This window comes from Algoriphagus yeomjeoni (assembly GCF_049821175.1).
Classification (GTDB): domain Bacteria; phylum Bacteroidota; class Bacteroidia; order Cytophagales; family Cyclobacteriaceae; genus Algoriphagus; species Algoriphagus yeomjeoni_A.
The window spans coordinates 1614798-1672468 of record NZ_CP187512.1; the positions used below are offsets into that span (position 1 = coordinate 1614798).

Sequence of the window (57671 nt, forward strand, 5' to 3'; positions counted from 1 at the left end):
GGGGATCAACTCTCTGGGGTTTATGATAAAAGTGCGGAGACCTTGCCAAAGAATTTGGGAATCACTTCCAATGATTGGGTTCTTGGTAAACCAAAAACTGACTTGGTTCAAGAGTATGGAGCGACTTATAAAATCGATTGGGAGAAGGGACAGAAAACCGGCTTTTTCATAGATCAGCGGGAAAACAGAAAGCTACTTGCCTCCTATTCAAAGGGCAAAAAAGTGTTGAACACCTTTTGCTATTCAGGAGGGTTTTCTGTGTTGGCTTTACAAGAGGGAGCAGCTGAAGTGCATTCTGTGGATATTTCTCCAAAAGCCATTGAGCTGACCGAGGAAAACATTCTGCTCAATCCTGAAATCAAAGGCAAGCATGAATCTAAGGTAGCCGATGTAGTCAAATACATTCGTGAGATTGGTGATGATTACGATCTCATAGTTTTGGATCCTCCTGCTTTTGCCAAAAACCTAAAAGCTCGACATAATGCAGTTCAGGCTTACAAGCGACTAAATGCTGAAGCCTTGAAAAAAATCAAGCCGGGAGGAATTCTCTTCACCTTCTCCTGTAGTCAGGTTGTGGACAAGGCGCTTTTCCGAAACACGGTAACTGCTGCGGCGTTGGAATCTGGGAGAAAGGTGAAAGTTTTACATCAAGTCACACAGCCGGCGGATCATCCAATCAATATATTTCATCCCGAAACAGAATATTTAAAAGGTCTTGTGCTTTTTGTTGAGTAAAAACAACCTTTCAATTGAGGAGTTAAAGTCTTTTGGCCTATTTTCGTTTACTAATAAAAACAAATCATGTACACAGGAATACAACATTTACATTCAGGCGTAGCCTATCTGGCATTGCTAGCATTGGTAGTGGTCATCATTTACATGCTGATCGGATCTCTTTCAGGTAGAGAATTCACCGAGAAAGATCGTAAAATCGGTTTAATAGCCTTTATCCTATCTCATATTCAACTGTTAGTAGGTTTGATTCTTTATTTCCTAAGTCCTCTGGGGCTTGAGATGCTTAAGTCAGGTTCGGCCATGTCCGATCCCACAGCAAGACTTTTGGCTGTAGAGCATCCTCTGATTAATATCATTGCGATTGTGGTGATTAGCATTGGATATATCCGAGCGAAAAAACCAGGTGCATCCAGAGCAAGATTCAGAAGTATTTATATGATGTATGCGATCGGATTGGTGCTGATATTGAGTAGAATTCCTTGGTCTGCTTGGTTAGGATAAAGAGAATTTGAGATTTGAGATTCAAAAACTTCCAAATTCGGAATTCATAATTCGATATTCAGTATTAAATAGAAAAAGGTAGCATGTGATATGCTACCTCTTTTTGTTGCAATTCAAATCAATACACTATTCTGAACAGGAATCTATTTTCCATTCCTCGGTACAAACGATCATATTTAATAAACTCCCTGCTCCGAGGGAAATACTTTTAGTTCTTTTTCACCCAGGGTTGAAACCCTGGGCTATTATTTTGAATACCGTTGGCATTCTTTCTCCCAAAAGGCCCTTCATACCTATTTCTAACCCCGTGGTCTGTGTTCTCACAGATCAGACATGATAATGGCGTTTTCCATTCCTCTGTAACGAAAAAATTACTTTGAAAATAACACCGGAATCCGAGGGAGAATGGGATTCGTTGATCTTGATCCCTAGGGTTGAAACCCTAGGCTATTATTTTGAATGCCGTTGGCATTCTTTCTCCCAAAAGGCCCTTCATACCTATTTCTAACCCCGTGGTCTGTATCCTCACAGATCAGACATTATATATTGTGGCGTTTTCCATTCCTCTGTAACGAAAAAAATACTTTGAAAATAACACCGGAATCCGAGGGAGATCTTGATCCCTAGGGCTAAAACCCTAGGCTATTAAATCGTTCGTCCCAAATGGCCTTTGAGGTAAGGGCGAATGATTATTCGCCCCTACATTAAATCATTTTACATAGGCTTCAATCAATCGCTCGGCGCATCGTTCTCCATCCATCGCTGCTGAAACGATTCCACCTGCATACCCTGCACCTTCCCCGCAGGGATAAAGACGCTTGATCTGAATATGTTCAAAAGATTCTCGGTCGCGAGGAATGCGGACGGGTGAAGAGGTCCTGCTTTCCAATCCGATCAACTGTGATTCATTCGTGTAATAGCCCTTCATTTTATTTCCAAAAGCCTTGAAAGCCATAGCCAAACGCTCTGAAATAAAATCAGGAAGAACATTTCTCATCTCTACAGCATTTAAGCCGGGTTGATAGGAAGTATCCAGTAAAGATGTGCTCACTTTTTTCTCGACAAAATCCACCATGCGCTGTGCAGGTGCTACTTGGGTTTTCCCGCCAGCTTCCCAAGCTTTTTTCTCTATATCTGCCTGAAACTCCATAGCTGCCAATGGGCCAAACTTCTGATATTGGGGTAAATCTTCCAACTCCACCGAAACTACTATTCCGGAATTGGCAAACTTACTATCCCGGCGACTTGGGCTCATTCCATTTACCACCAATTCACCTGGAGAAGTTGCCGCAGGCACAATAAATCCACCTGGACACATGCAAAAGCTGAATACACCTCTTTGCTTGGTTTTGAACTCTGTCTGATGAACGAGAGAATATGCCGAAGCTGGCAAATAGGGTCCACGGTCCAAACCACAGTGATATTGTATACTGTCTATCAGTTTTTGACTATGCTCTACTCTTACGCCCAAGGCAAAAGGCTTCGCCTCTATAGATATCTCTTTTCTATGAAGCAAATGAAAAATATCCCGAGCTGAGTGACCTGTGGCAAGGATCACCCCTATACCAGTGATTTTATCTCCATACTGAGTGACCACGCCTTTAATCTCATTTCCTTCTAAAATGAAATCTTCTACCCTGGTATCAAACAAAACCTCTCCTCCAAATTGCCTTATGCTTTCACGTAGGTCTTCAACCAATTTTGGGAGTTTATTCGTACCAATATGAGGGTGAGCATCGACTAGAATCTCCTCGGTTGCACCATGCGCAACCAGAATTTCCATGATCCTACGAATATCACCACGCTTTTTGGATCTGGTATATAATTTCCCATCTGAATAGGTTCCTGCTCCACCTTCTCCAAAACAGTAATTCGAATTAGGATTAACAATCTGATCTTTGTTGATAGCTGCTAGGTCTCTTCTGCGAGCCCTCACATCCTTACCTCGCTCGAGGACAATTGGTTTCACTCCAAGTTCTATCGCCCGAAGTGCGGCAAAAAGGCCAGCGGGTCCAGCTCCTACTATTATTATGGGATCCTCATTACCCACATTTTTATATTCTGGCTGATGGTCTAGAAGGGATGGAGGCGTTTCCTTGATGAAAAGTTCAGCCTGAATGTTCACTTTAACATTCCTGCCTCGGGCATCAATGGAGCGCTTTACCTGGCGCGCTGTTGCCTCATTTGCGTTTGTAGGTAGACCGGCTTTTTTTCGTACTACTTCCTGAAATAAAACAGGATCGTAAGCCTCTTCCGGGCTCAGCTGTAGTGCAAATTCTTTCTTCATAGTGTAAGGTATTTATCCTTAAATGTGCTGCGCAAAGTTAGTGTTTTCTGAATTCATAAGGAAGTGTTCAGAGGCCAGTCGTAATCTCAGTGACAATTGGCAGGAGAAGTAGCATTTTAGCTATTGATTCTGCTTTATCTAAGTATTCAGTGTGCAGTCTCAGTCGCAGCCGTGTGAAAAAAATGTTCTTGAAGACAAGAACAGTGGCTGCTAAAAGCATAATAAAGGTAAACCCAAACTATCATGCCTTTATCATGCGGGTATATACGGGGTATATACGGGGTATCTAGGGAGTATCTAGCGGGGAAATAGTAAGTATCAGGTAAGGATGTACTTTAATTAGGTGCTAATTCAATCGGTCTAGAACCTCAAATCTTGATGAATTAGAAATGAATTCAGGAACAATAACTTTAAGATGTGAGACCAATTCATTCTCAGAATTTTTATTAACCAGTTCCATGAAAAGCTCAATTTGTCCATCTATTTTATGATAAGAAGACGGAAGTACCTGTGCAATTTTAATCTTAGGATGATGTGTTATTTTAACTGTTTCAAAATCATTAAGCAACTCTTCATAAAGCTTCTCCCCTTCTCTAAGTCCGGAGAAAACCACTTTAATATCCGAATCAACTTTTTTACCTGACAGCTGAATCATCTTTTTTGCCAGATCAAGGATTTTAATGGGTTCACCCATATCAAAAACAAAAATCTCTCCCCCTTCACCCATAATACCTGCTTCCAATACCAATTGACAGGCTTCTGGAATGGTCATGAAGTATCTGGTAATTTCAGGATGGGTCACTGTTATAGGCCCACCATGCATGATCTGCTTTTTAAACAATGGTATTACCGATCCATTTGAACCCAAAACATTTCCAAAGCGAGTGGTGATAAACTTAGTGTGATAGCTCTTATGATTTTTTTCCAAGTATTCGTTAAGCGCCTGCACATACATTTCAGCAGCTCTTTTACTTGCGCCCATTACATTCGTAGGATTTACCGCCTTATCCGTAGATACAAAAACGAACTTGTCAACCTTAGCTAAAACAGAGATATCTGCAAGTATTTTCGTTCCTAGTACATTGGACTGTATTGCCTCCTCAGGATAGTTTTCCATCATAGGAACATGCTTGTATGCAGCAGCATGAAATACAACCTGGGGTTTAAATGCTTTAAAAACTTCTTTTACTTTCTTCTTATTCCGTACATCCCCAAGCACAATCTTTATTGGGCAATGGACGTAATTCTCTTTAAACTCCTGCTCTACATCATACAAGGCTGATTCTGCTATATCTAATAAAATAAGCAGTTTAGGCTCATAATGACATATTTGTCGACAGAGCTCAGAGCCTATGGACCCCGCAGCTCCGGTAACCAATATTACCTTGCCTTGCAGATCTTCATGAATCCTAGGATTATCCAAGATTATTTGCTCCCTACTGAGCAAATCCTCGATTTTCACTTCCCGAATCGCCCCAGCGGTCAAGCCTCCATTGATCCACTGATCTACAGGTGGCACAATGGATACCGATATTTTCAAGCGAAGGCATTCATCAATCACCTCATTCTTCCTCTTCACAGAAAGATCTCTCACGGCAATAATCAACTCAGTAATGCCAAATTGATTGACCAGTTTTTCAAGATCACCCAGGCCCTTATAAATCCGTTTACCATCTATATTTTTACCCTCTTTTTTAGGATCATCATCTAAAAAAGCAACCGTATTGAAGAGGATTTTACTATCTCTCTTTATCGCTTCCTGGGCAATGATTCCTGCCTCTCCAGCGCCGAAAATTATACCGTTCTTCAGTTCCTTAACCAAAATACCATTCTTCAGGTAAACGAAAAGTTCCTTAACCAGCAGTCTGTAAAATATGAGCATGAAAAGCGAAGAAAGACTCGCAATAATCAATACGGAAGTAGGAAGTAAGAACCGGTCATTCAGGAAATTCCCATGAAAAAAATTCAAGAATAGAAATAGGATGAAATTAATCAGGACGGTTTTAAAGATGTTTGACCCATCTCTGAAGCCAGTGTGGCGCACTATACCCTCGTAACTACGAGTATTTTGCATTACTAACAAACCACCAACCATAAATGTAAAACTACCCGCCACAGCATCGTACTGTTCAATTAATGCCAGCTCAAAATTGAATCGAACCAAATAACCGAACAAAGCACAATAAAATAGGATAAAAGAATCAAGGGTGGCAATGATCCATCGAGGAAGGATTTTCAACCGCGTCAAAAAATTCATAGTATAAATTTATTCAAATAGCCAAGTTATAAAATCGCTTACACTAAAAACAGATTAAAGTACAAAATAAGCACTTTCTGAGCTTATCCCTACAAAATATTTAAATTATTTCAACAATATATTGCACTTTTCACAATTTAATTTTGGAAATCTCATTACTCGGGATGATGCCAGTAGTGTAAATGCGGAGATTCATAAAAGAATTATTGGTAATGAGTACCAAATATGCCAAGTTCTTATTGTTTGAAATACAATTTCTCAACAGCTTCTTTTTGTTGGAAGGAGGTCTTTTTACCGCCTTCAAATCTACCCATAGAAACATGCCCTTGCTGTGTTACTCCCTTGCCAAGTAGTACATTTCCCAGTGTTTGGAATAAAATCCTTAGGTCTAATAAAAAGGACAGGTTATCAACATACCAAACATCAAATCTGAATTTGCTATCCCAGGAAATTGCGTTTCTACCATTCACCTGAGCCCAACCTGTGACTCCTGGCCTAACTTCATGCCTTCTAGCTTGTTTAGCGGAGTAAAGCTGTAGATAATCTTGTAAAAGTGGCCTTGGGCCTACCAGACTCATATCTCCTTTAAGTACATTGATTAATTGAGGGATTTCATCCAGCGAAGTTTTTCTGATCAATTTCCCAAAACGGGTAATCCGTTCCGAATCAGCTAATAAATCCCCATCCTCATTAACTAAGTCGGACATAGTCTTAAATTTCAATATTTGAAAGGGCACATTATCCTTTCCTGGTCTTGATTGCGAGAAGAAGGGAGATCCTCGGTGATGAATACTTAAACTAATAAATAGTATTAAAAATATAGGTAAAAGAATGGCAAACATTAAAAAAGCCAGGATAATATCTATTGCTCTCTTTAACCAATTCCTATAAATCACTTATTTGAAAGTTTTACTGAGTTCTGTGTGTATCACCTCAACAATCAATTCTTGATGTTGAAGCGTCAAATCTACTGAGCTTGGAAGACATAAGCCATTTTCAAAGAACCTTTCAGACATACTTCCTCCATAATAAGGTGTCCTATTAAATACTGGTTGGGTATGCAGTGGCTTCCACAAAAACCTGCTTTCAATGCCCTTTTTCATTAAGGAGTCCTTTAACTGCTCATTAGAGAAGCCAGTCTTTTCTTTATCAACCAGAATTGCAGTAAGCCAATAGTTGGAATAGGAATCATCAGATTCTGTCTGGAACTCAATACCCGGAAAATTCTTGAGCAATTTCCTGTACCTCTGATTGATTAGCCTCCGACTTTTAATGAAGGAATCCAATTGTTCCAGTTGAGCTAAACCCACTGCAGCAGAAAGGTTATTCATTTTATAATTATAGCCAATCTCCAGGTGATGGTAAAAAGGCAGATCTTCCCTAGCCTGAGTGGATAATAACCTAGCGCGTTGTATTAGATTCGTATCCTTTGAAATCAATGCTCCTCCCCCACCTGCTGACATTATTTTATTTCCATTGAAGGAGTAAACGCCAACTTGTCCAAATGTTCCACATGCCTTTCCTTGAAATTTACTGCCTATTGCTTCGGCGGCATCTTCCAACACCGGAATATCATATTTTTCTGCAATTTCTAAAATCTGACTGATCTTAGCTGGCATACCAAAAAGATGAACTATAACAATTGCTTTTGGTTTTTTCCCTTTAGAGATTCTACTTAGAATGGTGTCTTCGAGAATTTCAGGACAAATATTCCAGGTATCCTTTTCACTATCCACAAAAATCGGAGAGGCACCAAGATACACAACTGGATTAGCTGAAGCACAAAAAGTAAACGATTGACAGATCACTTCATCACCAGGACCTATACCCAGAAGCACCATGCCTAAGTGCAAGGCTGAGGTGCCGGAATTCAAAACAACAGACTCATGCGTCTTTAGTCTTTTGGAAAGCTTGCTCTCGAATCTATTGATGAATTGACCGAAAGTTGCTATATGACCAGAGCTTAAGGCCTGTTGAGTATACAGATTTTCATTGCCATTAAGTACAGGAAATGAAAGCGGGATATGAAGAGCCATGCAGAGAGGTAGCTAAAACTGTCAAAATATACTACACAAATATCAAACCACCATATCCTCAATGGATTTGCAGGTGGCATAAAAGGCCCAAAATACATCACTAACACTACTTTTAAGCAAGCTAATTTTTTTTGAATGAATTAGCTGTTGTGTTCTTGACAATAAATTTTTACTCCCAATACCTAATCATAAGGCATTAATTTCTAAGGATTTATAAAAGGCTGTATTTTCCGAATAATGAAAAGTAAATGGATTCCGTACTATTTAGTCAGTTAACAAAATTAAGGAAAACTGTTGCAAGATATTTTTTTATAAAAAAAGCAAAAAAAATACTTCAAAAAACATATTTAAGTATTTGAAGTAACTTTTTGAAAGAATCCGCATGATTTCAATGCTTGCTTTTTTAGGGTTAAAAGTTGATAAAGTGGGTTAAGAATTTGAAGTGGACCTACTCAACTAATACCCCATTCTTATTTCATCTGAAAATATGAAAGATCAATTATCCTAGCCGCCTCATGTGTAAAATCAGTCTAGGTATTACAATTAGCTTTTACTTTCTTAAGCAAATAATAGTAAGCTAATTTTCGACTTTCAACAAAAAATCAAGATCTTTGGCATAGCCTATGATTTATGAAAAACCATTTTTTGAGGCAAAGCAAATTATATCAAATGAGAAACTATCCACCAAAAAGGATTGGCGATTTCGAATTTAAAATTGATTCCCAAGAAAGACTTCAGGAGGGGGAAGAGACCTTAATTTCAAAAGAAGTAAACTGGCTAAATCTATCTATTAAGCGTTTTATTGATCTTCTTTTTGCCTTACTCTTTATGTTAACGATAGGCTGGTGGTTATTTCCAATTGTAGCCATCTTGATTAAGTTGGATTCTTCAGGGCCTGTTTTTTTCAAACAAGAAAGAGAGGGTATCTATAACTCAATTTTTAATTGTTACAAGTTTCGCTCTATGGTTGTGAATGAACAGGCGAACATGAAGATGACGAGAAAAGGTGATCCTAGAGTGACACAGGTAGGTAAATTCCTCAGAAAAACCAGCATTGATGAACTGCCACAGGTATTAAATATAATCTATGGTAATATGTCATGGGTGGGTCCTAGACCTCATATTGTTTTACAAAACGATGAGCATGCCTTAGAAATTGAAGGTTATAGGAATAGGCATTTGGTAAAGCCAGGAGTGACAGGTTTGGCACAGGCAAGAGGATATAGGGGAGAAACAAATCAGTCTAATTCCATTTATTTCAGATATAGGCTGGACATGTATTATATAAAGAATTGGTCTGTTTTATTGGATCTTAAGATTATCTGGATGACTGCCAAAAGCTTTATACTGGGTGATGAAAATGCTTTTTGAGTGGAGAGCGAGTTGAAGGGAATCCAGTTCAGTGAGTACTTAAAAATTTGAATAGGCACTGTGCAAATCCTATTTTCAAGGGATAGGTAGGAGTGTATTTCAAGAGGAAAAGTGGCAATAATGGTAGAGGTAAGCTTATACTAAGTGGCTTTTGGTCTTTACTCGCAGAAAATTGGATAGAAAATATTAGGCCGCTATTACAAAAAAAAGTCTCCAAAAATTAGGAGACTTTCTATAATGTATACTTTTAAGTCTGTGATATTAATAGCTAGGTTTAGTCAATTCAGATTAACGTTAGAATCTTTGAATTCGGTTTTATCAAGCTTGACCTTTGATTTTTGAGGTGATTTAATTGGTCTTATTTCCAGCACTCTAGGCTGCATGGCTACTTTCTTTTTGATATAGTGGACAGTTACTTTATCAAGCCTATAGCCTAAAACAATGGAAACCCCAACGATAACCGGCAAAACCAAATTATCTGAGTAATCCTTCATGAAAAAAACAAGCACAATAATACCAAGTTGAAGCCCTCCCAGCAATAGAGCCACTTGATTGTGTTTTAGCCCTATTCTCATTAAGAAATGATGTACATGTGATTTATCTGGACTCATAGGCCTCTTACCTTGAGAAATCCTTCTAATAAAAACCCTCCCCATATCATAAAGCGGAAACATCATTAGCGCAACTCCTGCAGCGAATGTAGATTCAAACTTAAGAAATGCACCTTGGGGCAGACCTTCATTGATTCCCATAAAACCAAGTATTAAGGTTCCTAGAGTGAAGCCCAAAGTCAAAGAGCCTGTATCTCCCATGAAAAGCTTAGCTGGGTGCCAATTAAATGCAAGGAAGGCTAAAACTCCACCTAAGAAGGTGAATGAGATTAAAGCATAACTTTCCACTCCCTGTATTAGAAACCATCCCCCTAAGCAGCTTAGGGAAATAGCAGCAATGGTTCCCGCAAGTCCGTCCAATCCATCTATAAGGTTAAAGCCATTGGTAAGTGCTAGCAATACAAATCCAGAAAACATATAGCTAACAATGTCATTGAATTCTCCTATTCCCAAAAACCCGTGAAAGCCTTTTATTCTAACATCGGCGACCACCACCACTAGTAAAACGGCCACTAATTGTCCCAATAGTTTTCTGGAGGCCCTTAATTCTACTAGATCATCTCTTAACCCTACAATAAACATGAGAAGTATAGCCCCTAATAGGTATCTGATATCAGGCAAGGGAAATTGCCAACCCCAGATGGCCATGGTAACTGTACTTGCTACCATAAACGAGATACCTCCCATGGAAGGAACAAATGCAGTGTGAATTTTCCTACCTCCAGGATGATCCCCAATCTTAAATTTCTTTAAGAAGGAAATAAGTATTGGTGTAATCAAAAAACCCACCGAAAAGGCTGTAAGAGTGGCATATAAAAAAAACATGTTTAGTGGTTTAGAATTTCAACAAATTTAAGAAGCTTAAAAACAAATGCCTTGCCATTAACAAAAAAATAATTTTAAGCCCTATTCCTATTAAAATCTGCAATTCTCATTCTGGCATGCAAACAGATTAAATAGTATTTCAAACTACAAATTTTTGGATTTTGAAAAAGTATTAGCATTTAACAAAAGATTTTTTTCAAGAAATCAAAACATTATTTTTAATTCATTTTTTCATCAAATTGTTTATAAAAAGGGCATTTTTTTCCTCAAATACACACACTTTTTAATAATTGAAATTCAAATTTCTGCTCAATCCTTTCCTGTATTCCAGAAATAGATCAGGCTGGTCTGAGCCAAAAAAGAAGTTAGGTTCTCTCCTACCGGAAACTCCGGCGTACTGGCAGGATCCAGCTGCCACTGGTAATTCCTGGCGTGGATAAGCTGAAGCTTGGAGCTAAGCAATAAATTGTTCCACTTCTTATCAAATAGGAAGCCAAGAGAAAAGTCGATCCAGGGCTTGCGTTCATTTGGCTCATAAAAAGTTCGATAGTAAAAGCCTTGATCCCTCTCAACTCTTTCTAGGAGGACACCCGTTTTTCCAAATCCTTTTAAAACAGAGGCCTCAAATGTTTGAACATTGGAACCTTGTCCCGTTCCTACTCCTAATCCCTGACCAAAATTTGTGAACCCACGAGCCTGTGCGTGTTCATGCCAGCTATTTCGACCTCCTAATCCAGAATATCTGATGATTCTATTGACAGATTCTTGTTGATGCGTAATTTCGCCTCGCAACTGAATTTTTCTTCCGGAATTGGGTAAATCAAAAAGTTTTAAAAATCCAATCATGTAAGCTCTAGCATGTTCTGGATTCAAAATAAATTCCCTCCAATTATAGGCATGATCTCGTTTTCCGTATTCAAAATAGAGTTCAGCTTGAGCTTTAGGAAATCTAAAATCTCCGAAAATTACCACCTGCTGATCTCTTCCATTTCCATCAAAATCTACCGTATTGCCATTTTCAAAAAATCTCTCCTTTTGAAAAGCCTCAAAAATTGGAAGCCAATCATAAAAACTATTTCTTGGTAGCGAATCATATACTTGAAAAGTTCGCCCAAAACCTAGCTTTAGATTTGGAATCCATTTCGGCTGGTAACTAACCATCATTGCATTTAAGTATCTCGAATCATTAGGAATACGTCTTTCATAAATACTATTCAAGCTATCGTTTTGTGAAGCAGCAAAATTGCTTGAAGATAATTGACCAATCAAAACCTGAGCTTCAAAATCCCCCAAAAAAGTCTTAGCAGGTTTGGTGGTATTGATGGTTATATGAGGAAAACCAGGCGCATTATCGGAAAAAGTCAGAGAATTAAATTGACCAGGTCCCCACCAAATATTCTGAGTAGAAACTCCTGCTTCGAATGCTCCAAAAGAAAGTGTAAATTTTGATTGACCCCACCAGACTTTAGTATAGGAGGTTGATCCAAAACGTTCAGGAAAATCTCCTCTACTCCAAACATAATAGCGATCAAGATAATTTAGTTGTGTCAAAGCCAGCCTCAGACCTTGATAGGATTTATTCTGGGCCCAAACGAATTCTGGCTGAATTTGAAGATTAAGGAATTTCCATTTGAGGTTAATACCAGCGGATAAGTATTGCTGAAAGCCCACATTGGGAATCATTAGCATATCCCCCCAACCATAAGGTCTGTCGGTATTTAATTGACTTATCGAGTAAAGTGGAAGAACTTTTATTTCCGAATTTCCAAAATTTAAATTGACTACTTCATCAAAAGAAACTAAAGAATCAGCATCGAAATTAATAGATGGTCGTATCGAAGTAGCGTTTGAATCGCCATTTATCAATGCTGCTCTTCTTGCATTTTCAGCTAAAACAGAAAAATCTCTAAATAAAGATTGAGCGAATGTATAGGATAGAGTTAAAATAAAAATAAGTATGAGGAGAGAAACCCTTTTCATGTGTTTATAATTTTTGTTCAACGGCAACTTGGAACCTCGCATGGGTAAGAATAATCCCAATGTGTAAAGTCTTCGCCATGCATGTCAGCCTCAACCAGGCTCGATTTCATCGAACCAAATATTTTAAAAATTTCAACAACTTAATTTGTCTCTTTATTCTCCAAGGCTCTTTAAATAACCTGTAGGCAAATTCCAAATTGTTATCCAACCACCATTTAGGAGCTCTTTCTACTCTACCGGTAAATACATCAAAACTACCGCCTAATCCTTGATAGACAGCAGGATGTATTTCGCTTAATTCCTTCATCAGGTTTTCCTGCTTAGGTGATCCCATAGCAATAAATACTACATCAGGTTTTTTTGATGAAATATCCTCCATTAAAGCCTCTTTTTCTTCATTAGACTTAACATATCCATTTCTGAATCCTAAAATTGAAATTCCATGATATTCAGCCTTAAGTTTCTTAACAGTCTCCTGAATTACTTCTTCCTTGGCTCCCACAAAATAGAAAGTATTTGATTTATATCTCTGGCGTATTATTTCAAGCCATAGCTCTACTCCTGGAATTTTTTCTGCATATGAGAATCCCTTTTTCTTAAGAAGCCATACTGCCCCAACTCCATCAGGATAGCCAATATTTGTAGAAATAAATTTTGAAAATTTTTCATCTCCCATCAAGATCTTTTCAGCATTCACTGCTACCAAAATTTGCTTTTGCAAAAACGCATGATCAATCAGCTCATTTCTTGAGGCAGGTGCAAAAAGTCTAATATTTTTTACCCAAATATGATTCATTTTCTCAAATCATTTAAAATTGTTGCCAAAGCGTTAAACATAAATGCATTGCTCCATCTCATATAGGATATCTTAGAACTCCAGCCTTTCTTAAGTTGATAATAAAAAAAACCCTTTTTATCCTGCATATTATCTATTGCCCAATTAGTAACCTTCTCAATTAAAGAGATGTTTTCATTGACCACACCCAATGTAGAAAGGGTCACTATCAATTGTCCTGGACAGTGAATATCAATGGGGTAGGTTTTATTATGATAATATTTTGGAGTACCATCCTCTAGAAAAAAATTGGCCAAATAAAACTCTAAACCTTTCTCTATAGATCTTTGAAATTGATTATCCCCTGTGAACCTCTGATAATAGGAAATGGCATCCAAATTAAATCCAGTATGAAAACTATCTATCCAGGATTGCACCGGTAACATTCCATATATCCATGAACCATCCTCAGCCTGAGCTGAAACAGCAGCTTTTACCGCTGAATATGCCAATTCCTTATACTCCTTATTTTTTGTGTAATGATAACCAAGGCTTAAAGTCTTGGCGCCTAGTAGACTTGCATTAAATACCGTATTATTTCCATTAAAGGGGCTATAGCTAAAAATATGCCCTCCATTATAAGGAGTCCTATTCAGATCATTTTTAATAAATTCACAAGCAGAAATTCCTATCTCTAAATATTCCTTTTCTTGAGTCAGTTCATAGGCAAAAACTAAAGCGGAGGAACAAAAGGTAGTAGCCACCACTGTTGGAGTATAAGCGGGAAATAGAAATAAACGTCTTGCCTGCCAATCAAAGTTATATCCCCAACAAGCGCCTGAATAACCTGGCGTTTTCAAACTAATTAAAAGTCTGGCTAATTCATGAACTTTATCTTCAAGTTCCTGAACTGTCCCAAACTCTAGATTGCCTTTTCGGGCTGCTACCAAAAGATTACAATATCCATTCAAAAACAAGCCAATTCCCATGGCATTGTATTCTTTTGGCACTAAAAGAAGTTTCCTGAAATTTATTGGACTTCGCTTAAAACCTTGAATCCAGGCAAGTCGACCAATATCCCATCGCTTTAAAGGTGTGGCTCTGAATATTTTAGAATTGAGACCATCGTAAGGATCCCAACCTTTATAATTTTCAGTTTCACAATAGGTTTTGAGTTTTTGGAACGATTGGACTATCATAGAATTGGATTTGTAAACCTCCATTTTAAACTAACTCGAGAAATATACCGATTACATTTATTGTTAAAATAACTGAACTAAGGAAATATCAGATATTCCGGAATTAACCAATATGTGCAGGAGCATCAAATCTGATTTGAGACTCGCAAATAAATTATTGTTGTAATTGATTATAAAAATCTACTAATTCTAATGCTTTATCCTTCCAAGTAAGTTTTTTGCTTAATTCAAAATTCTTTTTACCCATTTCACTCAAGTCAAAATCACCATTAAATATTCTAAAAAGGCAATTGACCAAGGAATCGCCATTAAATTCCGTAACTATAAATCCTTCTGGATTATTTTTCACGAAGGTTGAAATATCTCCATATATGTTAATTAAAACTGGTTTTCCAAAAGAAAGGTAATCTCCTAATTTATTAGGCCATCCTGCTAAAGCATTTCTATCTGGACGCCGAATCATAAGAAATAAATTAATATCTGTAATTTCATCTAACGATTGTTCATAATTTAGCCACCCTCTCTCTTGAAAAAAATCGTTATTAAGATCATTTTTATTTAAATTTTCAATATTTAAATACTCACCAAAACAAATAAAATTAAATAAGTCTTTTATTTTATTTGTTTTAAATGCATCTATAATTGGTTCAATAAACTCCAACTCTGAATTACTCATTCCTATGTAGCCAATATTTATCTTTTTACTAAAATTAGAATCATTATTTACAGGTTTTTTTTTTTCAAAACAACCACCATGTATTATCTTAATTTTTTCAATTCCATGTTTTATAGCTTCTGATCTCATCCACTCAGATAATACTACCACTCCATTAGCCTTCTTTTTTGTTATAATTTCTAGTTTTTTTTCGAACCATCCATATGAATACTTAAAATACCAAGGTTTTCTGTCATAATATCCACCTTCGCCAAATAAATCCCACCACTCTGTTATATGAATTGTATTCTTTCTCTTTGCTGCTAAAAATCCCGGCAAACTTGAAGGGCGATGCCCACAGTCAGTAATAACAAGGTCAAATTTATTCGATATAGCAAAAAATATTTTTGATAATACACTAATGAATCCAAATCCAGTACTTACCAACCGGTAGGGAAGTATATCTGCGAATGCCAAAACATGCACTTTATTTATAAATTGGCTCGTTTTATTAAAGAGACCCTTTTTAGATGTTGCTGTAAGAAAATATACATCATGGTTAAGTTCTGCCAATCCACAAGCAAGATAAAATGATCTACCCCAACCATTTTTTCCTTGTACACCTACATGACAATAAAGAATTTTCATTCTTTCCAAACATTACTCTTTACATAATCAACATAGCTTATTAAAATCCTAACAACCTTTTCGGATACATTGGGCATAGAATAATCTCCAACCAATCTAAAATTTCTGTTATCTCCAATTTTTTGGGTAGAGAGTTGGGCTATACCTTGCACTATTCTATCAGAATTCAATCCTACCATCATAACTGCTGCCTCCTCCATCGCCTCTGGTCTTTCATGTGCTTCACGGATATTAAGGGCTCGGAAATTTAATATGGAGGATTCCTCAGAAATGGTACCACTATCAGATAGAACTGCAAAAGCATGTTTCTGAAGTGCATTGTAATCAATAAAACCCAATGGCTTCAAAAATTGAATTAATTTGTGAGTTTCAAACTTCTTTGATTCAATCATATTCTTTGTCCTAGGATGGGTACTGACAATGATTGGAAACTGATATTTCTCGGCAATAACATTAAGGCTATCGATCAATCCTCTAAAGTTTTTATCACTGTTGATATTCTCTTCTCTATGAGATGAAATAACAAAATATTCACCCTTCTTAAGTGCTAATCTGAACAATACATCAGAGTTATCAATTCTTTCCATATGATGATGCAAAACCTCAAACATGGGTGAACCTGTTTTAATGATCCTATCTGCAGGAAGACCTTCTCTTAACAAGTATTCACGAGCTATATTACTATAAGTCAGATTGATATCTGAAATATGATCTACAATCTTCCTATTTGTTTCCTCTGGTACACGCTGATCAAAACAGCGGTTACCCGCCTCCATATGGAAAATTGGAATATGTCTCTTTTTAGCAGGAATTGCACAAAGGCAGCTATTGGTATCTCCTAGAACAAGAAAGGCATCCGGTTTTTCTTGTTCCAATAAAGGATCAATTTTAATCAAAATTTGTCCTACAGTTTCGGCTGCTGTTTTACCTGCAGCATCTAAAAAGAAATCAGGTTTCCTTATCTGCAAATCATCAAAGAATATCTGATTTAACTCATAATCATAATTTTGCCCAGTGTGAACCAACACATGCTCTATAGCGTCTGAAGCATCTAAAGCATCAAGAACGCGAGATAAACGGATGATCTCTGGCCTTGTACCAACCACAGTCATCACTTTTAACTTCTTCATTATATTTATATTAAATCTTAGCTTAAACTTCTACAAAAAATGTATCGGGATCTTTGGGATCATAATGCTCATTAATCCAAAAAACAGTCAATAATTCTTCCTCACCTACATTCTTAATATTATGAGTGTACCAAATCGGCATATCCACATACGAGGGTTCAGTGCCATTCAAATCAAAATTAAAAACTTCAGATGTGCCTATTTTTCTCAATTGTATCAAAGCTTTGCCTTTTAACACAGCAAACCTCTCTATTTTTCGAGTGTGAAAATGGTTGCCCCTTGTAATTCCAGGAACCGTAGTTGAAAATGAAACTTGACCTCCTATTCCTAATCGTATAATTTCCACAAATGCTCCTCTGGGATCTACATGTTGAGTGAATTTACGTGGAAAGTAACTTTCGATTTCCATGTAGCATCTAAACGTATTGAATAAATTCAATTCAAACTTTGAATTAAAAGATGGAATTTCGCCCTTTTCTTGATAGAGATCCTTAAAATTATTTAATAGTTTGAGAATAGATGTAACCTTAGCTCTACTGGTAAAAGGAATATTAAATTCTGGATCTGACGTTTTGGTTCTAATAAGTTCTAGAATTGTATTGACTAATTCATTTACGTATATAAGCTCAACTTCAGCATCTACATGAATAGAAGGTTTTTCATTTCTAGCAATTTTATGACAAAACGTTGCTATAAAAGAATTATAATTGGGCTCGCCAAATGGACCAAAAACATTTGGAATAATTAGACCTGTAAATAAAGCTTTACTTCTTTCTGCCCAAGAAGCTAATGACTCCCTAGCATGCTTTTTAGAATCGCCGTACACATTCCCCATAGACTCTTGAGTTGAGGAAGATATTAACACATGTGGCTTACTACCTGTTCTTTCCAGAGATTCAACCAACTTATTAACCAACCCTGTATTTTTCGAATAAATTTCATCTGGATCGCCATGCCTATTCAATGCTGCTAGATGAATAATAACATCGCAACTTGATACAAAATGATCTAATTGATCCGAATTATCGAAGTAGCCTCTTGCAAAAGAAACAGTCTGAAATTGATCTGGAAAAAGCCCCAGAGTATTGATTAGATGAGATCCTACAAAACCATTTTGACCAGTAATTCCTACTTTTAACATGCTCTTACTTATTTCGATTTATTTCAGCCTGAATAATTGGCAATTTCAATAATAGTTCTTTTACTCCTTCTACTGATAAGCGCTCTGTGTTTTGGGAATTGTAATCTTCGATCTGATCAATGAATGACTCCCCTTCAGAAAAATATTTTGCATAGTTAAGATCTCGATTATCTGCCGGAATTCTAAAGAAATCACCCATATCCTCAGCTTTAATCATTTCCTCTCTGGTGCAAAGCGTCTCATATAATTTCTCACCATGCCTAGTACCAATAATCTTGATTTCATTATCAGCATCGCATAAATCTTTTATTGCTTGAGCTAAATCACCAATTGTAGAGGAAGGTGCTTTATTAACAAATAAGTCACCAGGATTTCCATTTTCAAAAGCAAAAAGCACTAACTCAACAGCCTCATCCAATGACATTAAAAAACGAGTCATATTTTGATCCGTAAGAGTTAATGGATTTCCATCTCTTATCTGCTGTAAAAACAGAGGAATAACGGAACCTCTAGATGCCATTACATTACCGTAACGAGTTAGGCAAACTGTGGTATTTTTTAGATTGCGAGAAGCGGCAACTGCAACCTTTTCCATTAGCGCTTTTGAAATACCCATCGCATTGATAGGATAGGCTGCTTTGTCTGTACTTAAGCAAATCACCTTCTTAACACTATTAGCATCAGCAGCATCAATTACATTTTGAGTTCCAAACACATTAGTACGGGTAGCTTCTATAGGAAAAAACTCACAGGAAGGAACTTGTTTTAATGCAGCTGCATGAAATACATAATCAACACCACGCATCGCCCTTTCTACACTATCATAATTACGAACATCACCAATATAAAATTTCAGCTTGTCATTATTTAAAGTAGTTCGCATATCATCCTGTTTTTTTTCATCACGGGAGAAAATACGAATTTCCTTGAAATGAGCTGTATTAAGAAAACGACGTAAAACAGCATTTCCAAAGGAACCTGTACCACCAGTAATCAATAGCGTCTTATTCTTTAATTTTTCCATTTACTTTATTAATAAAATTGATGATTTTTTTTCCTGCGCTCAAATGAGAATATTTTTCAAAAACCAACCTCTTCCCCTGAGTTGAAACAGTCAAGGCTTGGTCATAATTTTCTAAAATTTCAATTAAATTTAAAGCATATCTATTAGCATCTTCAGGGCTGACCAAAAATACATGCTCCTTATCAGTTACATATTGATCAATTTCTCCAATTCTTGTAGTTAACGTTGGAGTGCCAGAAGCAAGATACTCACCTAACTTAGTAGGAAATCCACCAGAAGCTCTCAAAGTTAAAGGTTGTGAAGAAACCAATATTTTAGCATTCATTAAAATATTTGGAACTTCATCAAAAGAAGCAAATTCAAAAGTAATTTTATTCTCCAAATTAAGCTCGGAGATTTTTAGCAATAATTTTTCCTTATCATCATTCGAAGGTTTTCCAAATAACCTCAAAATTAAATTTGGATAGTAAGTGCTAACTTCCGAAAATGCTTCTAAAATCAACAAAATATTATCTTTGGATAACTCCATGTTACCCATATAACACAAATAATCACTTTTCTCCTTATTAATACATAATGGAAACCTATCAGTATCAGTAATTGTAGATAAAGTAATGTAAGGAATACTTTGATTAGATAAATTTAAATAAAAAACAACCAATTTATCAGTCATTGAAATCAGACCGTCTATCCTCTTAAAAATGATATTATAAGAAAACTTTTGAAACAAGCTTATCCTAGGCTTTAAATACTTTCTTATAGGCAAAGGAAATTCATCAAAAATAAAACATGTTTTAATCTTTAAAATTTTACAAAAAAAAGTAATAGGCCCAAGAATAAAAATACGATCATTACTAATAATCATTGCATCATATTTTTCATTTTTATTTGAACGCCAAATAAAAAGAAAAGACCTATAAAATGAAAGCACAAAATGAAATACTCTAATTAATCGAAAAACAGGTTCCCGTTTTTGAACAAGCTGAATAATTTTCAAATTTGGAATTGATGGAACTAAATTATGTTCTTTGTTATAGGGATAAATGGTAATTAACTCAACCTTAGCCCCATAATGAACCATACCTTTTGCATAGGTAATTTGCCGAGTGCTAGCAGCCATTCCATAAGGAAGAGGGAAATAAGAAAAAACTCCAATTTTCATTTTAGGCAGCTCTTGGTAGAAAATATGTAAAACTCATCATAAAACCAATTAAATTACTTTCAATAGGATTTGAGAAAAAAATTGTGATCAAAGCCATCATTACTAACCCTATTTGAAAACTTTTAAAGGAAATAGGAAGGTATCGACTAAGTACTTTCCATATCAAATAAATGAAACAAAACAAACCTAAGAAGCCCCATTTATATAATACATCCGATAATCCTCCCACTCCTACAATTTTAATTGAGGAATTGAAACTTTGGACGTCTTCAACAACACCATAGCCAATAGGAAATTGTATTACTTTTAATACATTAATTTGAAAAAAACTAATTCTATTTGCTTCAACTCTTTCTGTTATTACTTGGTCATAGAAAATTTCATCATTTACCTCGACTAAAAACTCTTCAATTTTAGGGATTAGAAAATCCCTATATAAAAAATTAGAATTTAAAACAACAAATATCATAATGACTCCAAAAAATAAGAATACTATTTTTTTATTAAATGAATGAGCGATTATCAAACAAATTAAAGAAGTATATCCCGCAGTAGAAAATGTAGTTATAATAGCCAAAATGTAAATTAAATATCTCTTAGATATTTGAGTGCCATTTCTGCACCAATTAATTATAATCATAATTATAGATGACATTGCAAATGCGCCGGGCTCCCACATAAACCCAGAATTCCTTCCATCATTTCTTCCTGAATGAGTATAAAAAAAATTATTCCAAAAATCCTGTTGAGCTTCTTTTCTAAATAAAACATCATTTGTAATTGGTTGAAAAAGGACTTTCAATTCATGAAATATACTTGGGGATAATAGGTTTAAACCAAAAATAATTAGGGAAATACATGTTAGTACAAAAACAAATTTTTCAAATCTACACCAAAATTGACCGCGCAATGAATGTACAAGAAAAAAAGCGATTGAGATTCTAATTCCATAGCCAAGAAATGTTATCGTACTAAAGGATGTACGATTAAATGCAATAGAAATAAAATTAATGAAAGACCATAGAATTAGAACCAACAATAATATTTTAATATTCCCATAACGTTTTACGTAATGGTTTACTCCTAAAAAAAAGAATGAAATAATCAAAAACCAAGATTGGTCTACAAAAAAAAGTGAATTGGCAAACATAGTTATACCAATTAATAAAATTAAAAAATCAAACAATCGAAACTTATCTATTCTTTGATAGGTTGAAAATTCATTCATTTGTTCCAAATTCCATATGCTTTTTCATTCACTAATTTATTTAATTGTATACGTGGCCATAGTATATTTAAAAATGCATGGAATATCATTGAAAAAACAATGCCGTTGACTCCAAATTTACTTCCAAGTTTATATGCTAACGGAATATGTATGAGAGCAAGTAAGAGCGTAGCTATCATTTGAAACCTAACTTTTCCACTTCCATTTATGAAACTTCCATATATAGACCATTGCATATACAATAAATAATATATTGAAAGCAGAATCAATAAATCAAATTTTACAATCACTTTATCTCCTAACCATAAATGATAAAACCAAGGAGCAATAAATAACAATCCTACTAAGGATAGCACAAATAAAATCCATATTAAATTTAGATTTTTAATTTTTTCATTTATCCAGCTATAATTTTTCTTCGAAAATGCTTCTGTTGAAGCAGACCAAAATGGCATATTAATTAAATAAAAAACAGTACTAACAACTCCTAAATACTTAAAGGCAATATTAAAATCTGTAACAGCTTCTGGACCAACTGCATGTGCAATTAATATGTTATTTGATTGAAATAGAAAAATTGAGGTGAGCTGAATAATAAAAAAAGCTCCTCCTAAAGAAAATAGAACTTTAATTAACTTAGAATTAAAAAAATCCCAACTTGGCCTTAAAAATTTATATTCTCCAGTAAAAAATAAAACATTCGCAATTCCCATTGTTAATATTGGAGAACCAACTAAAATCACCCCAAGTAACCATAAATTAGGATCAGTATTAGAAATTGTTAACATCCATATTACTAATAATGATAAACCTAATCCCGAAACATTTACCAATGAAGCAAATTCTGGCTTTTGAATAGCTTGAAGAATTGAGGTAATAAGTTTAAATAGAAACTGAAATGAATAAATAAAGAATATCCAAAATACTACTTTTTGAAGTTCATCATTCAAATATGGTGAGGCATTAAACACCATACTCCAATTCACTATTGGAACTATTGATATTGATATTAATAAGAAAAATAATACTAAAAAAAAGATAGAAAAATATGAAGTACTCACGTACGATCTTGCTAAAGCAAAATCATTTATTGAAATACTTTCTGCTAACTTATTTCTAAGCCCATGTCCCAAACCAAAATCCAAAAAATTCACCCAAGCAATTAATGAAGTAATTGTCAACCAAATCCCATATTTTTCGGAATTTAGTATCCCAATTAATAAGGGGACCAATAAAAAATTAACAATTATACCAACTACATTAAGTATTAATAAGAAAATAACACTTTTTGAATGTTTGCCTCGGATTATTTTTTTAAAAAAATCAACATTTAAATTCATCATTACAATCTAGCATCAACCAATTCCTTACTCAATACCCCCTGCACATCAAATACCACCTGCTCCTCTGACTTTCTGATATCCCAGGTTTTAAACTCCACATGCCCGACGGCAAGTATGATAGCGGAGTATTCATTCAACGCAGGTTTTGCACCACCATTTATGATCTCTATCCCATATTCATGCTTTACCTCAGCGGCATCAGCCCATGGATCGTAAACACAGACATCCATGTCAAATGACTTGAGCTCATTGTAGATATCTATTACTCGGGTGTTTCGCACATCTGGGCAGTCTTCCTTGAAAGTAAAACCTAGAATCAAAACTTTAGCGTCAATCACCTTCAAATCCTTACGCATCATATGTTTGATGGTCTCCGTTGCCACATGCTTACCCATGGAATCATTCAGTCTACGACCTGCCAAAATAATTTCTGGATGATAACCGAGTTCTTGAGCTTTTTGTGCTAGATAGAATGGATCGACAGAGATGCAGTGACCTCCTACCAATCCCGGCTTAAACGGTAAGAAATTCCATTTGGTACCCGCTGCTTCCAATACCTCCTGAGTATCTATATCCAGCAAATTGAAAATCTTACTCAATTCATTCACAAAGGCAATATTGATATCCCTTTGGGAGTTTTCAATCACCTTGGCAGCTTCTGCTACTTTGATAGAGGAAGCTTTATGAGTACCGGCAGTAATCACTGATTTATACAATTGGTCTACATACTCCGCCACTTCAGGAGTAGATCCAGAAGTAACTTTGAGAATCTTGGTCACGGTGTGCTCCTTATCTCCTGGGTTGATACGCTCAGGTGAGTATCCAGCAAAAAAGTCTTCGTTGTATTTCAATCCTGAAATTTGCTCCAACACAGGAACACATTCATCCTCTGTCACACCTGGATATACCGTGGATTCATAAATTACTACATCTCCCTTTTTCAAGATTTTGGCAATCATCTCGGACGCCTTGATCATAGGAGTTAGAACTGGTCTATTATGTTTATCCGTAGGGGTAGGAACAGTTACAATATAGATATTTGCAGAAGTTACAGGAAGTACAGCATCTGTGATTAACAGACCTGATCCTTTTTCATCCAGCTCCATCCCTGTTTTTATCAATACTTTTTGCAGATCCTGATCGGCTACTTCCAACGTCCTGTCATGGCCTTTCTGAAGTTCATCTACCCTCAAAGGGTTTATATCATAACCTACCGTTCTATATTTCTCTGCAAAAGCTGCTGCAAGCGGAAGGCCAACATAGCCAAGGCCGATTATAGCAATTTTGCTTTCGCTTAAACTTTTTAGCATTTAATAATTAATTCTGATTTTTTTTATTCTATTTAACTTATTCTCCCTGCCTAAACACCTCATGTCCTCCATCAACCAAATGCATATCTTTTTGCACCAACTTGATATCAGATATCATCATATCTTCTACCAAACCAGAGAGGTCGTACTCAGGAGACCATCCTAATTGTGTTTTGGATTTGGTGGGGTCGCCTAGGAGCAGGTCAACTTCGGTTGGACGGAAATAGGTGGGGTCGACCTTGACCAGTACCTGTCCAAGGAGGTTGGAAAGTGGTAAGGTGGAAAGGTTGGAAGGTTGGCCTGTCGCAGCAGAATATTTATCTTCATCCACAGAATCTAGTATTCCCACCTCGTTGACACCCTCTCCCTCCCATCGGATCTTGAAGCCTACATGGGCAAAGGACATTTGAACGAAATCACGCACCTTTGTAGTTACTCCCGTGGCAATCACAAAATCTTCTGGTTTGTCCTGTTGAAGGATTAACCACATAGCCTTTACATAGTCCTTGGCATGTCCCCAGTCACGCAGAGCCTCCAGGTTCCCCAGGTATAAACAGTCTTGCATGCCAAGAGCAATAGCAGCAGCAGCCATAGTGATCTTGCGGGTCACAAAGGTTTCCCCTCTTCTTGGAGATTCGTGGTTAAACAATATCCCATTGCAGGCAAACATATTATAGGCTTCACGGTAGTTCTTCGTAATCCAAAAACCGTAGATCTTTGCCACTCCATAGGGAGAACGGGGATAAAAAGGAGAACTCTCATCATAAAAGCCAGCAGCATTCTTATTCTCTGGCACACCGCCATATAATTCAGAAGTAGATGCCTGGTAAATTCTGCACGTTTTCTCCAAACCTAAAATCCGTACTGCCTCAAGGATTCTAAGGGTTCCCAAACCATCCACATTGGCTACATATTCAGGAGATTCAAAAGATACCTTCACATGCGACATGGCACCTAGATTATAGATCTCATCGGGTTGCACTTCCTGAATGATACGGATAATGTTCATAGAATCTGTGAGGTCCCCGTAGTGCAATTTAAAGTTCACTGATTGCTCATGCTGATCCTGATACAGGTGATCTATCCGTTGCGTATTAAAGGAAGAAGCACGTCTTTTGATCCCATGGACCATATAGCCCTGCTCCAATAAAAGTTCTGCCAAGTAGGAACCATCCTGTCCGGTGATACCGGTGATTAATGCAGTTTTCATGTTTCTTAGGTCACAGGAAGCCAAGGAGATAACACCGAGGTCCACTGAGATTAGTAATGTTAATCGTTAATCGTTAAAAGTTAATCGTTAATCGTTAAAAGGATGAATAAATCCAATGTTAATAGGAACGCTTAAGTATTTTCATTCTAAGGAAATTCCTTGCCCGTACATAGTGCATAGGCGAGAGCAGTTTTAAATAGGTATCAAATACCGTCTTAACGCCCGTTAAGATACCATAATGCCTAAATTTGAAATAACTATATTCTAAAAACGCTTGCCCTTTGACATGATGTAGCATTTTCCACCTAGTCCTAAAGCCATACTCCTGATTTCCCCAATATGGAAGAAGATTTGTTTCACATTCAGCTAGATACTCCGAGCTAGTATAGCATTTAAAACCAGCTTCAATGGCCCTTAAACCATAATCAAAATCACCTAAATAGTGGGTAAATTTAGGCGAAAGAGGCCCAATTTTATTCACTATGATGTTAGGAATGAGGACAAAATTTCCACTTATCAGGATAACTTCTTGAACTTCTCCGTTAGGCTCAATTGAGGAAAATCCATTCCAGCCTCCATAGGAAAATTCATTTGTACCAGGAATTCTGCAAGCTGCAGTAATTATTCCAGGCTCCTTCAGCTCTTTATATGAATTGAATATTTTAAGTAAAGCATTAGGCAATAAAAATGTATCATCATTCAACCAAAAGTAGAAATCAAATACATCAGTTTCTATGGCTTTTTCCCAAGCTAGCTTCATCCCCCCATTCCAGTATAGATCTCCAGTTCCTTTAATAACTGTAACCTCTGGAAAATTTGAATGGATCATTTCAGCAGTCCCATCTGAGGATCCATCATCGCAAACAAAAACTTGCAAGTTAGAACTTGGAGGAAGCTCTTGAGCATATAGATTTTCAAGACATTTTCTGGTCTTTTCTCTTCTATTATGGCAAGTAATAAGAACTGCTAGTTTCAAAATTTTTTCTCTTAATGGATAATGATTTGGAATGTTTTTGTCTGTTTATCGATTTTGGGTGGATTTAGGTAAAAGCTCGAAGCTCAAAGCTCAAAGCTCGAGGCTAACGGCTAAAGGCTAAAGGCTAAAGGCTCAAAGCTCAGATTGCATCAATACATTCACCTTCGACCATCCACCTACCACCTTTGACCTTTCCCCTTTCAACTATATTTTCACTTCTTTAAAACTCTCCTGATTCTCTAAAAACCATTGATAAGTCCGTTGAATCCCCTCTTCCAAACCCACTTTAGCTTTCCAGCCAGCTTGTTCCATTTTGGATACATCCATTAGTTTCCTCGGTGTACCATCTGGCTTACTTGAATCCCAGACTATTTCTCCAGTATGACCAACTGTTTTTTGAATCATTTCCGCCAGTTCTTTTATGGTCAGATCATTTCCAGTTCCGACATTATAAAGGTTGTCCTGGAATTTGTTTTCCAAGGCAAATACTACCGCATCTGCTAAGTCTTCTACGAAAAGGAATTCACGCATTGGAGTTCCGCTCCCCCATAATGTCACTGGTAAATCCTTATTAAAATCGTCATCTCCATCTCTGATAACGGCTAACTGATCACCGCCAACTGCCAACTGCTTCGCTTCATGAAACTTACGGATCATAGCTGGAAGCACATGGGAGGAAGTTAGATCAAAATTATCGTGAGGACCATACAAGTTGTTAGGCATCAGGGATATATAATCTTTTCCAAATTGCTTTCTAATTGCCTCACAGGCCTTTACTCCTGAAATTTTGGCAATAGCATACCATTCGTTGGTAGGCTCTAATGGGCCAGTAATCAAATACTCTTCCTTTAATGGCTGGGGAGCCATTTTAGGGTAGATACAAGATGATCCTAGAAAAATAAATTTTTGCACATCAGCTTTCAAGGAATAATCGATCAGGTTATTCTGAATCTGCATGTTTTCCATCAGAAACTGATAAGGATAATTGTTATTAGCTAATATCCCTCCTACCCGGGCTGCAGCATCTATGACTACATCTGGCTTCTCAGTTAAAAAGAAATCAGAAACAGCCTCCTGAGACCTTAAATCAAGCTCTGCAGAAGTTTTACCAATAAGATTTCTATATCCTTTGGCCTCCAATGCCCTCCAAATGGCAGAGCCTACCATTCCGCGGTGACCGGCGATGTATATTTTGGTGTTACTATTCATTGTAATTGCCACAAAGATTCACAAAGTTAATAGAGATTAAGGGTTAAAGGTTAAACGTTAAATGTTAAGAGTTAAACCGTTAAGCAAAAATTCAACTTCTGGTTAACTTTGAACGTATCCAAGTCCATCACTTATACCCCTTTCCGCCACTGTTTTTGAGGGTCTGGATTAATCCCTGTATTTTAAATTTCAAAGTTTCAGTCAACCTTAGAATTTCTTTCTGTTCTATATCGCTAATGAAACTAGCATCCAAAGCTCTAAATGATTGAGATCTTACCTCCCCATTTGAGCCTTTAGCTATGTATAGAAAATTGATAAACTCTTTATTACCATCTCTTTCAAAACCTTCAGCAATATTGTCCATCACTGATCCAGCTGCAGAATTGATTTGTCCACAAAACCTGAAATCTTTTGAAAATTGTTCCTTTCTTGATAAAAGTCGAATCTTCTGACTAAGCTCACGTGCCAATTTCCATATTTCTAAATCTTCAAAAGATGTTACGCTTGCCACGTTTAACGTTTTAACAATGAACCTTTAACATCATAAAACTAACCCCGGCTTCTCCTTCTCCAAGCGCTCAAAAACCTTTTTCACATCCTGCGCATTGTCTTTCTTGAGAACTAAAATGGCATCGGCTGTTTGGATCAGCATGGTGTTTTTTAATCCTAAAAACTCTGTATGTAGGTTTGTGCCAATCACCATATTTCCTTTGGAGTCTACCTGATGACCTTGCTTTTTGAAATGATCGTATATGGATTCAAAGGAGCCCATATCTGACCAGGCAAATTTGGAGGGAACCACTTTAATCTTTTTGGTATTTTCCATTACTGCGTAATCCACTGATATGGATGGGATTTTCATGGAAAGTTCAAAATCAAGTTTACCTTCCCATGCTCCTTCAAATGCTGTTTTTGAGGCTGAATAAACCTCTGGCTCAAAAGCCTTTAGTTCCTCCAGATAAACTCCTGCTTGAAAGCAGAACATTCCCGAATTCCAATAAAAGTTTCCACTTTTCAAAAAGCCTTCTGCAGTCTCCAAATTAGGTTTTTCCCTAAATCCCTTCACCTCTTCCCCAGCTGCCTCTATATATCCAAAGCCCGTTTCCGGTCTACTTGGCTTCAGTCCAAAAGTGACAATAAAACCTTCCTTAGCAAGTTGAATTGCTCTTTTTACCGCTTTTTGATATTCCGCTCCTGACTTAATCAAGTGATCTGAAGGAGTCACAAACAGAACATCTTCAGGTTGGGCGGCAAAGGCAGCAAATGCTATTGCTGCTGCTGTATTTCTAGGACAAGCCTCGATTATTTCCAAATACTCGCTTACTTCAGCAGCATTCAGGTCCTTCCTCGATAGTTTGTAATTATCACAATTACCCACGATCATTACTTTGTCACAAAATTCAGTGTTTCTGCTAATAGTCTTTTGAAAAAGTGTTTCTCCCTCAAAAATAGGTAAGTACTGTTTAGGCTGTGATTTACGGCTGAGTGGCCAAAGTCTGGAACCTACTCCACCGGAAAGCACTACATTAAAAATATTCATTTATTGATTTTCAAGTTTTGAATTTTTCACTCTTAAAAGCAGAGTTAAACAGCTTAAACAATTTCTCACAGCTTCGCCCTTTCAGTCCCAATTTTGGATCATATCAGAGTCAAAAAACTCCAAATTATATCCCAGAAAAAGGGGCCTAGCTTATGAATTACTGGTAATCAGCTACTGGCAACTCAATTATAGAATTCAAAAAAAAGAGGCTAAAAAAATACCAAAATTAAAATTTAAAGCACCTTTTTACCCATTTCGTCTTACAAAGATAGGGAACTGAGTAGTTTTTGTACTCATTTTTTATCCTAATTTTCATTGGGATTTTTATATACAGAATACTGTATTTAAAATAGTTGAAATCTCTGTAAGCTATGATTGGTAAGCAAAGAGCCAACCAAAATATAAGGGCTTGGTTTAGTGCATATTCATGAAAAATAGGCGTGGACTAACTCCACAATGTGTAGAGTTTAACTGTTTAGAGGTATAAAAAAGTTAGTTTATTGATTTCATTTGATCGATAAAATTAAAATTGAAATGAATTAGAATTTTGAGAATATAAAAGGTTTAGGACTGCAGTTCCACGTCATTTCGAAGCCCAAAGGAAGGAGAAATCTCTATGAAACTATCGTGACGAATTATGATGGAAACAGAATGCTATTGACTATTGGATTAGGTGTATTTAGTCCAGCTTCTGGAAAAGCAGGATAACGGGTGATGGGTAACGATAAGTCCGACCTCTGGAGAAGCAAGACAAAAGCTGATAAGAAACCATTCGTGACGACACGAACGGGGGCGAGAAGATAAGGACTGAAACCGAAAAAATTACCGTTGGCATGGGGCTTCATTAGCCCGGTGTTTTAACACCGGGAGAAAAGATCAAGCACCGACCCCGCGCTGGCGCACCATCGTTTATTTGGAATGCGAAAGTAAGTGCCAGCAAGATGGATACCGGAAGATGATGGGTAACGGTAAGTCCGAGTTCTGGAGAAGCAAGACAACAGTTGATAAGAAACCGTTCGTGACGACACGAACGGGGGCGAGAGTTTCATTTCAACGACCAAAGGAAAGAGAAATCTCATCTGTATTCTCTCTTCTTGCTTTTTTCTTGGCAAAAAAGCAACAAAAAGCCAAGTCGTGGCAAAGCTTCCACCCGCATATCCCGCGCCTGGCCCGCTTCCACGACCTCCTCCCCGACTTAAAAAGTAGCGATTCTGCTATTTGATAATTAAGGCTTGTTTTCGGCAAGCATTGACTCTGATCTGCGAATCAGGTTATTTTTTGATTGTAACTGAAACATAGGTTTTGAAATCTAGACGACCTTTCTTCCACGTCATTTCGAAGCCCAAAGGAAGGAGAAATCTCTATGAAACTATCGTGACGAATTATGATGGAAACAGAATGCAATTGACTATTGGATTAGGTGTGTTTAGTCCAGCTTCTGTAGAAGCAGGATAACGGGTGATGGGTAACGATAAGTCCGAGTTCTGGAGAAGCAAGACAAAAGCTGATAAGAAACCATTCGTGACCACACGAACTAGGGCGAGAAGATAAGGACTGAAACCGAAAAAATTACCGTTGGCATGGGGCTTCACTAGCCCGGTGTTTTAACACCGGGATAAAAAATCAAGCACCGACCCAGCGCTGGCGCACCATCGTTTATTTGGAATGCGAAAGTAAGTGCCAGCAAGATGGATACGGGAAGATGATGGGTAACGATAAGTCCGACCTCTGGAGAAGCAAGACAAAAGCTGATAAGAAACCATTCGTGACCACACGAACTAGGGCGAGAAGATAAGGACTGAAACCGAAAAAATTACCGTTGGCATGGGGCTTCATTAGCCCGGTGTTTTAACACCGGGAGAAAAGATCAAGCACCGACCCCGCGCTGGCGCACCATCGTTTATTTGGAATGCGAAAGTAAGTGCCAGCAAGATGGATACCGGAAGATGATGGGTAACGGTAAGTCCGAGTTCTGGAGAAGCAAGACAACAGTTGATAAGAAACCGTTCGTGACGACACGAACGGGGGCGAGAGTTTCATTTCAACGACCAAAGGAAAGAGAAATCTCTAATCAACTCCATTTTAGATTTCTCCTCGCATTTAATGCTTTGCACAGTTCAATAGATCAGGATGCTCGTCGAAATGACATTCGAATATAATCGGGACTGGCTCATGAGGAGATAGCCTGTCCCGATAACTCAGTGTATTGAGAGTTAGGGTGAGGTACAATATGAAATTGTAGCAATCTAGCTTGTTTGTTTTGAAGAACTTTCCCGGCTAGGTGAAGTCATATAACTCGTGAGGAATTGATCTGATTTATATTAGTCTGAATCGAATTTCTATGATTTTGGCTAAAGCCGGGATTTGAAATTGATGATTCTTTGGAATGGGCTAAAGCCACATTTCAATTAATAGGGTTTCGAATCAAATTCCCTATCCCCACCCCTTCATTCTATTATTCTAAGAAACTACTGCACTCAGCGAAGGGATTGAAAATAGATGGAACGATCTAGGTACAAGTCTCCTTGTAAATACGGGTGTCCTGATCTATCTGACAATTCTGTCTATTTCCCTTAACACTTTCCGTGTTGTGCTTGGCACCAGATTTTAAAAGATTTTTAACCTTAACCTTAATTTAATAATGGCTAAATGTTTCGCATTAATAGGCTGGAGTTTACCTGTAATAGAAAGTATGCAGAAGACCGGAAGACCTTTTGTAGTAGTTTCCTTCGCAGATTTTGAACCCTACGCTGCTGAAAATAACATTCCTTTTGTTTCCTATCCTTTGGACGAGTGGAGTGATACCTCAAACTCGATAGACCTTTTTGAAAAACTGAAAGCTTTCGACGTAGATGTGGCTGTGCCGCTTTACGAAGAGACTGTAGAATGGGCTGGAGCGCTCAATTCCATTTATCGTGGAGATCCACGTGTTCTCAACCGAGCTTTCTTGTTTAGAAATAAAGCAATGATGAAGCGAAAAGCACTGATAGGTGGTTTACGCGTCGGACTTTTTGAGGAAGTATTCAATAAGGAAGGTGTAAAAGCCTTTATGAAGCGACTTAATCAGGCCAATCTACAAGTAGATGGAGAGGAAGATAGTTGGGTGCATATCAAACCTTTTGCCTCTGCAGGAACTGTAGGACATAGACTTTTACGCTCTTTAGCAGATGTAGATGAGAAATGTGAAGACTCTGATTTCCCTTGTTTGGCAGAAAGTCACTTGCCTGGGCGTGAGTTTTCTTGCGAAGCATTTGTAAATAAAGGAAAAATCAGATTCCTCAATATCACTGAATATGTGAAACTAGGTTACTCGAATTTTATTCCAGAAGGAAAATACTTGGAAAGCAAGCGTGACTTGATCCATAAGGAAGTTCAAAAGATGATTGACATCTTTGGAATAGAATATGGTATGGTACACCCAGAGTGGTTCTTGACAGAAAAGGATGAACTGAACTTTGGAGAAACAGCCTGCAGAATTCCAGGAGGTCATATTTTAGAGCTTTGTTCCAAATCCTACGAATTTGATGCTTTGGCTGCCTTTGTAATCTCGCATGATCCAAATATCACGGAAGAAGAGCTTGATGAAATCTTCCCAGCGAAGGACTTCAAGCCTAAAAACTACCATGGAAATGTGATGATCTATCCTCACAAGCGTCAATTCTCCAAACTTGAAATTCCTGAGTCTCTAAATAACGAGCCATACTTTGTGGAGCACTCCCTAATAGCACCATATGAAGGGCAGAAGCTAAGCGCAGATCGTGATGGATTTGGCAATCACTTTGGTACAATTAATTTCAAAGGTGAAGACCCAGACCGTATGACTGAGTTGCTGAAGCATTACGAGAAGGAAGAATTTTACGTGTAAATTTTAAAGCAATAAATGGAATTAACGTCCGATAAGGTATTTACTAATTTTGACCTAAGTCTCCAGGAGTTTATCGACTCAGGAACGCTTACCAAAAAAGAAAAAGCCGCAAAATTAGCCAGTCATATCGATATACTAAGCTTGACCAGATCTGGTCTTGCTTTTTTATATAGTAAAAGTGTAGAACTCGACCGTGCTGAATTTTTCAAAGGAACATCCTGGAATGATCCTGATAAGCTTGTTCCGTATTTGGTGAAAGGAACGCTTAAATATGGGCACCCCTCCTCAAGTTTTGAGACTCTTTCTGAGCTTAGAATGTTACGCTTTGCGAAAGGTGAGGATGTTCATGAGGTGGTTTCGGCAGAGGATGCACAAAGTTTCCTCGAGGAAGTTATAGTGCATAACCTTGAATTTGCTTTGCGCGAGCCCACTGAAGAAACGCGTATGAGAATGCCAGAACGGGAGTTAAAAAAGGCATTTAATCTCTTCGGATTTATCATGTCTGAAATGGACCTGAACGGAGTCTATGAAAAACTGATAGAAGAAATACGATTGATCTGTGAACAGCGACCAATTCGTACCTCAAAAGCCCGGGAGCTGATTAGTCTGGTAAACAGAAGGTTTGATACCTCCGGAAATTCGGAAAAAGATAAGGCAATACGTGTTTACATAGATGCCCTTTACTCTCCTTCAAAAGGAGCAAAGGCAAATGAGGGCAAGGATGCTTACAGTGAATTTTTGAAACATGCTGATGAAAAAACCCTAGCAAATGAGGCCCTTGAAATGGGAGAACTCATGAATGCAACAGGTCTGGTTAGTGGCTATCAGGCAATTTTCTTGAAGCATATAGTAAATGAGTATGAGGATCTGGTTCCCATCTGTTTAGATTTAAATGATAGAGGAGTTGCGGAATGGGAAAAGTACTCAGAGTTGGTTTCTTCGCTGATTTTGGAAACTGTAAGCTGGGATAACTGTCAGTGCATTTACGGTTTGGCCAGAATGCTAAGAAAGAACCTGTTTTCCAGAAGAGCTGTTCGGGTAGGTTTGGAAAATCTACGCCGGATTAAGGTTAACCCTCAAGTAGAAAAAAGGATTTTGAAATCCTTGAGTGATCCTGATACAGAGGTAACGGCATTGCAATATTTGATAGGGGGAACGATCAAAGTACTGGGGCAGCCTTTAGGTGTGGGTCAGGGCAATAATCCTACCTGCCAATCAGCCCGAGGCATCAGCATGTGGAGTCAGCATTCACCGGCAAAGTTGATTGATATGATCATCACCGTGTCAACTCAGAATAACCTGATTATGCGATTTGAAAATCAAAATTTGATCTCCAATAACCTGATCAAAGGCTTACTCGATCAATTGGATTATAATTTGGATGTGGTGTCAGTTGTTCTAGTGCCTCATTTGGACAAAATCTACAATGAGATGATGCGGCTGTCCACTGGGAGGCTAGACGATCCGCATAAATGGGTCAATCCTGCCATGTATGGTCAGTGGATTCAGGTGGGTTTTGCTTCTTGTTACGACTATATGAGCAATTCTATCATGGATTTCCCAGGCTATGAACGAATTTTTTATGCAGCATTTCATCCTGATTATAACGGCAACCAACACATGGTTTACCCTAACCCAGTTGGGATTTTCATCACTAGTAATAAGGGGGACATGATTGGATTTCATGCAGTTTCTCTTTTGAGGGTGGAGAAAAGCCCTACCGAAGAAGTTCGAGCATATTTCCTCAATCCCAACAATGAGGGCAGACAGGATTGGGGACAGAATATTTTGCCCTCAGTACATGGCAAAGGTGAAAAGAAAGGGGAGTCTTCCCTACCCTTTTACCAGTTTGCGGCAAGAGTTTATGCATTTCATTACAGCACTCTGGATGTCAAAAATAGAATTAATGAGGTGCCTACAGAAGAAATACAAAAAGTAGAGAAGCTGGCGCGTGAGAGTTGGGGCAAATCTTATATGTGGAATCAACAAACGAAATTATGGTAAGACACTCGTCTAGAATAGAGCTTAGTCAATCCTCACTTACGAATAATATAAACTTCATTAAAAAGAAAGTTGGTGAAGGAGTAAAAATATCCTCTGTGGTCAAAGCAAATGCTTATGGTCATGGGATTAGGGAATTTGTGAAGATGGCTGAAAAGGCTGGAGTAAACCATTTTGCAACAGCATCGGCATTCGAGGCGGAGGAAGTTTTGGCTGCAAAATCATCTAGCAGTGATGCCATGATTATGGGAATTCTATACGATGAAGATATCGATTGGGCAGTGGAAAACGGAATAGAGTTTTACGTGTTTAATTACGCAAGGCTACCATTGGTTCTAGAGTCAGCCAAAAGAATTGGAAAGCAAGCAAAGGTTCACATTGAAGTAGAAACTGGCGCCAACAGGACAGGAATGACTAAGGGAGAATTTCCTGCAACCCTAAGTTTTCTTAAAAAACATACAGAAGAGATCGCTTTCAAAGGGCTATGTACTCATTTTGGTGGGGCTGAAAATTTCTCTAATCAGTTTAAAATTACTTTGCAGCATGAGCGGTACAAAAGCTTCCTTAAGCAGTGCAAGCAAAAGAATATTATGCCGGAGCTAAGACATATTGCTTGTTCTGCAGCAGCATTGGGCTATAAAGATACTGTGTATGATATGGTGAGAATTGGAGTGGCGCAGTATGGGTTTTGGCCGAGTCCTGATATTTATTACATGCATTTGCAGGAAACTGGCAAGCAGTCAGATAGTGCGCTGAAGCGGATTTTTACCTGGAAAACTGATGTGATGGATGTTCGGGATGTTGATGCAGGAGAATTTATTGGCTATGGAACCTCCTATCAAGCTTCTCAAAACATGAAAGTTGCCGTGATGCCGCTGGGCTATTGCAATGGCTATCCCCGAGCTCAGTCCAACATAGGTCATGTGTTGATCAAAGGAAAAAAAGTCCAGATTGTGGGCCTCATCAATATGAACCTTTTTATGGTAGATGTATCAAACCTTTCCGATGTAAAGGTGGGTGATGAAGTAGTGCTTGTAGGAAGGCAAAATAATAATACCATCAATATCAGTTCCTTTTCTCAAGTGACCCAGTTGCTGAATAATGAAATGCTTAGCAGGCTTCCTTCAGCTATTCCTAGAAGGATTGTTAAGTAGGGAGTTTTAGAAATAAAGAAATTTTAAAGCTTTATGATTTTCCGCAATGATGCCAGTCACCTTAGATTCTTTGCTTGGTTGGAAGGCCCCTGCCCGAACTGCAGGTGGGGATGACCGAAGATCGAAGCGGACTCAAAGCTAGAGTATACCATCTATTAAGTCGCTTTTATCTATTTACTGGTAACAAAGCGGATATACATATAAAGTTTATTCGGAATGAAGCAAAGTTCATGGATTTCCGGACTTCATGGTATTATTTGACTTGAATCCAGCTTCTGGAGAAGCAGGACAACGGTTGCTGGAAAACCGTTCGGGACGACACGAACGGGGGCGAGAAGATAAGCACTGAAACCGAAAAAATTGCCGTTGGCATGGGGCTTCACTAGCCCGGTGTTTTAACACCGGGATAAAAGATCAAGCACCGACCCAGCGCTGGCGCTCCATCGTTTATTTGGAATGCGAAAGTAAGTGCCAGCAAGATGAAAACGGAAAGGAACAGGTAACTATAAGTCCGGCTTCTGGAGAAGCAGGACAACGGTTGCTGGAAAACCGTTCGGGACGACACGAATGAGGGCAGAGCAAAAAAAATCGCAGACTTTCATCTGCGATTTTAAGAATATAATTTTAGCAAAAAGCTATTTCCTCCTCAATGCCCTTTTCCACCAAGGCAACTGTACCTCTTCGTGGTAGCCATAGGAATTATTTCCATAGCCATAACCATAGCCGTAACCATAGCCATAACCGTAGCCCTTATCTATATGCACATCGTTAAGGATACCGTAGATTTTGGAGACTCCACCTTTTTCAATCAGGTTATTCAAAATCTGAGTATTCCCTTTCATGGAGTATCCTTGACGGAAAACATAGAAACTGATATCAGCAAAACCAAATAACTCCTTAGTCTCAGATACAAGACCTACAGGAGGGCAGTCAAAAATAACCACATCATACTCGGCTTTTATCTCTTTGATAATCTCCCCAAACTTATCCTGAAGCAGCAATTCTGCTGGATTTGGAGGAATAGGACCTGAAAGAATCACATCCATATCTTTGTGACCTGTCGCTTTAACTACATCTCTCCAAGGAGTATCAGAGCTAAGACAGGTACTCATTCCCTTATCATTAGGAAGATTAAAATCCTCAGCGATTTTAGGTTTTCTCAAATCTAAACCAATCAGTAAAGTCTTTTTGCCCATCAATGCATACACTGAAGCAACATTGATAGAAACAAAGGTTTTACCCTCTCCAGAAATAGAAGAAGTAAAAAGTATAGTTAGGTTATCCTTATTAGGACTCAAGTAAGACATATCAGCTCTGAGTGATCTAAATGACTCAGTCACAGTTGATCTAGGATTATTCATTACGGGAATCGCATCCTCTGAATTATTTCTTCCTATCATTCCTATCAATGGCACCTTGATTTGATTCTCAAGCTCCTTAGGATCCTCAATTTTGGTATTAAGGAAATCCTTGATAGTAATAAAACCAATTGGAAGAATTAGGCCAAGAATTAAACCGATGAGCAAGTTTAAACTTCGTTTTGGTGCTACTGGAATTGCACTAGCTTTAGCATAATCTAAGACAGTATTCTTTGGCATATTGGATGCCATTGTGATTTCAGCCTCAGCCTTCTTCTGCAAAAGGTAGATATAGATATTTTCGTTAATGCTAAACTGACGCTGAATACCTATCAGGTTTCGTTCTGTTTCAGGTAAGGAATTAACATCCACATCTAACATTCGAATCTGGGAATTCAGATCAGAAATTAAATTTTGCGTATTGCTTATTGCTGAATTCACATTCTCCTGCAATTGCTTTTTTGTATTCTGCAGTCTTGTAGCATTTTCTCTTACAGCTGGAGCTTCATCAGTGAAATTTGCAGTCAGTCTATTTCGTTCTGACTGCAATTCACTATAGGCCTGAACTAAGGAATTCAATAATGGGTCAGTAACGCCTACAATAGATGGTGCCACCATATCACCTGACAAATCAGAAACCAAATAATCTCTAAGTGTTTTGTAATATTTTAAATTAATCTCTGCCTGCCCCTTCTGCTTTTCCAATTCCTGCATTCTTTCAAAGATCACGGAACCTTCCTCAGAGAGATTGAAAACCTTATTTTCAGTTCTATATTTTTGCAATTTGTTTTCAGAGAACCTTAAGGAATCAGTAATTCCTGAAAGCTGCTCGTCAATAAATCTCACTGTATTTTCAGAAGCCCTATTCTTTTCATCTAACTCTCTAGCCAGATACATTTCCATCAACTTATTGATGTAATCTTCGCCCAATCGTCTTACTGGAGTTTCTAAGCTTAATGAAAGTATTGAAGCTTGTTTATTGATAGGTGTTACGGCAAGTTCTTCTTTGTATTTTAAAGCAAGAGATGGAGTATCTACCAAATTAAACTGTAGGATATCCCCAGGTAAAGCGGCTATTTGATTTATAGTAAAGGAGAAATTCTCACCGGAAATTTCCTGACCAAAAGTGTAAACAGATTTTGACAAGGAAACCTCTTGCTCTGGAATGGTCTTATAAAAAGGGTCATTTGGATTGTAAATTCTAAACTCCTCGTTTTCAACTGTAAGTTCAAAAGACTCCTCACTAATAACTTCCAATTTAAACCGCCCTCCCACTAGCTGAGGTTTTTTCCAGTCAACTGTTACTAGTATTGGTAATTTATCGTAAATCTGGGATGTAGTAACAAAGCCCTCCTTATAATATTGAACATTTAAATTAAGGTCGGTAACTGCTTCCTGCGCTAGAGAAAAGGACTTTAAAATTCCAATTTCATTTTCAATATTACTTTTACCTTGGAGCATCCCTAGACCAGAGGATTCAAACAAATCTGTACCCAAGCTAGGCTTATCATCCACTACTAGGATACTTGACTCTACCTTAAAAATATTAGTAGCATACCTGTTAAAGAGAAAAGCTCCTAAAACACCTACAAACATGCATGCGATAATCAATACCCAATATTGCAGGTAATTGAATAGTAAAACTTTTAAATCAATTTCGTCCTCTTTTTGTACCATAAAAGGATTCTGCCCAGAATTGGAAGGATTTGGGGTATTCGGGTACATATATACTTATTTGAGTAAATTTAAGATAAGGGCTACAGAAGAAACGCCTGCAAACACCAGAGCTAAGGTTTGTGCTGTATTTTCACCAGTACCAGTTTCTCTCACTTTCATTGGTTCCACATAAAGTTGATCATTTGGCTGAATGAAGTAGAAAGGTGAGGCTACAATCTGCCTATCCAACAAATCAATTCTATGCAATCTAGTTCCTTCAGGATACTGTCTAATTAGCAATACCTCATCTCTTTTGGCCACTGTGGTTAAATCACCGGCATTCGCGATGGCTTCAAAAATCGTCATTCTATCCTGCAGGACCACAAACTTTCCTGGTCTTCTAAATTCTCCTAAGGCAGAGTAACGAACACCCCCAAGCTTCACTTTAACATAGAGTTCACTGGTCACATATTTTCGAAGACTTTCTTCTATAGTAACTCTTGCTTCCTCTAAAGTTTTCTCCTTAACATTCACATTACCAACAATTGGCAGTCTAATGTTACCACTTTGATCAACGGAATAGCCCGTCATATAGTAGATATCTCCTCCATTTTGAGCAGAGACATTTCCCATTTGACCATTCATCTGAGTGGCTTGATTATTAAAGCCCATAGACAACAAATCATCCACTGTCTGTATATTCACATCAATGATATCATTGTATTGTAGCTTGTATTCAGGAATTTCGTAAGTAATTAATTCTCCGTCCTCTATAGGTGTATTTTCCTCAAGATTTTGCAGATAAATGATCTTCTCATTGGAGATACAGCCAAAGGCCATTAAAAAAACAAGGGAAAACGATAGCCCCTTCAACAACTTCCTCATATATATTTTTTTAACATTTCTCTACAAAAACTGCGCAAACTTAAACATTTAACCTCAAATTGTACTCTTTTTTATGATTTCGATAATAAGAAGCTGAATTTCACTGGCTTTTTTCAGGAAGGAGGTTTTTGGGGTGATTTAGGAAGGCATTCTTCATTTGACTTCTTAACAGGTAGAAATACCAAAGGCATATTTTGAATTAGTGGAATAATTCTAGAATAGGAAGTATTGCGTAATTTCGAATTTAGAATGCTAAATGTTGAATAATGAAGTTCGGCACTGAAAGGTAAAATTGATATAGAGGAAGTAATGAAAGGCAAACAGATCATAAAAACAGGAGCAGTTTTTGGAATGCTGGCAGTTGGCATCGGCGCTTTTGGAGCACATGGATTGAAAGATATTTTAGACGAAACCGGAAGAGCAGAAACTTTTGAAACTGCTGTCAAGTATCATTTCTACCACTCTCTGGCAATATTCCTAATTGGAATACTGGCTTTAGTCAAACCAACCTGGCACAAGCTTAGCACTGCAGCAATGCTAATGGTAGTTGGGATAATAATATTTTCAGGATCACTCTACTTTCTTTCTTTGACAGGAATCACTTGGCTGGGAGCAATCACTCCATTAGGGGGAGTTGCTTTTATAGCAGGCTGGATTCTTATATTTCTCGCAGCTTCAAACAAGAATGACTAATGCAGAAAAAACTATTCTTATTCTTCCTTTCCCTTTTCTTTTTCAACTCCGCATTTGCTCAACTCAGCAAGAATCAATATATCAAACTGGAGTCTGCACTTGGAGAAACTAGCTTTTTCAATGGTCATCTGACTGGTTTCATGCTGTATGATCTGGATTCTCAGCTGGTTCTATATGAGAAAAACAGTCATCAGCGATTTATCCCTGCTTCTACCACCAAGCTTTTCACCCTTTTCTCATCTCTAATAGTCCTAAATGACAGCACCCAGACTCTTCGCTATACAGCTGATGGAAAGACCATAAAAATCTGGGGTTCAGGTGATCCAAGCTGGAAATACAAGGAGTTATACCAACCTGATTTTCAAGAGTTTTTAGCACCTTTTGATCAAGTAATATTTTCGGATGCCAATATGATGTCTCCTGCCTTTGGATATGGTTGGCAATGGGACGATTACTATTACAATTATTCTGCTGAGCGATCTTCCTTACCCATCTTTGGAAATCTGGTACAAGTAAAGAAAGTAGGAAATGCACCTAGGGTCTTCCCTCCCATTTTTCAGGAATCAGTTTACCCTACTTCGCGAACAATACGAGAATTGGAGCGGGACTTTCATACCAATAAATTCTATTACAATCCCAACAACTTCAGGGCAAGGGAGGAGTTTATACCTTATATATATAGTCCTGAGTTATTCGTGAAACTTGCCTCAGACGCCACTGGCAAGCAATGGATCTATCAACCTGACAGTTTGCCAACAATTCATAAAGAATGGCGAGCTGCACCACTCTTTCCCATCCTAAAGGAAATGATGCTGGAAAGTGATAATTTTCTTGCTGAACAGCTTATGCTCATGGTTTCAGATCGCCTGTTTCAGCGGCTTGACACTGAGCGGGCAATTGAATTCATGCTGAAAACTTACCTTTTTGACTTACCTGATAGCCCTCAGTGGGTGGATGGATCTGGACTAAGCAGGCACGATTTGATGACTCCGCGGACCATGGTAGCACTTTTTGAAAAAATCTACAGAATGATGCCAGATAACGAGCTTTTTGAACTTTTGCCGGCAGGTGGTAAAGCTGGGACATTGGAAAATAGCTACAAAGCTGATCAGCCTTATGTTTTTGCAAAGACTGGCACCATGAGCAATAACCATAGCTTAGTCGGCCTGATCAAAGGTAAAAGCGGAAGATATTATTGCTTTGCTTTCATGAATTCCAATTACCCATGGAAAGCTTCTGAGGTGAGACGAGAAATGGAGAAAGTGATGGTGATGGTGAGAGATATGATTTGATTTACGATTGACGATTTACGATATACGATTTACGATATACGATTTACGATTTACGATTTGGGATTTACGATATACGATTTACGATTTGGGATTTACGATTTGGGATTTACAGGATCAACGCTGGTATTGAAATTTCAGAGTAATGAAAGAACTGAAATCATTTTATAACAATTGCTGTTCGAGATTTGCAGTTTCGGAATTCGATTGGTAGCAGGCATTTGGCAAATAGGGCGAAAGTTTTTTTGCCCCTAATGTGTTTGGGGAAATCTCTGAGCGCTTTGCGGTTTTAATCCATTTTACCTCAGAAAAAACAAAACCTTCGAGGTTCTGGAAACCTCAAAGGTTAGGAAAATAAAAATCACTTATTTTCACGTTTTAGAATAAACCAATCTGCCCAATGCAAAAACGCGCTTTTCTTAAATCTCTTGGATTACTTTCTGCTTCCTTACCCCTAATTTCTTGGGACAGGGCACATCCGTCTTTTGATCCCAAAACACTTTTGCCGAAGGCGATCAAAAAAGGCGACACCGTAGGTCTGATAGCTCCGTCTGCTGCCATGGCAGATCGAATGCAGTTTACTTTTGCGCAGGAAGCATTGGAGGCGCTTGGTTTCCAAGTGAAACTTGGAGCAAATCTCAAAAACAGATACGGACATCTGGCTGGAACTGATGAAGAAAGAGCTGGTGATCTGAATGAGATGTTTGCCGACAAGGATGTTAAAGCGATTATTTGCATACGTGGGGGCTCTGGTGCGGCGCGGATTTTACCTATGATAGATTACAAGTCAATTGCAAAAAATCCAAAACCACTTCTTGGGTACTCAGATATCACGGCTTTGCACTGCGCGATTCATGCACAAACCGGCTTAATAACTTTCCATGGCCCTATGGGCTCAAGTACCTGGAATAGGTTCAACGTGGAGCAGTTTGAGAAGGTCTTTATAGAAAAGGAAAAGGTAACTTTTGAAAATATACATGCAGAAAGCGATGACTTAGTAGTCAAGTCAAACCGCATTCAAACGCTTAAAGGTGGAACTGCAGAAGGAAAGATATTAGGAGGCAACCTGACTGTACTGACCGCGATATCCGGTTCCCCTTATTACCCAGATTTCAAAGATGCTATTCTTTTCATCGAAGATGTGGGAGAAGACCCCTATAAAATGGACCGTATGATGAGTACGCTAAAACTCAATGGCACGCTGGATCAAATCAAAGGCTTTGTTTTCGGGCAGTGTTCGGACTGCGAACCTGGCGGAGGATACGGATCTCTTACGCTGGACCAGGTATTGGATGATTATATTTTACCCTTGAATATTCCTGCATACTCTGGCGCGATGATTGGGCATATTTCCAAGCAATTTATAATTCCAGTTGGTGCCAATGTCCAAATGGATGCCGACAAAGGAACCATTCGCCTGCTTGACTCCGTATTTCAGTGAAAAAAGCCAGTATGAAACTTTCACTACTCACATTCGCAATTTTAGGGATTTTTTCCTGTAAAAGCTCCAATAATATGCTTCCAGATGATTCTGACAAACCTATGACTGAAAACCCTACAGACAACTCCGATCGACTTTCCTATTTGGCACTAGGCGATAGTTATACCATAGGCGAAGGTGTCAGCGATGCTGGCAGATATCCAAGTCAATTGATCGCTAAACTGAACAGCGACACTGATAAGGAATGGGCTGCGCCAAAGGTCATCGCACGCACAGGCTGGACAGTGGACGAACTTGAAAAAGGCATCACAGCGGAGAATATTGAAGGAAATACATACGATTTGGTCACGCTATCCATAGGGGTCAACAATCAATATCGTGGTCTTCCGATAGAAAAATTTGCGGAGGAGTTTGAAGTGATGCTCTTGAAGGCAATTAGTTTTGCTGCTGTGAATGAAAAGCATGTGGTGGTTTTGTCCATACCAGATTGGGGAGTTACTCCTTTTGCAGCAAAAAGTGGCAGAGATCAAAGTAAGATCGCTCAGGAAATCGATGCTTACAATAGCATTAAAGCTGAAATCTGCGAAAAGAATGGGGTAACCTACATTGACATTACCGAACAATATCGAGCTTTAGGTAGGCAGGAAGAAATGCTTGCCGCTGATGGCCTGCATCCAAGTGCAAAAATGTATAGCCTTTGGACAGAAAAATTAGTTGAACATATAGTTTCAATTTATTAGAGAACTAATTAGGCTTGATAAGACATAAGTATAAAGACATAAGTATCTAGACATAAGTATCAAGATATCAGTATTAAGATTTTAGAGTCAAGAATCAAGATGCTAGAAGCAAGAATAAAGCATAATCTGTCACAGGAAAAACGTTGTCTGAGAACCAAAGACTAATACATGTAAACTTTTAAGCTATGAAATCGAGCCTGCCTAAGGCAGAAATGCATGACTAATAACTGCACACACTGGGATGCCCCGATACATCGGGGAAGCGTTGCGAGATCCCATCCCGTTTCCTTCGTCACGGGACAGGTTATGACCATTGAAAAACAATTATAAACAGATGAAAACTATCCTATTTCTATTCATCAGCACCATATTGGCAGCAGTAGCATGTGAACGGCAGTCGGAAGAAAACACAGAAACTTGGTGGATCAATTCTGCCAAAATGGATTGCGTTGGCGAGGGGCAAATGTCATGTCTCGAAATACAAAAAGGGCCTGAAATAAAACCTGGAGAGTGGGAGTTATTCTATAGTTCTATAGAAGGTTTCGACTATGAGCCAGGCATTATTTATCAGATCAAGGTGAAGGTCACTGACAGAGAAACGCCTACTCCGGCTGATGCTTCGTCAAAAATATATGAATTAGAAGAAATTTTGAGCAAAGAATCAGACCCAGCTTTACGATTGACTAATATCTGGAAAATCACTAAGGTGGGCGACATAGAAAACCCAACAGGATTCAAAAACAATGAGTCATTGACCTTCGAGTTTAATGCTTCGAACAAAACCTATGTAGGAAAAATGGGCTGTAACTCTGTGCGTGGTGAGATCAAGGAAAATGATGGTGAGAAACTTCTACTTGGCTCCGGCGCATCCACGATGATGGCTTGCCCTGATATGACTATAGAAAACACTATATCAAAAGCTCTGATAAATACGCGAGGATATAAACTGGAAAACAACCAACTTTACATGATGAATGAATCAGGGGAAACCTTGATAATTTTCCAAGCTGTAGATTAACTACCATTTATGAAAATCATTTGCATTGGCCGAAACTATGCGGCACATATAGAAGAATTAAAAAATGAGACCCCTGGAAATCCAGTTGTTTTTCTAAAGCCAGACACCGCGTTGCTGAAAGATGGAGCTCCATTTTTCTATCCTGATTTTTCCAAAAACATACATCACGAAGCTGAGCTTGTTCTGAAAATATCCAAGCAGGGAAAATACATTCAGAGGAAGTTTGCTCACAGATATTTCAGTGAAATTGGGTTCGGTATTGACTTTACAGCGCGGGATTTACAGGATCAGTGCAAAGCAAAGGGCTTGCCATGGGAGATTGCAAAAGGCTTCAATGGAGCTGCCCCTATTGGAGGCTTTAAATCCGTAGATGATTTTGAAGATTTGAAGAACATAGATTTTCACTTGACCATCAATGGAGAAACACGTCAAAAAGGAAACACTTCTTTGATGCTGTTTGACTTTGGTACGATCATAGAGTACGTTTCTCAATTTTTCATGCTAAAAACTGGAGATCTGATTTACACAGGTACTCCTGCAGGGGTCGGCCCTGTGCAGATCGGAGACAAATTGGAAGGATTTATTGGGACTGAAAAGTTGTTGGATTTTGAAGTTAAGTAAACTAAGCTGCACACTTTTATTTCTCGGATTGATCGCTATTCCTCATCTCTATGCTCAGGAGATTGACAATAGTTATTTTATCAATCCTATCAATCCCGGTACCCGAAATTATCTAGCTGGAAACTTTGCTGAGCTCAGACCCAATCACTTTCACACAGGTTTGGATTTCAAAACTGGCGGCCAGGAAGGTGCCAGCATTTTGGCAGCAGCAGACGGTTGGGTCCATAGGATCAAAATTTCTTCGTTTGGCTATGGTAATGTGATTTACCTGAAGCATCCAAACGGCATGATTACCTTATATGGCCATTTACGAAATTTCAATAAGGAGTTAAGCGATTACATGCGCAAGAAAATGTATGATGCAAAAGCAATTGAATTGGAGATCTATCCTGAGCCGGGGGAATTGCCGGTAAAGCAGGGTCAAAAGATAGCGGATAGTGGGAATACAGGTGGTTCTGGAGGACCACATCTACATTTTGAGATTCGCGATAGCCTGGATCGGGCGATGGACCCTCTCCTATTTGGGTTTTCCGATATAGTAGACAGAACAGCTCCAGTTCCTCAAAGTATAGCGATTGTGCCGCTGAATATTGATTCCCGGGTGAATGGAAAATTCGCCAGACTGGAAGTCAGTCCAGTAGCAAGCGGTAGCAATTATCGCCTGCCTAGTGAAGTTAAAATCACGGGAAAAGTAGGAATAGAAATCCGTGGCTATGACCAGCTTGATGGGGCAAGTAATAGAAACGGTTTTCCAACTTTTAAATTAACCGAAGACACAGTGACCATTTTAAATTTGACTGTGGACAAGGTTGATTTTAACTTTACCCGTCAGTTTCTTCAGCACACGTATCAGAATCGCTACACCAAACTCTATTATCAGAAGAATCTAAAGTTTGACTTTATTAATCCTAAAACTGAGAATGCTGGACACTTAGCCTTAGAGCCTGGGGTAAAGAAAGATTACAAATTAAAGTTGATTGATGCTTATGGAAATGAGCGTCAGATCAGCTTCACGCTGCAAGGGCAGGATTTGGAGACCAATGTGAATGATGGCCTAGCACCCTCCAAAGCTTCAATTAATTACATCAACAATATCCTGAAAATCAAAGCTCCAATCTCTCCGAAGGGTGGTTTGGCGAAGTTTGAAGTAGGATCTAATTCCTTTGAAATGCTTCCCGCCTATCAGGATGCAAACAGCCGAACTTACCTCTGGGACATGGAGTTTGGCATACCTGAGAAAATTGATATCTGTACAGAAATACTGCTTCCGGGTATCAATGCATTGATTCCTGCAGGAAAGGAAACATCCTATTCAGAGCAAAATCTGCAGATGAATTTCAGTCGTGAGACGGTACTAGACAATTTCTTTTTGAGAGTTTCCCAAACTGGACCTGCTACTTCACCTAAGCTAATTATCAACAGCAGCCAAGAATACCTATGGAATGCGGTGAATATTTTTTGGAATGTTCCTTCGTATTCCGGGAATAAGGATCGCTCTCATGCTTACTATACTTCCGGTAATTCCAAATCATTTTTGGGAGGAACCTGGACTGGAGACACCTTAAATTTCAACACTAGATCTCTTGGAGAAATCTCCATTTTGCAGGATACTAAAAAGCCAACAATTCAGGTGATCCGCGTTAATTCCTCAGATATGCGCTTCGTAATACGGGATGATTTATCCGGCATTGACACCTACGAAGCCTATTTAAACGGCAAATGGATTTTGATGAGATATGAGTACAAACAAGCCGTGATTTGGTCAGAAAAACTCGAAAATCAGCCCTTCAAAGGAGAAGTTTTGCTAAAAGTTACCGATAAAGCTGGCAATACTGCTGAATGGAAAGGAACGATTGGTTAAATTAGGCCCCCTAAACAATAGCATATGAACTTAGAAAAAGGCCAAATGGCCCCAGATTTTGAAGCTAAAATTGAAACAGGAGAAACCATCAAGCTTTCTGACTATCGCGGGAAAAAAGTGGTTCTCTATTTTTACCCAAAAGATGCTACTCCAGGATGTACGGCTCAGGCATGCAATCTTAGAGATAATTACGATGCCTTGCTCAAAGCTGGCTATGTGGTTTTCGGGGTGAGCTCAGACGCTGAAAAATCTCACCTTAAATTCAAAGAGAAACAAGAACTGCCATTTTCCTTGATCGCCGATACTGATTTGAAAGTTCACGAGGCTTTTGGTACTTGGCAGGAAAAGTCAATGTATGGAAGAAAATATATGGGTACTGTACGTACCACTTTTGTAATAGATGAGGAAGGTAAAATATCCGAGATCATCGAAAAAGTAAAAACTAAAGATCACACAGCACAAATCCTAAATTAAACCTATATCCCTAATGGAAAAACAAACAATCGAACAACTCGAAGGTACTGCATCTCAGGTACGTAGAGACTGTCTCCGCATGGTACATGCGGTTCAATCCGGCCACCCCGGAGCATCACTTGGTTGCACTGAGTTCTTTGTAGCTCTTTACTTCAACCAACTCAATCACGATCCTAATTTCAAAATGGAAGGAAAGGGTGAAGACCTATTTTTCCTTTCCAATGGACATATTTCTCCAGTATGGTATTCTGTACTTTCCAGATCAGGTTATTTTTCTCCTGAGGAAATGAACACGTTTAGAAAACTAAATTCCAGACTTCAAGGCCACCCGGCAACAGAGGAAGGACTTCCGGGGATTAGAATCGCATCCGGTTCTTTGGGGCAAGGAATGTCAGTAGCAATCGGAGCAGCTCAGGCGAAGAAAATCGATGGAGATGACAGCACTGTATTCGTTCTGATGGGCGATGGAGAGCAGGAAGAAGGTCAAGTATGGGAAGCGGCTATGTATGCTGCTCACTGGAAAGTGGACAATCTAATCGCTACAATTGATCTTAATAGACAGCAGATTGATGGCCCTACTGCAGAGATCATGGACTTGATCGATCTGAGAGCCAAGTATGAGTCTTTCGGATGGGAAGTTATAGACACACTTCAGGGAAATGACATGAAATCCGTAGTAGAAGGTCTGGAAAAAGCAAAAAGCCTAAGCCGAAAAGGAAAACCAGTGATGAACCTACTTCACACTGAAATGGGCTTTGGAGTTGATTTTATGGTAGGAACACACAAATGGCATGGTATCGCTCCAAATGACGAGCAATTAGCTGATGCTTTGGGACAGTTACCAGAAACAATTGGTGATTTTTAATCAAGGCTATTTTTAGACCATTCAACGAAAAGAAAACATGGAAAAGACATTGGATTTAAAATTCAACTATACAGAAAAAAAAGACACACGTTCAGGTTTTGGAGACGGCTTCCTGGAAGCTGGTCGCAGAAACCCAAATGTGGTTGGACTTTGTGCCGATTTGATCGGTTCATTGAAAATGGGAGCTTTCCAGAAAGAATTTCCTGAGCGCTTCTTCCAGACTGGTATTGCAGAAGCAAACATGATGGGTATCGCGGCAGGTATGACGATCAATGGTAAAATTCCTTTCACAGGTACTTTCGCCAACTTCTCTACTGGTCGTGTGTACGATCAGATTCGTCAGTCTATTGCTTACTCTGGCAAAAACGTAAAGATTTGTGCTTCTCACGCTGGTTTGACACTTGGAGAAGATGGGGCAACGCACCAGATTCTGGAAGATGTGGGCATGATGAAAATGCTTCCTCACATGACGGTAATCAATCCTTGCGATTACAATCAGACGAAAGCTGCTACGATTGCAATTGCAGAATACGAGGGACCTGTTTACCTGAGGTTCGGTCGTCCATCTTGGCCAATATTCACAGATCCTGCTCAGAAGTTTGAGATCGGTAAAGCTTGGAAAATGATCGAAGGAACTGATGTGACTATTTTTGCTACCGGCCACTTGGTCTGGGAAGCAGTAGTAGCTGAAGCGATATTGAGATCTGAAGGCATCTCTGCTGAAGTGATCAATATCCATACGATCAAGCCGTTGGATGAAGAAGCAATTTTAGATTCTGTTGCAAAAACTGGTTGCGCAGTATCTGCCGAAGAACACCAATACAATGGTGGTCTTGGCGATAGCGTAGCACAAACGCTAGCAAGAAACAATCCAGCTCCTATGGAATATGTAGGTGTAAATGACAGCTTCGGCGAGTCAGGGACTCCTACTCAGTTGCTGGACAAATACGGATTGGATGCAGCGAATATCGTAGCTGCAGCTAAGAAAGTATTGGCTAGAAAATAGACTGATACTAATGCAGCTTCTAGAGAAGCAGCATAACAAATAAGACCACAGTCAAATGGCTGTGGTTTTTTATTGTTTTATACATTAGGAAAAGTTTCAAACTCAAATGATCACCATCACTACCGAACTATCTCTCAATCCATTAAAACTTGAAGACCAAGCTTTGCTTTTTGCTTTGATGCAGACAGTTTATAAAACTGCATATCAGGACTTTTGGACAGACCAAGGCGACTGGTATTTGGACTTATGCTACAACTATGAAAACCTTAAAAAGGAACTTTCCAGAGAAAGAAGTCACTATTTCTTTGTGGAACACAAGCAGGAAATTGTTGGTATTTTAAAATATGAATTTCCCTTTTCTCCCAGAGAAGTTGAGATTCAAAATGCAATGAAACTCCATCGACTCTATCTAGATCAATCGGTTCATGGTATGGGAGTAGCAAAAGAGTTGATGGATTATGTAGAAAAAATAGCCAAGGAAAATAGTTTAGATTTTATATGGCTAGAGGCGATGGTAGAAAAACCTCAAGCAAAACAGTTTTATGAAAAAATGGGATTTGAATGGGTTTATACCTACCAGCTGGATTTTGAACGACTTCTTCCTGAGGTTAGGGGAATTCAGATCATGAAGAAAAAGCTATAAAAAAAGCCTCTCCTATTTTACCAGGAGAGGCTTTCAACTTTAAGAGTTAGACCCTTTACTTTTTAATCAATCGCTTGTTCATCACAAGCTTTCCAGTTTTCAACTGTACTGTGTATAAGCCTGGACTTAAGTGGTCAATATTTATTTGATGTTTAGAAATTCCATTTTGGACTCTTTCATCTTCAAATACCAATCGTCCCACGGCATCATAGATTCTGATTCCCACATTCATGCTTTGCTCCAACTCAACTTCCAAGTTTACTTCAGAACTTGCTGGATTTGGGAACATTGTGAAATCCCCGAATCTAGGCTCTCTTGTCAGTTCTATAGATCGCTCTATAGTCTGTCCAGCTCTATCAGTACTGAATACCCTTAGTTTTGAACTGGATGGGATGGTAGCACCCTTCCAGATGAGCGATCTGCCTACCAATTCAAAGTCAGACTGCTGTGCTATCGTGTAAGTATGCTGATCATCTACCGGATCAATGGTGCTCAAATCACCGATTACAGTACCTGCAATGATATTTCTTAGGAGAATAGAATTGCTCAGGATAATATCAGTTGCCAAAGGCTTGTCTGCCACAAGTACATTAACTGTAATTGGTTCATCAAGTGCAAACCATTCGTTCTCCTGCACATTAACTTTCAATTCATAGAGCCCAGCTGCTAATGGATTGTAGGATTCAGTATTGATAGTCAACTTGATTCCTTTTCCATCAAACCATCCAGCACTCATACTAGCAATCTTTTTCTCTATTACTTCAGATGGTGTGTTCCAAGGAACTTCTACCAAATCGGTGACAACTCTCTTATTCTTGCCTTTTGCCTCGTGGATTGCAATGGATCCGCCACCCAAGACTGTTGCAGCATCTGAGTTATCATCAGCACCTTTACCGTTGTCATAGATGATTCCTGATTCACCCCAGATTTTAATTCTGAATTCATCCGGAGCAGATCCACCGTTATAGTCTCCATCTAGTGCAACTAAGGTGAATTTATAGTCAGGTTCTCCATTGATAGTTCCTTCTCCTCGATAGGTAGCTTTTTTACCGGATATCACCAAAGTGCCTGATTCATGCAAAGTAGACTTGAAGTTCAAATCTCCAGCTTTAAATTGGAATTCAGTATTACCGTCCACCTGGCTTGAACCCTTCTTGTATTTCGATACAAATCCAAAGTTTGCTTTACCGGTTAGGCTTTCATCAGCTTTGTAGGCACCTTCTGGAGACATAATCCAGCCACCGCCGGTGACAAAGTTTCCGTTAGGATCATAAATCGGCAGATAAGCCACAGATTCAACAAGACCTGTACATTCCTCTATAGTAGCTTTTACCTTATAGACAACTGGCAGGCTACCTAAATCATAATTATCTGATAGATTGATTGTTGCCAAACCTGAAGCATCAGTTAAAGCAGGTCCCAAAGCAGGTCCATTATCTAAGTAGAAAGTTACGGCTACTCCTTCCACAGCCGGTGATACAGTTGCTTTCAGAACGGCATCACTTCCTAACGGAACAGGAGTACCTGACTCGGAAGCATCAATGGTTAAAGGTACATTATCAACTATTGTCACCGTGGCATCTGCATTGGCTGTATTACCGACTGCATCCGTTACGGCTACCGAAACGATATTGTCTCCAAGGTTGTCGCAATCAAACGTGAAAGATGTTGGGCTAAATTCCACACCGCTACAGTTATCAGTTGCAGCAAAAATATCAGTTGCCTGCAGCGTCACTGTGTTGTTTAAGCCAAGTACTGCCGTTGGTGTCGGCGTAATCAATGTGATCACTGGAGCAGTCACATCCTTTACGATTACATTCTGAATAGCTGAAGTGCTATTCCCATTACCATCATCAAAGTTCCAACTGATTTGGTAAGTGCCTTGCTCAGTATATTCAGTCGGATCATTAGTCGTTCCTGGGATTGTACCAACACAATTGTCTGTGGTGGTTGGGGCATCTACTGTTACACTGCATTCACCTGTCGCATCAGCCAAGACTGGGGTCACCGGAGCTTCTGCATCTAGTACGGTAACCGTGAAGCTCTGCTGTACTGCTTCGTTGCCCGCTGCATCAACCGCATCTACAAATACAGTAGTCGTTCCTACTGGAAAAACACTAGTAACCGAGAAATCGCCAATTGAACCTGCAGAACCTAGGCCACTTAAGGTCATCAAGCCCCCTTTTCCGATGGTGGTACAATTGTCCGTAGCATTTACCGTCACCCTGACAATGGCACTGCATACACCCGGATCATTATTCACCGTGATGTCAGCTGGTACCGTCACTACGGGAGCAGTGTTGTCTTCCACTATAATCGTCGTGATAGCCTGAGAAGTTTCCAATCCATCGCTTACGCTCAATGTCACGTTGGTCACGCCCAAGGGATAAGGACCGGCAGGGCTTACCGAGAAGGTAAGTGGATCGCCATCTGCATCAGTCGAACCTCCATCAAAATCAGCAGCGATAGCTATACCCTCACAATTTGCATCAGCAGATATTGTTAGAGGTTGCGCAACTGCCACTGGAGGCTGGTTGCAAACACCATTCGGGTCAGTTATCGTCACCTGATAGGATGCAGAGGTTTTATTTCCTGCAAAGTCTTCAAAAGTTAAACGGATGTTAATAGTACCTACATTGGCACAAGTATAAACTTCTCCATTAGAAACAATAGGGGGTTCGAATTCACAGTTATCATACTGTGAAACAAGTACTCCGTTAGTAGTGGGATCGGCATCTGCCGTTCCATCAGGCCCGATTTCTAAAATTACGTCCCGAACCACTAAAACTGGAGGTGTAGTATCTTCCACAGTAATAGTCGTTGCAGCTGTGCTTGACGCTCCTTTTGAATCTGTAACCGTCAGGAGCACATTAGTCACGCCCAATGTATAAGGTCCTACAGGACTGACCGAGAAGGTAAGTGGATCGCCATCGGGATCTGTCGAACCTCCATCAAAAAGAGTAGCGGTAGCCGTACCCTTACAATTTGCATCGGCAGAGACCGTAAGAGGTTTCGCTACTGCTATGGGTGGAATATTAGGATTCAAAGTAATAATGATTTGACCATTACTTCCGTTACCACCACCTTGTAAACCCGCAATAATCGATTCATTTGTTGCATTACTATGCACAAAGGAGCCGCCACCGCCACCGTTAACAAAGTTTAGTATACTAGTAGAAATAAAACCGGCACCGCCACCATCTGATCCACTTCCACCACTATAACCACCACCGCCGCCACCACCACCGTAGCCAGCGTCTACACCAGTTCCTCCTGTTCCTCCTTTTAGGATTGCTCCTCCTGTTCCAGGTCCAGCGCTTGGTAAATCTCTAATGATATAATTACTTTGTCCATTAGCACCGCTATTTAAATAACCGCCGCCGCCGCCGCCGCCAAAGCCATCACCGCTACCCAAGCCAGAAGAGAAAAAAGAATACCATTCTCCTCCGAGTCCTCCGGAACCATTTGAGCCTCCAGGATTAGGGGAATTATCCCCTGGTCCAGAAGTGCCACCTATCGTAGAACCCGTTCCACCAAAGCCAGCAGCAGTACCACCGCTACCACCACCACCTCCGGCGATGATCAAGGGATTGTTCATAAAGTATACCGCAGAGGCATCTCCTCCTCCAGGGGCCTTACTCACCTTTGCAATTCCATTCTCACCAATTCCCGAAGTTTCATTGGTTCCAGCTGCACCTAATCTCAGTTCTAAAACATCCCCTGGGCTAACTGAAAATCTACCTATTGCCTTAGCGCCTTTTCCTCCGTTTAAAAATGAATTACTAAATCGACTTTCTAATCTTCCTCCCCCATCTGCCCCCAGGACCTCAATTCCCACAGTAGTCACCCCGCTTGGGATAGTATAAGTTTGAATAGGACCACCCGTATAATTGAAATTCAGGATTTGCCCTTGCACTGTAGGAATTAAACAGAATGCTGAAATAAACAGAAGGCATATTTTAAATTTGATCATGAGTAATTTTCCTGTCATTTCTTTTTGGTTTTAGTGCAAAATTTATTTGACCTATTTTTTAATTTATCTAATCGGAAGAGAAAAGTTATTTAGCTTAAAAAGCTATTGTTATGGTGGATTTAACGCTTCTTGATTGTCTGCCAATTTTCTGAAAATCAGTGAAAAATAATAATGAAGTAGGACGAACAATGGATATTAATATCCCAATGCTAGGTTTTATTTTCCCAATCAAAATTGCTCAGGACATATAAATATCTCGCATAAAAACGGATTATAGATTAATCCAAAATTTTGCTTACAGTTTCTACAAGCATTAAGATGACCCTTTTAAAACTCACCTTTCAATAAAAAAACTGGTAGGGACTTTATTCCCTGCCAGTTTTCAAAAAACAACGACTTAATCGACTTCCTGCCCTCCGAGAGGCGGGCGCTCAGTACAAGTCGCGGCAATTTTTAAATTGTTAATCCCGAGCGATCGGAAGATAAATAGTTAAAAAGCCCGAACCGCACGAACTCTATGCGTGAGTTGCTTATTGAGGCTGAACTGGTTGCCATTGCTGAAATACTGTTTCCAAGCGGAGCTGCTAATGTACTCGCTGGAACTCGAATAGAAGGCACTAGCAAAACCGCCAATTGCCACTCTATTCTGATATAGTTTGTTTAACTCGTCTTTGCTGGGTAAATACCAATCGTCAAATCCACCTAAAACTAAATCATCACATATCCTAGCGGCGATTCCTGCTTCTGCACAACCACTCACTATAGCGTTGGTATTAGCTGCACCTGAACCTATTGCTATGCTTGTACCACCAATCGAAGTTCCAAAACAGCCCCATGCGGTTCCCTCACTTTGGTCGCTTGGAGCAGCTATTAGGCCGTGGGTTTCACCTGCCACATATCCTGGGTCACCTTCCTGTAAGATATAGGCAATAATACCGCCCTGATATTCCATACCTATCTCCAATGATACTTCTTCACAAACAGGGATTAAGGAATAGCTTTCGCTGAAGGTGATTGGCTCACCCAATGCCTCTTGTACTATGCTAAACGTCACTTCCTCACCTCCGGACCAGCCGTCAGCAAGGGGCATTGTATGACTGACCGTGCTGCCTGAGCTCACCTCTGTATATTCCGCTTCATCGCCTTCAATATCAATCGTAATGGTGGCCTTTGCATTTGCAGGTCCGGTAGTGATGGCATAGGTCACTTCCACCACAAATTCCGTTTCGGTGTTGTAAGCAGAGTAGCTGACCGATTTTGTGTTTTTACCAACGGTCAGGCTAGCCATATCGGAAACAGGATAGTAATCTTCACTTCCCGGTTCAATACAACCATCGGTACTGGAAGCAGTTGATGTAATCCTCATATTTAGCAAGTCGCTATCACTATTCTTAACAAGAAGTTCGGTGCTGTTTTCCAGGTCGGGTTGCATGTCGTTCATACTTTCCGTGCCACAGGAGGCTAAGAATAATATGGCTAATAATGGCGCTAATAGCTTTTTCATGGTCTTTGAATTGAGGTTAGAAAATGATGTAAAGAGGCTGTCTCAAAAGTTTATCTACTGTCAGCCTGAGCGGAGTCGAAGGCAGTTCCTGTTGAATCAGAGCATATTTCCATTTCGAGACTCTCGTCTCTCAATTGCTCAATGTGACATTCATAACTTGTGAGATGGCCTCATCATTTTATAAGCTACTAAAACCAGTTTTCCAGACCCGCTGACTTAGGACGAACTGAAGGAATTGCTTTCCAAACAATAGGGATTACTTTTCGGGGATGGTTTTTTTGTGAAAATTCAACTAGTAGCCACACTATTTTTATCGAGCTAAAGAATATCCTATTTGGTTAGATCACTTATCGTACCTACCTGATTTCCACTTCAAAATCCATAAAAAAGCCTCTCCTATTTTACCAGGAGAGGCTTTCAGCTTTAAGAGTTAGACCCTTTACTTTTTGATTAATCGTTTGTTCATTACAAGTTTGCCGGTTTTCAACTGAACTGTATATAAGCCAGGACTTAGATGATCAATAGTGATTTGATGTTTAGAAATTCCGTTTTGAACGCTCTCATCTTCAAATACCAATCGTCCCACGGCATCATAGATTCTGATTCCCACATTCATGCTTTGTTCCAATTCAACCTCAATCGTAACAGCAGATTCTGCTGGGTTAGGGAACATAGTGAAGTCGCCGAATCTAGGTTCTCTTGTCAGTTCTATAGATCGCTCTATCGTCTGCCCTGCTCTATCAGTACTGAATACCCTTAGTATTGAATTGGATGGGATGGCATCTCCCTTCCAAACAATTGACTTGCCTACTAACTCAAAGTCAGATTGCTCTGCTATCGTGTAAGTATGCTGATCATCTGCAGGATCAATGGTGCTCAAATCACCGATCACCGTACCTGCATTGATATTTCTAAGGAGAATAGAATTGCTCAGTATAATATCAGTTGCCAAAGGCTTGTCTGCTACAAGTACATTCACAGTAATTGGTTCATCAAGTGCAAACCATTCGTTTTCCTGCACATTAACTTTCAATTCATAGAACCCAGCTGCAAGTGGATTATAGGATTCAGTATTGATAGTCAACTTGATACCTTTCCCATCGAACCAATTAGCACTCATACTAGCAATCTTCTTCTCTATTACTTCAGTTGGCGTGTTCCAAGGAACGGAGATCAAATCAGTTACTATTCGCTTGTTGCCTTTGCCATTTGGTTTATGGATCACGATAGAACCACCTCCGAGCATTGTAGCAAGGTCGGAGCTTTCTGAAACATCTTTTTGATTATCATAAATTACATCCGAAGGGTTTCCTTTAGTCCAAACCTTAATTCTGAACTTATCAACAGTATTACCAAGGAGGTTACCATCAATTGCTATTAATCTGAACTCATAGCTACCAGTTCCATTGATCGTTCCTTCACCAGTATAAGTTGCCTTAGCGCCAGAGATTACCAGAGACATGCTATGGTG

At 38.8% G+C, this 57671-nt stretch carries 44 protein-coding genes (2 of these 44 cut by a window edge); 18 read left to right on the forward strand and 26 right to left on the reverse strand.

The features are described 5' to 3' along the window. Both ACPUEN_RS06420 and ACPUEN_RS06425 read left to right on the forward strand, forming a co-directional pair. Positions 1–735 carry the 3' portion of a class I SAM-dependent rRNA methyltransferase gene (locus ACPUEN_RS06420; RefSeq protein ID WP_425639282.1) on the forward strand. Its footprint begins 447 nt before the window's first position, so the window shows 735 of its 1182 coding nt (coding positions 448–1182); its start codon lies beyond the left edge, outside the window; its stop codon occupies positions 733–735. Positions 736–801: 66 nt separating this feature from the next. Next, positions 802–1236 (forward strand): hypothetical protein, encoded by a 435-nt coding sequence (locus ACPUEN_RS06425; RefSeq protein WP_425639283.1) that lies wholly within the window; start codon positions 802–804, stop codon positions 1234–1236. A 709-nt stretch (positions 1237–1945) separates the two neighbouring features. On the opposite strand, the gene ACPUEN_RS06430 is transcribed toward ACPUEN_RS06425, so the two are convergent. The 4 genes from ACPUEN_RS06430 to ACPUEN_RS06445 all read right to left on the reverse strand — a co-directional run bounded on the left by ACPUEN_RS06430 (position 1946) and on the right by ACPUEN_RS06445 (position 7816). After that, complete coding sequence (locus ACPUEN_RS06430; RefSeq protein ID WP_425639284.1) at positions 1946–3523, reverse strand: NAD(P)/FAD-dependent oxidoreductase; 1578 nt, start codon at positions 3521–3523, stop codon at positions 1946–1948. A gap of 346 nt (positions 3524–3869) precedes the next feature. After that, a complete protein-coding gene (locus tag ACPUEN_RS06435) occupies positions 3870–5780 on the reverse strand; it encodes a polysaccharide biosynthesis protein (RefSeq protein WP_425639285.1) in 1911 nt (636 codons plus the stop codon). A gap of 236 nt (positions 5781–6016) precedes the next feature. Next, on the reverse strand, positions 6017–6676 hold the full coding sequence (locus ACPUEN_RS06440) for a sugar transferase (RefSeq protein ID WP_425639286.1): 660 nt from the start codon (positions 6674–6676) through the stop codon (positions 6017–6019). Next, positions 6677–7816, reverse strand: a complete 1140-nt coding sequence (locus ACPUEN_RS06445; RefSeq protein WP_425639287.1) for an aminotransferase class I/II-fold pyridoxal phosphate-dependent enzyme — start codon at positions 7814–7816, stop codon at positions 6677–6679. 669 nt (positions 7817–8485) lie between these two features. Between ACPUEN_RS06445 and ACPUEN_RS06450 the strand changes: the two genes are divergently transcribed. Then, a complete protein-coding gene (locus tag ACPUEN_RS06450; RefSeq protein WP_425639288.1) occupies positions 8486–9187 on the forward strand; it encodes a sugar transferase in 702 nt (233 codons plus the stop codon). 278 nt (positions 9188–9465) lie between these two features. Here ACPUEN_RS06450 and ACPUEN_RS06455 read toward each other — a convergent pair whose 3' ends face one another. From ACPUEN_RS06455 to ACPUEN_RS06535, 17 genes are all read right to left on the reverse strand, one after another. Further along, positions 9466–10623 (reverse strand): glycosyltransferase family 4 protein, encoded by a 1158-nt coding sequence (locus tag ACPUEN_RS06455; protein ID WP_425639289.1) that lies wholly within the window; start codon positions 10621–10623, stop codon positions 9466–9468. Between the two features lie 309 nt (positions 10624–10932). Further along, positions 10933–12603, reverse strand: a complete 1671-nt coding sequence (locus tag ACPUEN_RS06460; protein WP_425639290.1) for a capsule assembly Wzi family protein — start codon at positions 12601–12603, stop codon at positions 10933–10935. A gap of 106 nt (positions 12604–12709) precedes the next feature. After that, entirely contained in the window at positions 12710–13300 is a 591-nt protein-coding gene (locus ACPUEN_RS06465) for a WecB/TagA/CpsF family glycosyltransferase (protein ID WP_425639291.1), read from the reverse strand. Between the two features lie 95 nt (positions 13301–13395). Continuing rightward, the gene (locus tag ACPUEN_RS06470; RefSeq protein ID WP_425639292.1) at positions 13396–14577 is read right to left on the reverse strand and encodes a delta-aminolevulinic acid dehydratase; all 1182 of its coding nucleotides are present in this window, start codon (positions 14575–14577) and stop codon (positions 13396–13398) included. A 154-nt stretch (positions 14578–14731) separates the two neighbouring features. Next, complete coding sequence (locus ACPUEN_RS06475) at positions 14732–15880, reverse strand: glycosyltransferase (RefSeq protein WP_425639293.1); 1149 nt, start codon at positions 15878–15880, stop codon at positions 14732–14734. Beyond that, positions 15877–17010, reverse strand: a complete 1134-nt coding sequence (gene wecB, locus ACPUEN_RS06480) for a non-hydrolyzing UDP-N-acetylglucosamine 2-epimerase (RefSeq protein ID WP_425639294.1) — start codon at positions 17008–17010, stop codon at positions 15877–15879. Before wecB ends, ACPUEN_RS06475 begins: the two co-directional genes overlap by 4 nt. A gap of 22 nt (positions 17011–17032) precedes the next feature. After that, a complete protein-coding gene (locus ACPUEN_RS06485; protein WP_425639295.1) occupies positions 17033–18151 on the reverse strand; it encodes an NAD-dependent epimerase/dehydratase family protein in 1119 nt (372 codons plus the stop codon). Between the two features lie 4 nt (positions 18152–18155). Continuing rightward, complete coding sequence (locus tag ACPUEN_RS06490) at positions 18156–19175, reverse strand: polysaccharide biosynthesis protein (protein WP_425639296.1); 1020 nt, start codon at positions 19173–19175, stop codon at positions 18156–18158. Next, entirely contained in the window at positions 19156–20337 is a 1182-nt protein-coding gene (locus tag ACPUEN_RS06495) for a glycosyltransferase (protein WP_425639297.1), read from the reverse strand. The genes ACPUEN_RS06490 and ACPUEN_RS06495 overlap by 20 nt, the downstream gene beginning before the upstream one ends. A gap of 1 nt (position 20338) precedes the next feature. Then, positions 20339–21574, reverse strand: a complete 1236-nt coding sequence (locus ACPUEN_RS06500; protein WP_425639298.1) for a hypothetical protein — start codon at positions 21572–21574, stop codon at positions 20339–20341. Next, positions 21562–22908 carry a lipopolysaccharide biosynthesis protein gene (locus ACPUEN_RS06505; RefSeq protein ID WP_425639299.1) on the reverse strand — a complete coding sequence of 449 codons (1347 nt, stop codon included), beginning with the start codon at positions 22906–22908 and terminating at the stop codon, positions 21562–21564. The genes ACPUEN_RS06500 and ACPUEN_RS06505 overlap by 13 nt, the downstream gene beginning before the upstream one ends. Continuing rightward, a complete protein-coding gene (locus ACPUEN_RS06510; RefSeq protein ID WP_425639300.1) occupies positions 22908–24218 on the reverse strand; it encodes a nucleotide sugar dehydrogenase in 1311 nt (436 codons plus the stop codon). Before ACPUEN_RS06510 ends, ACPUEN_RS06505 begins: the two co-directional genes overlap by 1 nt. A 37-nt stretch (positions 24219–24255) precedes the next feature. Then, positions 24256–25428 (reverse strand): GDP-mannose 4,6-dehydratase, encoded by a 1173-nt coding sequence (gene gmd, locus ACPUEN_RS06515; RefSeq protein WP_425639301.1) that lies wholly within the window; start codon positions 25426–25428, stop codon positions 24256–24258. 118 nt (positions 25429–25546) lie between these two features. Beyond that, positions 25547–26404, reverse strand: coding sequence for a glycosyltransferase family 2 protein (locus ACPUEN_RS06520; RefSeq protein WP_425639302.1), 858 nt, complete (start codon positions 26402–26404; stop codon positions 25547–25549). 204 nt (positions 26405–26608) lie between these two features. Beyond that, on the reverse strand, positions 26609–27613 hold the full coding sequence (locus tag ACPUEN_RS06525; protein WP_425639303.1) for a GDP-L-fucose synthase family protein: 1005 nt from the start codon (positions 27611–27613) through the stop codon (positions 26609–26611). A 127-nt stretch (positions 27614–27740) separates the two neighbouring features. After that, positions 27741–28124, reverse strand: coding sequence for a four helix bundle protein (locus tag ACPUEN_RS06530; RefSeq protein ID WP_425639304.1), 384 nt, complete (start codon positions 28122–28124; stop codon positions 27741–27743). A gap of 30 nt (positions 28125–28154) precedes the next feature. Next, on the reverse strand, positions 28155–29153 hold the full coding sequence (locus ACPUEN_RS06535; RefSeq protein ID WP_425639305.1) for a mannose-1-phosphate guanylyltransferase: 999 nt from the start codon (positions 29151–29153) through the stop codon (positions 28155–28157). Positions 29154–30455: 1302 nt separating this feature from the next. Between ACPUEN_RS06535 and ACPUEN_RS06540 the strand changes: the two genes are divergently transcribed. The 4 genes from ACPUEN_RS06540 to alr all read left to right on the forward strand — a co-directional run bounded on the left by ACPUEN_RS06540 (position 30456) and on the right by alr (position 36173). Further along, a complete protein-coding gene (locus ACPUEN_RS06540) occupies positions 30456–30608 on the forward strand; it encodes a hypothetical protein (protein ID WP_425639306.1) in 153 nt (50 codons plus the stop codon). A 1186-nt stretch (positions 30609–31794) separates the two neighbouring features. Further along, positions 31795–33018 (forward strand): ATP-grasp domain-containing protein, encoded by a 1224-nt coding sequence (locus ACPUEN_RS06545; RefSeq protein WP_111611248.1) that lies wholly within the window; start codon positions 31795–31797, stop codon positions 33016–33018. 15 nt (positions 33019–33033) lie between these two features. After that, positions 33034–35022 carry a hypothetical protein gene (locus tag ACPUEN_RS06550; RefSeq protein ID WP_425639307.1) on the forward strand — a complete coding sequence of 663 codons (1989 nt, stop codon included), beginning with the start codon at positions 33034–33036 and terminating at the stop codon, positions 35020–35022. Continuing rightward, positions 35016–36173, forward strand: a complete 1158-nt coding sequence (alr, locus tag ACPUEN_RS06555) for an alanine racemase (RefSeq protein WP_425639308.1) — start codon at positions 35016–35018, stop codon at positions 36171–36173. Before ACPUEN_RS06550 ends, alr begins: the two co-directional genes overlap by 7 nt. A gap of 635 nt (positions 36174–36808) precedes the next feature. Here the strand turns inward: alr and ACPUEN_RS06560 are convergent. Continuing rightward, a complete protein-coding gene (locus ACPUEN_RS06560; RefSeq protein WP_425639309.1) occupies positions 36809–39256 on the reverse strand; it encodes a GumC family protein in 2448 nt (815 codons plus the stop codon). Positions 39257–39262: 6 nt separating this feature from the next. Then, positions 39263–40072, reverse strand: a complete 810-nt coding sequence (locus ACPUEN_RS06565; RefSeq protein WP_425639310.1) for a polysaccharide biosynthesis/export family protein — start codon at positions 40070–40072, stop codon at positions 39263–39265. Positions 40073–40381: 309 nt separating this feature from the next. Here ACPUEN_RS06565 and ACPUEN_RS06570 point away from each other — a divergent pair, with 309 nt between their 5' ends. The 11 genes from ACPUEN_RS06570 to ACPUEN_RS06620 all read left to right on the forward strand — a co-directional run bounded on the left by ACPUEN_RS06570 (position 40382) and on the right by ACPUEN_RS06620 (position 50723). Continuing rightward, complete coding sequence (locus ACPUEN_RS06570; RefSeq protein WP_425639311.1) at positions 40382–40765, forward strand: DUF423 domain-containing protein; 384 nt, start codon at positions 40382–40384, stop codon at positions 40763–40765. Further along, positions 40765–42057, forward strand: coding sequence for a D-alanyl-D-alanine carboxypeptidase (locus tag ACPUEN_RS06575; RefSeq protein ID WP_425639312.1), 1293 nt, complete (start codon positions 40765–40767; stop codon positions 42055–42057). The genes ACPUEN_RS06570 and ACPUEN_RS06575 overlap by 1 nt, the downstream gene beginning before the upstream one ends. 397 nt (positions 42058–42454) lie before the next feature. Further along, complete coding sequence (locus ACPUEN_RS06580; RefSeq protein WP_425639313.1) at positions 42455–43495, forward strand: S66 peptidase family protein; 1041 nt, start codon at positions 42455–42457, stop codon at positions 43493–43495. 11 nt (positions 43496–43506) lie between these two features. After that, a complete protein-coding gene (locus ACPUEN_RS06585; protein WP_425639314.1) occupies positions 43507–44235 on the forward strand; it encodes an SGNH/GDSL hydrolase family protein in 729 nt (242 codons plus the stop codon). Between the two features lie 334 nt (positions 44236–44569). Next, positions 44570–45253, forward strand: coding sequence for a DUF4377 domain-containing protein (locus tag ACPUEN_RS06590; protein ID WP_425639315.1), 684 nt, complete (start codon positions 44570–44572; stop codon positions 45251–45253). Between the two features lie 9 nt (positions 45254–45262). Continuing rightward, a complete protein-coding gene (locus tag ACPUEN_RS06595; RefSeq protein ID WP_425639316.1) occupies positions 45263–45874 on the forward strand; it encodes a fumarylacetoacetate hydrolase family protein in 612 nt (203 codons plus the stop codon). Beyond that, on the forward strand, positions 45861–47735 hold the full coding sequence (locus ACPUEN_RS06600; RefSeq protein WP_425639317.1) for a M23 family metallopeptidase: 1875 nt from the start codon (positions 45861–45863) through the stop codon (positions 47733–47735). Before ACPUEN_RS06595 ends, ACPUEN_RS06600 begins: the two co-directional genes overlap by 14 nt. A gap of 24 nt (positions 47736–47759) precedes the next feature. After that, positions 47760–48209: a thioredoxin-dependent thiol peroxidase gene (bcp, locus tag ACPUEN_RS06605; RefSeq protein ID WP_111611258.1), complete on the forward strand. Its 450-nt coding sequence runs from the start codon at positions 47760–47762 to the stop codon at positions 48207–48209. Between the two features lie 13 nt (positions 48210–48222). Further along, positions 48223–49074 carry a transketolase gene (locus ACPUEN_RS06610; RefSeq protein ID WP_111611259.1) on the forward strand — a complete coding sequence of 284 codons (852 nt, stop codon included), beginning with the start codon at positions 48223–48225 and terminating at the stop codon, positions 49072–49074. 37 nt (positions 49075–49111) lie between these two features. Continuing rightward, positions 49112–50080 carry a transketolase family protein gene (locus ACPUEN_RS06615; protein ID WP_425639318.1) on the forward strand — a complete coding sequence of 323 codons (969 nt, stop codon included), beginning with the start codon at positions 49112–49114 and terminating at the stop codon, positions 50078–50080. A gap of 106 nt (positions 50081–50186) precedes the next feature. Further along, on the forward strand, positions 50187–50723 hold the full coding sequence (locus ACPUEN_RS06620; RefSeq protein ID WP_425639319.1) for a GNAT family N-acetyltransferase: 537 nt from the start codon (positions 50187–50189) through the stop codon (positions 50721–50723). Positions 50724–50778: 55 nt separating this feature from the next. On the opposite strand, the gene ACPUEN_RS06625 is transcribed toward ACPUEN_RS06620, so the two are convergent. The 3 genes from ACPUEN_RS06625 to ACPUEN_RS06635 all read right to left on the reverse strand — a co-directional run. Continuing rightward, complete coding sequence (locus ACPUEN_RS06625; protein WP_425639320.1) at positions 50779–54714, reverse strand: T9SS type A sorting domain-containing protein; 3936 nt, start codon at positions 54712–54714, stop codon at positions 50779–50781. Between the two features lie 472 nt (positions 54715–55186). Then, a complete protein-coding gene (locus tag ACPUEN_RS06630; protein ID WP_425639321.1) occupies positions 55187–56200 on the reverse strand; it encodes a DUF1566 domain-containing protein in 1014 nt (337 codons plus the stop codon). A gap of 439 nt (positions 56201–56639) precedes the next feature. After that, positions 56640–57671 carry the final stretch of an MBG domain-containing protein gene (locus ACPUEN_RS06635; protein WP_425639322.1) on the reverse strand. The gene runs 9285 nt beyond the window's last position, so the window shows 1032 of its 10317 coding nt (coding positions 9286–10317); its start codon lies off the right edge, out of view; its stop codon occupies positions 56640–56642.

Bases quoted from the DNA above. Each gene is read 5' to 3' on its own strand.
- ACPUEN_RS06425 (WP_425639283.1), top strand. From the start codon at position 802: ATGTACACAGGAATACAACATTTACATTCAGGCGTAGCCTATCTGGCA.
- ACPUEN_RS06430 (WP_425639284.1), bottom strand. From the start codon at position 3,523: ATGAAGAAAGAATTTGCACTACAGCTGAGCCCGGAAGAGGCTTACGAT.
- ACPUEN_RS06435 (WP_425639285.1), bottom strand. From the start codon at position 5,780: ATGAATTTTTTGACGCGGTTGAAAATCCTTCCTCGATGGATCATTGCC.
- ACPUEN_RS06445 (WP_425639287.1), bottom strand. From the start codon at position 7,816: ATGGCTCTTCATATCCCGCTTTCATTTCCTGTACTTAATGGCAATGAA.
- ACPUEN_RS06450 (WP_425639288.1), top strand. From the start codon at position 8,486: ATGAGAAACTATCCACCAAAAAGGATTGGCGATTTCGAATTTAAAATT.
- ACPUEN_RS06455 (WP_425639289.1), bottom strand. From the start codon at position 10,623: ATGTTTTTTTTATATGCCACTCTTACAGCCTTTTCGGTGGGTTTTTTG.
- ACPUEN_RS06460 (WP_425639290.1), bottom strand. From the start codon at position 12,603: ATGAAAAGGGTTTCTCTCCTCATACTTATTTTTATTTTAACTCTATCC.
- ACPUEN_RS06470 (WP_425639292.1), bottom strand. From the start codon at position 14,577: ATGATAGTCCAATCGTTCCAAAAACTCAAAACCTATTGTGAAACTGAA.
- ACPUEN_RS06475 (WP_425639293.1), bottom strand. From the start codon at position 15,880: ATGAAAATTCTTTATTGTCATGTAGGTGTACAAGGAAAAAATGGTTGG.
- wecB (WP_425639294.1), bottom strand. From the start codon at position 17,010: ATGAAGAAGTTAAAAGTGATGACTGTGGTTGGTACAAGGCCAGAGATC.
- ACPUEN_RS06485 (WP_425639295.1), bottom strand. From the start codon at position 18,151: ATGTTAAAAGTAGGAATTACTGGTCAAAATGGTTTTGTAGGATCTCAT.
- ACPUEN_RS06490 (WP_425639296.1), bottom strand. From the start codon at position 19,175: ATGGAAAAATTAAAGAATAAGACGCTATTGATTACTGGTGGTACAGGT.
- ACPUEN_RS06495 (WP_425639297.1), bottom strand. From the start codon at position 20,337: ATGAAAATTGGAGTTTTTTCTTATTTCCCTCTTCCTTATGGAATGGCT.
- ACPUEN_RS06505 (WP_425639299.1), bottom strand. From the start codon at position 22,908: ATGATGAATTTAAATGTTGATTTTTTTAAAAAAATAATCCGAGGCAAA.
- ACPUEN_RS06510 (WP_425639300.1), bottom strand. From the start codon at position 24,218: ATGCTAAAAAGTTTAAGCGAAAGCAAAATTGCTATAATCGGCCTTGGC.
- gmd (WP_425639301.1), bottom strand. From the start codon at position 25,428: ATGAAAACTGCATTAATCACCGGTATCACCGGACAGGATGGTTCCTAC.
- ACPUEN_RS06525 (WP_425639303.1), bottom strand. From the start codon at position 27,613: ATGAATAGTAACACCAAAATATACATCGCCGGTCACCGCGGAATGGTA.
- ACPUEN_RS06535 (WP_425639305.1), bottom strand. From the start codon at position 29,153: ATGAATATTTTTAATGTAGTGCTTTCCGGTGGAGTAGGTTCCAGACTT.
- ACPUEN_RS06545 (WP_111611248.1), top strand. From the start codon at position 31,795: ATGGCTAAATGTTTCGCATTAATAGGCTGGAGTTTACCTGTAATAGAA.
- ACPUEN_RS06550 (WP_425639307.1), top strand. From the start codon at position 33,034: ATGGAATTAACGTCCGATAAGGTATTTACTAATTTTGACCTAAGTCTC.
- alr (WP_425639308.1), top strand. From the start codon at position 35,016: ATGGTAAGACACTCGTCTAGAATAGAGCTTAGTCAATCCTCACTTACG.
- ACPUEN_RS06560 (WP_425639309.1), bottom strand. From the start codon at position 39,256: ATGTACCCGAATACCCCAAATCCTTCCAATTCTGGGCAGAATCCTTTT.
- ACPUEN_RS06565 (WP_425639310.1), bottom strand. From the start codon at position 40,072: ATGAGGAAGTTGTTGAAGGGGCTATCGTTTTCCCTTGTTTTTTTAATG.
- ACPUEN_RS06570 (WP_425639311.1), top strand. From the start codon at position 40,382: ATGAAAGGCAAACAGATCATAAAAACAGGAGCAGTTTTTGGAATGCTG.
- ACPUEN_RS06575 (WP_425639312.1), top strand. From the start codon at position 40,765: ATGCAGAAAAAACTATTCTTATTCTTCCTTTCCCTTTTCTTTTTCAAC.
- ACPUEN_RS06580 (WP_425639313.1), top strand. From the start codon at position 42,455: ATGCAAAAACGCGCTTTTCTTAAATCTCTTGGATTACTTTCTGCTTCC.
- ACPUEN_RS06585 (WP_425639314.1), top strand. From the start codon at position 43,507: ATGAAACTTTCACTACTCACATTCGCAATTTTAGGGATTTTTTCCTGT.
- ACPUEN_RS06590 (WP_425639315.1), top strand. From the start codon at position 44,570: ATGAAAACTATCCTATTTCTATTCATCAGCACCATATTGGCAGCAGTA.
- ACPUEN_RS06595 (WP_425639316.1), top strand. From the start codon at position 45,263: ATGAAAATCATTTGCATTGGCCGAAACTATGCGGCACATATAGAAGAA.
- bcp (WP_111611258.1), top strand. From the start codon at position 47,760: ATGAACTTAGAAAAAGGCCAAATGGCCCCAGATTTTGAAGCTAAAATT.
- ACPUEN_RS06610 (WP_111611259.1), top strand. From the start codon at position 48,223: ATGGAAAAACAAACAATCGAACAACTCGAAGGTACTGCATCTCAGGTA.
- ACPUEN_RS06615 (WP_425639318.1), top strand. From the start codon at position 49,112: ATGGAAAAGACATTGGATTTAAAATTCAACTATACAGAAAAAAAAGAC.
- ACPUEN_RS06620 (WP_425639319.1), top strand. From the start codon at position 50,187: ATGATCACCATCACTACCGAACTATCTCTCAATCCATTAAAACTTGAA.
- ACPUEN_RS06625 (WP_425639320.1), bottom strand. From the start codon at position 54,714: ATGACAGGAAAATTACTCATGATCAAATTTAAAATATGCCTTCTGTTT.
- ACPUEN_RS06630 (WP_425639321.1), bottom strand. From the start codon at position 56,200: ATGAAAAAGCTATTAGCGCCATTATTAGCCATATTATTCTTAGCCTCC.